The sequence below is a fragment of the Massilia sp. GER05 genome, from assembly GCF_052056005.1.
Taxonomy (GTDB): Bacteria; Pseudomonadota; Gammaproteobacteria; order Burkholderiales; family Burkholderiaceae_D; genus Telluria; species Telluria orientalis.
In genome coordinates, this window is the sequence record NZ_CP178858.1 from 3,947,225 (window position 1) to 4,003,655 (window position 56,431).

Consider the following 56,431-nt stretch of genomic DNA (forward strand, 5'->3'; position numbering starts at 1 on the left):
ACGCGCGCCTCGATCTCGACCGCAACGATGCCGTCGCGGCGATGGCGCACGAATTCGCGCAGGGACTGGACGGCGTGTCGGAGCGCGAGACGCGTGCGCGGCTCGTGCGCATCGAAAAGCTGATCGGCGAGCGCGTCAAGGGCCGCAAGCTGTATGGCCACCTGTACGACGACCTGCTGAAACTGAAATACCTGCACCAGCGCTACACGAACTACCTGGCCTGGCTGCGCGCGCAGGCATGATCTCGTCCGCCTTCGCCGCCGCGCTGGCCGCCGGCCGCAACGCCTTCAACCAGCGCGTGCGCGACGCGCAGCGGCATTATCCGGCGTTCCGCACCGACGTCCTGCAGCGCTTCCTGGCGGATGAAGTCGACGGCGTCGTCGGCGCCGTCGATCCCGCCCGTGCCGGCGCGGTCGCGGATGCCGCGGTCGACGTCGCGCTGGCACTCGTCGGCCGCGCCCTCGTCGGCCCGGCCGCGCGCGCGGACACGCCGGCCGCCGTGTGGCGCACGCTGTTGCCCCGATACGCGGACCTCGTCGCGAAGTATCCGGACACGGTGCCGGCCATGCTCACGAACGCGGCCATCCACCTGGACACGCTGCCGGGCGTGCGCGGCGCGGACTGGATCGCGCAGCTGGCCGCGCTCGCGCCGCGCACCGCCACCGTGGACGAATTGCGTGTCGTTGGCCAGGTGGCCGCCTGGCGCGCGGGCGCGGCGCATTTCCGGGCCGGCGCCATCGCCGCCGCGGACGCGCTGCCGGCCGCGCTGGCGCTGGCGGCGTTCGGCGCGCGCGATGACGATGCGTGGCCGGACCTGCGCGCGCGCATCGGCGCCGATCCGTGGTGGAGGGCCGACGGCGCCGACGTCACGGCCGGGCGCGAGGTCGGCGGATTCACGGGCTTCGGCGGCGCGTTCGCCGCACCGCCGGAGGTGCGCGCGGGCGCGGACGGTTTCGTCGTGCGGGCCGGAGAGCGCTGCCACCTGCTGCTGGCCGATGCGTACGGCGCCGTGCTGCTGGCCGCCACGCCCGGCGAGTTCGACCGGGCGGTGCCCGGCGGCGCGGTGCGGGTCGATGCGCGCCGCATCGCGCCCGACCTGCCGGCGGACAGCCTGGCCGTGTGCGCAAGCGGCCCTACGCTGGCCCTGACGTCGCCGTACACGCATGCGATCCGCGTGCTGCCCCGGGAGCCGCGCTGATGGCGGCCGGCACGCAGCAGTTGACGGCGCGCTGGCACGCCGCCTGGCCGCAGGCGCTGGCCGCGTGGAGCCGCTACACGTACCTGCACGACCCGCGCCTGTGCGCCAGCACGCTCGCGGCGGCGAAGGAGGGACTGCGCGGCAGCTTCGCGATGATCCGCCTCGCCGACCAGAGCGTCGTGATCGACCTGGAAGCCGTGCGCAAGTATGGGCTCGACGATTACGCCGTCGAGATCCTCGCCCACGAGATCGGCCACCACGTGCTTGCCCCGGGCAATGCGACGGACCACATGCGCATGCTGGCGCGCATCCGGCGCGGGCTGCCCAGCCTGGAGGAGCAGGCGCCGCTCGTCGCGAACCTGTACACGGACCTGTGCATCAACGACAGGCTGCAGCGCCAGAGCGGCCTGCGCATGTCCGACATCTATCGCGCGCTGGCCCGCGCCGGCACGCCGCGCAACCCGATGTGGACGTTCTACATGCGCCTGTACGAGCACCTGTGGCAGCTCGGGCGCGGCACGCTGGCGGGAGACAGCGTCACGGAAGCGATCGATGCGGACGCGTGGCTCGGCGCGCGCCTCGTGCGCGCCTACGCGGACGACTGGATGACGGGTGCCGGCCGCTTTGCCGCGCTCGTGCTGCCGTACATCGCGGACGACGCCGGCCGCCTGGCCGCATTGCGCGCGCTGCACGACACGGAGACCGCGGCGGCCGGCTGCGCGCCCGGCGCCGTGCACGAGGTCGAGGACGGCGAAGCGGATGCGGCGCTGCACCCGGCGCACGATCCGCGCGTGACCGGCGATGATGGCGAGGACGGCGAGGACGGCGAACCGGCCGAAGCGCCGCCCGCGCACGTGGCGGGCCAGGCCCGCGAGCCGTTCGAATACGGTGCGATCCTGAAGGGCGCCGGCATCGCGCTCACCGACCACGAGATCGCGATGCGCTACTACCGCGAACGCGCGCAACCTTACCTGATCCCGTTCCCGCGCCGGCGCGCGCCGAAAGCGGGCGAGCCGCGCATCGCCGCCGTCGAACCGTGGGACATCGGCGAGCCGTTCGACCGCATCGACTGGCTGCACAGCCTGATGCTGAGTCCCCGGCCGATCCCCGGCGTGACGACGGTGCAGCGCGGCATCGAAACGGACGCCGGCACCGAGGAAACGCCCATGCCCGTCGACCTGGACCTGTACGTCGACAGCTCGGGCTCGATGCCGGATCCGCAGGTGACGACGTCGTATCTCGCGCTGGCCGGCGCCATCGTCGCGCTGTCGGCGCTGCGCGCGGGCGCCTCCGTGCAGGCCACGCTGTGGAGCGGCACGGACCAGGTGACGGTCACGAACGGCTTCGTGCGCGACGCGGACGCCGTGCTGCGCGTGATCACGGGCTGCTTCGGCGGCGCCACCGCGTTCCCGATCCATCGCCTGCGCGACACGTATGCGGCCGGTCCGCGCCGCCGGCCCACCCACATCCTGATGATTTCCGACGCGGGGATCGACACGATGTTCGCGGACGACGAGCGGGGCAACTGCGGCTGGGACGTCGCGGCGACGGCGCTGCGCCATGCGCGCGCGGGTGGCACGATGGCCCTGAACATTCCCGAAGATTGGCCGGCGCTGGCGTCGGCGCTGGCGCAGTCGAGGTATGCGGACCCCTGGAAGACGCTCGTGCGCGCCCGCGACGAACAGCGCTGGGACGTGCATGCCGTCGCCGACATGGCGCAGCTGGTCGCGTTCGCGGCCGCGTTCAGCCGGCGCCGCTGGGCCGACGCGGCGGGCGGGGGAGGATCGCGGTGAGCGTGGAAGGTCCGGACCTGGAGAGCCTCGTGCGCCGTCTTGCCGGGACGCCGCCCGAGTTCACCGACGAGCCGCGGATCGCCGGCAGCGGCCGCGTCGCGGTGGCCGCCGTCGTGAACGACCTGCTGTACCTGCACGGCGCGCGGGCGCCGCACGCCGCGCTGGCGCCCTTCGAAGGCGGCAGCGTGCGCGCCGACCGCAACCGCCTCGCGCTCGTCCTCATCATCGCGTGGCTGCTGGCCGACGACGGCCTGCGCGCGCTCGATCCGGGGCAGCCCGCGCTGCTGGACGCGCTGGCCGGCGTGGCGCGGGAGTTGGCGGCCGTGCCGGCGCACCGCTACGTCGACGATGCCGAGCGGCGCGAGGAACTGGCGCGCACGGTCCTCGCGCGGCTCGGCCGCCACCCGTACGGCGAAACGCCGGAACAGGCGGCCGACCGCCTGGCCGCCGTCAGCGCCGCGGAGCGCCGCCGCCTGCTCGACGCGAGCCGTGCCGCCGAGCGGCGCGCGCGCGCGATCCGCGAGGCGCTGGTGCGCAAGGCCGCCGAGGAATCGGCCGACAAATGGACACGGGAATGAGCGACGACGGCCTGGACGCGGAACGCTTCCCGACGCTGACGGCGCATGGCCGGCGCATGCTCGACTTCATGCGCGACCACCCGCACGCACCCGTGTACCGCAACCGCAGCGGCAACCGTCTGCTCGCGCACGAGGTGGCGGCGCAGCGCGCCTACGAGGCGGAGGTGGCGGCGGCGACCGTCGGCTGGGAGCCCGGCACATTGCCGGACTGGGTGATGCCGTTCGTGGCCGCGACGTTCGCCACCGTGCCGCATTACCGCGCGCTTGGCTCGGTGCCGCGCCGCTTCGGCGATATCGCGCCCGTGTCGCGCGCCGATTTCGCCGCCGACGTGGCGCAATTCGTGCCCGACCACGTGTCCCTCGACCGCATGATGCACTTCCGGACGACGGGCACGACGGGCCATCCCCTGCTGATCCCGTCGCACCCCGTCGTGGCCGCGCGCTACGCCGCCTTCCACAAGCGCGCGCTGCGCCGCGTCGGCATCGTGCCGGCGTACGGCCGGGGCCAGGTCGGCGTCGTCCTGCTGGGCTACCAGCGCCAGTGCTTCACCTATGTGTCGGTGTCGCCCGCGATGGACGAATCGGGCCTCGCCAAGATCAACCTGCATCCGGACGACTGGCGCGATCCGGACGACCGCGCCCGCTACCTCGACGCGCTCGCGCCGGAAATCGTCGCGGGCGACCCGATCTCGTTTGCCGAATACCTCACCTTGCCGTTGAAGACGCGGCCGCGGGCGCTGATCTCCGTGTCGATGCTGCTGCTGCCCGGCCTGCGCGCGCGGCTCGAGGAACGCTTCGGCTGCCCGGTGCTGGACATCTATTCGCTGAACGAAGTGGGGCCGGTCGGCGTGTTCGATGCGGCCGCCGGCGGCCACGTGCTGCTGCAGCCGCGGCTCTACGTCGAGATCCTCGACACGGGCGAGATCGCGGTCACGGGAGGCTTCAATTTCTGCCTGCCCCTGCTGCGTTACCGGACCGGCGACTTCGGCGCGCTCGCCCACGGTCCCGCCGGCCCCGTGCTCACCGGACTGTCCGGACGGCGGCCGGTACGCTATCTTGCGCGCGGCGCGTGGATCAACAACATCGACGTCACGCACGCGCTGCTGCCGTTTCCGCTCCCGCACTTCAACGTGCACCAGCGGAGCGACGCCGCCGTCGTGCTGCGGCTCGCTCCGGGCGGGATGCCGTGGGCGGACGCCGCGCGCGCCGCGCTGGCGCGGCTGTTCGGCGCATCGGTCGACGTCGAGCTGCTGGATGCGGACGGCAAGACGCTGCAGTACACATCCGACCTGGCGGGGGCGCACGATGGCTGAGCCGATCGACAAGCGCTTTGCACGCGGCCTCGTCGTCGGCAAGTTCGCGCCGCTGCACCGGGGCCACATGCACCTGATCCAGAGCGCGATCGATGCCTGCGCCGAGGTTCTCGTGATCAGCTACACGAAGCCCGAGTTCGCGGGCCACGGTCCCGCGGCGCGCGCTGCGTGGTTGCAGGCCGTGTTCCCGCAGGTGCGCAGCCTCGTCGTGGACGATGCGTGGCTGGCCGACTGGTCGCGGACGCGCGGCCTGCGCGAACGCCGGCGCCTGCCGCACAACGACGACCATGCGGACGTGCACCGCGCATTCACGGCCTGGCTGTGCACGGCGATCTGCGGGACGACCGTGGATGCCGTGTTCACGAGCGAGGATTACGGCGACGGCTTTGCTGCGGCCCTGTCGGCGCATTTCGGCGCCCGCGCGCGCCGGCCGCACGACGTGCGCCACGTGTGCGTCGACCGCGCGCGCGTGACGGTCCCCGTGTCCGGCACGCGCATCCGGGCGGACCTGCACCGGCACCGCGCCTTCCTGCATCCGGAGGTGTATGCGACGTTCGTGCGCCGGGTGTGCCTGCTGGGCGGCGAATCGAGCGGCAAGACGACCCTGGCCCGGGCGCTCGCGCGGGACCTCGGCACCGTGTGGGTGCCCGAGGTCGGGCGCGAACTGTGGGAGGAGCGAGGCGGGCGGCTGGACTACGCCGACATGCGGCGCATCGCCGAGCGCCAGGTGGCGCGCGAAGACGCGCTGCTGCGCGACGCCACGCGCTGGCTGATCTGCGACGGCAGCGCACTGACGACCGTGTTCTATAGCCTCGATGGTTACGGCCGTGTCGACCCGGCCGTGCGGCGCCTGGCCGAGCTGCCGTATGCGCACACGTTCCTGTGCGCGCCGGATTTCCCGTTCGTGCAGGACGGCACGCGGCGCGACGCGGCGTTCCGCGCGCGCCAGTTCCGCTGGTATGCGCGGGTGCTGGAGGCGCGGGGTGTTCCGTACGTGCTGCTCGAAGGGCCCGTCGCGCAGCGGGTCGCAACGGTGCGGGCCACGCTCGCGGCGTCGTGAGCCCCCTCCTACGCGGCGGCGGCGTGTTGTCCGATTGGGTGGGATGCGGGGCGGTCCCATATGGCGTTTATTGTCGTTACGCCAAGGAGCACATCATGACGGATCAGAAACGCGGCGATCCCAGCCGCCATACGAACTTCCCGGCCGCGTCGCCAGAAAGCAACGTGAACCCACCGGGCGCGCCGCAGAGCAGCCACGGCAGCGCCACGGAACCAATCCCCGGCGTCGATCGGGGCAACCGCCAGGGTGGGAAGGCGCAGACGCCCGACGATGCGGCCGCAACGGCCGACCGCGGCACGAGCCGCCGTGACGGATAAACCAACGGTAATGCTCCGGTAATAAAAAATACGGGGTCCGCGTTCCGTCCCGTGCGTGAGGATGCTCTACAATAGTTGCAAAGCATCAGGAACACGGATCACATGCTTCACCTGCACATTTCGGTCGTCCGCCGCGCGCTGGCGATCGCCGGCCTGGCCCTGCCTCTCGCAGGGTCCGCCGCCTCGTCTGTAAGTCCCGGCGTCTACCTCGAAGAGATGACGTCGCCGGAACTGCGCGGCCGCATCGCGGCCGGCACCACGACGGCCCTCGTGCCCATCGGCGGCACCGAGCAGAGCGGCCCGCACATCGTCCTCGGCAAGCACAACGTCCGCGCCCGCGTGCTGGCGGGACGCATCGCCGCCAAACTCGGCGACGCCGTCGTCGCGCCCGTCGTCGCCTACGTGCCGGAAGGGGCGATCGCGCCGCCGGCCGCGCACATGCGCTTCGCCGGCACGATCTCGATCCCGGACGCCGCGTTCGAGGCGCTACTGGAAGCCACCGCGAAGAGCCTGTGCCAGCATGGCATCCGCGACGTGTTCTTTTTGGGCGACCACGGCGGCTACCAGGCGAATGAAGCCAGGGCCGCCGCGCGGGTAAATCGAAGCAACGGCGGCGCCGGCGGTTGCCGCGCCCACGCACTGGGCGCCTATTACGATGCCGCCACGACCACGTTCAACGCCGACCTGAAACAGCGCGGCTTCACGGACGCCGAGATCGGCACGCACGCGGGCCTCGCCGACACGGCGCTGTCGCTGGCCGTCGACCCGGCGCTCGTGCGGCCCGCGCAGATCGCGGCTGGCGCGCGCGGCGGCGTGGGCGCGGGCGTGCATGGCGATCCGACCCGTGCCACGGCGGACCTGGGCCGCATCGGCGCCGAGCGCATCGTCGATGCGTCCGTCGCGGCGATCCGCGCCGCCCGCGAACCGTCTTCGAATTCCTCCCATCGAAAGTAAAGAGTCATCGTGTCCTCCAAAACCACCATCGGTGCCGTCCTGGCCCTGGCCGTCGTGGCTGGCGGCGTCGTCGCGTCGCGCTTCGTCGATGCGACCGCGACCGCCACCGCGTCCGCGCCTGCGCCCGCCACCAAATCTCCAGCCGTGGTCTCCGTGCCCGGCATGCCCCGCGTCGTCGATCCGCACAACGTCTACAGCGAGATCAGGCAGCTGAGCCCCGCAGTGAAAGGCGACCTGGAACGCGTGTACGTGCCGAACCTGCGCTCGAACGACGTCTACGTCATCGATCCGGCGACGCTGAAGGTCGTCGACCGCTTCAAGGTGGGCCGCAGCCCGCAGCACGTGATCCCGTCGTGGGACCTGCGCACGCTGTGGGTCGCGAACAATGCCGAGCGCACGGGCGACGGCAGCCTGACGCCGATCGATCCGCGCACCGGCAAGCCTGGCGCGAACGTGCCCGTCGACGATCCGTACAACATGTACTTCACGCCGGACGGCAGGTCGGCGATCGTCGTCGCGGAAGCGCGCCACCGCCTCGACTTCCGCGATCCGCACACGATGGCGATGCAGTACGCGATCGAAGTGCCCAAATGCGGCGGCATCAACCATGCCGAGTTCTCGATCGACGGCCGCTATGCGCTGTTCACGTGCGAATTCGACGGCAGCCTCGCGAAGATCGACCTCGTGGAGCGCAAGGTGCTGGGCTACCTGAAGCTGACGATGCCGTCCACGCGCTTCCGCGAAGGCGTCGACCCGACGGCGCCGGGCGCCAGCGAGATCTGCACGTCGAAGAAAGGCATGCCGCAGGACGTGCGCATCGCGCCGGACGGCAAGCGCTTCTACGTCGCCGACATGGACGCGGACGGCGTGCACGTCGTCGACGGCGACAACCTGACGCAGATCGGCTTCATTCCGGTCGGCCTCGGCACGCACGGCCTGTACCCGAGCCGCGACGGCAAGTTCCTGTACATCGCGAGCCGCGGCACGCACCGCATCCACGGCAAGCCGAAGGGCAAGGGCAGCGTGGCCGTGCTGGACTTCGCCACGGGCAAGATCGTCGCCAACTGGCCGGTGCCGGGCGGCGGCAGTCCGGACATGGGCAACGTCAGCGCGGACGGCAAGTGGTTGTGGCTGTCCGGCCGCTTCGACGATGTCGTCTACCGCATCGACACGAAGACGGGCGCCATGCAAATGGTGAAGGTCGGCGGGGAGCCGCATGGCCTGACGGTCTGGCCGCAACCTGGCCGCTACTCGCTGGGCCACACGGGCAACCTGCGCTGATCCGCGCGCAGGTGGCGCCAGTCCGACAACGCTACGTTGCGGATTGGCGACGGCGGGACGAAATCTGATTAATTGGCGTCTAGGTCATTTTCGCGAGGCATTAATGGTTTCTATAATTAATGGCATGTACTAACGTCCCGCCCATCATGCTAAAAAATATCACCATCAAAGCGCGCCCTGACGGCCGAACCGGGCAAGGTCGGCGGCCTTGTCGACGACATCGCGCGCAATGATGCAGGCATCGACACGCAGTGGAAGGCGTACATGGCCACGGCGATGCCCGGCCATGAACAACAGGAAGCCCAGCGCTTCATGCAGCTCAAGACGAAGTTCCTCGACGAGGCCCTGCGGCCGCTGCGAACAAAACGTCGGTGCCATGTAAAGATTTTCGGCAGAAATAAAAGTTTCCCGTGGAAACATCGTGACATTGATCGTTGTCTAGTGCAGATGGGCCGGCACAGGTTGCGGCCGCGTACCCGGCGGCGGTGCCTGGCGCGTGGCGGCGGCGACCTCCGTGCCGGCATCCCACGGCAGCGACAGCACGGCCTCCAGCGCATCGGCGACCTGGCGGCCCAAGTCGACATCGCCGCCCTCGATCTGGGGCAGCGTGCGGTGCAGGGCGCACAGCACGACGGCGTAGTCGGCACGGCGCGGGTGCAGCGCGGCGTCGCCGAGCCGTTCCAGCAGTGCTTCCTCGCGGCGGAAATCGGCTTCGACGGCCGCCACGACGGCGGGGAAATCCTGGACGAAGACGTCGTCCGGCTGCGCCTGCAGGGCGGCGACGCGGGCACACAGGCGCGCCCGGCTCGTGCGCAGGGCCGCGCAAGCCGCGAGCGGATCGGCGTCGGGATGATGGAAATGCATGATCTACCTCACTCTCGTCGATGATGACGAGCAGTGTCCGGGCGACGCGGGGTTTTTCGTTTGATCTGTCTCAAGAGGCAGGGATTCCGGCTCCGGTAAATCGGCGCCGCACCGTCTCAGTGCGCGAGGAGGACCGGCACGCGGGACCTTGCCGGCAGTTCGCGCGTGACACCGGCGACCATCCATTCGCGGTAGCGGCTGTGGCTATACGCGCTTGATTCTAAGCACAGCCTTTAAGCATAGTTCAAACGGGCGGAACGGCAAATTGATTCTGTCAATGTCGTACCGCCGCGCGATCGAAAAAATCATCGGCAGAGCGCGCCGCACAGGCATATGCTTAAGTTGCATATACATATAGCGGAGACAACGATGAAATTCGGAATGCAACCCGGCCGCGTAAAAGCGCACCTGCACCTGTCGCACATCCACCGTCCGCATTTCCACATGCCGCACATGATGCACCGCGACTGGCATGCGTTCGAGCCCGTCCTGCGCGTCGCGCAGATCATCCTGCTGGTCGTGCTGGCCCTGCCGTTCGCGCAATTCGTCGCGAAAACGATCGTGTGGGCGTTCAGGTCGCTGTTCGGGTGAATCGATCAGCGAATTGATCCGCGCAAACGGCGCGGCTGCTTTAGCATGAACCGGATCTGACCACGATCCGGACCACCATGCCATTGCTTCCTTCCGCCCGTCGCCGTTTCACCCTCTCGCTATTGTCCGTTCCGCTCTGGAGCCACGCGGCGCCGGACGGCAAGCGCGTGTCCATCGTCGACACCGGCGCCGTCGCCGACGGCGCCACGGTCAATACGCGCGCCATCCAGGCCGCCATCGATCGCCTGGCCGGGCAGGGCGGCGGCACCGTCGTCGTGCCGGCCGGCGTGTTCGTCAGCGGCGCGCTGTTCCTCAAGCCGGGTGTCCACCTGCACCTCGACAAGGGCGCCGTGCTGCGCTGCTCGACGGACATGCGGCACTTCCCCGTCCAGCGCACGCGCATCGAGGGTCACTTCGAAGAACGTTTCAATCCCGGCCTGGTCAATGCGTCCGGCTGCGACGGCCTGGCGATCACGGGCGAAGGCACGCTCGACGGCGCGGGCCGCCCGATCTGGGACCAGTTCTGGAAACTGCGCAACGCGTCGAAGGAGAAAGGCAACTTCCGCAACCTGGACGTGCCGCGCGCCCGGCTGGCCGTCATCGAAGGCTCGCGCGGCGTGACGATCGCCGGCATCACGTTCAAGGATTCGCAGTTCTGGAACCTGCACCTGTACCGCTGCCGCGACGTGGTCGTGAAGCATGCCAGCTTCGAGGTACCGGACGATTACAGGCAGGCGCCCAGCACGGACGGCATCGACATCGACAGCTGCCAGGACGTGCTCGTCGACGGCTGCCGCTTTTCCGTGACGGACGACTGCATCGCCGCGAAGGGCACGAAGGGCCCGCATGCGCTCGCGGACAAGGACAGTCCGCCGACGGAACGCATCCGCGTGCGCAACTGCACGTTCCGGCGCGGCCACGCGCTGTTCACCTGCGGGAGCGAGGCGACCGTCGTGCGCGACGTCGTCGTCGAACGTTGCCGCGTGCAGGACGTGGGCGCCATCGCGCACCTGAAGCTGCGGCCGGACACGCCGCAGCGCTACGAAGACATCGCGTTCCGCGACCTCGTGCTGGACTCCGGCAAGGGCGAGATCGTGGCGATCCGCCCGTGGAGCCAGTACTTCGACCTGCAGGGCGAGGCGCCGCCGCACTCGTTCGTGCGCGGCCTCGTGCTGGACGGCCTGCGCGGCCGGTTCGGCGCCTTCGGCATCGTGGCGCCGAACCCGGGCCAGACCGACATCGGCGGGCTCGTGCTGCGGAATATAAATGTGCAACTAACCGACGAGCGGCTGCAGGTAAAGGACGCGGGCAAGCCGGTGGTGGAGAACGTCGTGGTCAACGGCAAGCCCTGGGTCGTGTAGGGCCTGCCGGCGTCCGGTTTCAACGTACCAGGCAGGGGCGTTTGTTGTCGAACTTCCAGCCCGGGATCAGGAACTGCATCGCGACGGCGTCGTCGCGCGCGCCCAGGCCCATGTTCTTGTATGCCTGGTGCGCTTGTTCCAGTTCCGCTTCGTCCAGTTCGATGCCCAGGCCCGGTTTTGCCGGAACGTGCACGAGGCCGCCCTCGATCTTCAGCGGCTCCTTCGTCAGGCGCTGGCCGTCCTGCCAGATCCAGTGCGTGTCGATCGCGGTGACCTTGCCCGGCGCCGCCGCGCCCACGTGCGTGAACATGGCGAGCGAGATGTCGAAGTGGTTGTTCGAGTGCGAGCCCCACGTCAGGCCGAACATCTGGCACAGCTGCGCCACGCGCACCGAGCCCTGCATCGTCCAGAAGTGCGGGTCGGCGAGCGGGATGTCGACGGATTGCAGCTGGATCGAGTGGGCCATCTGGCGCCAGTCCGTCGCGATCATGTTGGTCGCGGTCGGCAGGCCGGTGGCGCGGCGGAATTCGGCCATCACTTCGCGGCCCGAAAAGCCGTTCTCGGCGCCGCACGGGTCTTCCGCGTACGCGAGGATGCCGTGCTTGTCGCGGCACACGCGGATCGCTTCGGCCAGCGACCAGGCGCCGTTCGGATCGAGCGTGATGCGCGCGTCCGGGAAGCGCTCGTGCATCGCGATGACGGCATCCATCTCGTCGTCGGCCGACAGCACGCCGCCCTTCAACTTGAAATCGTTGAAGCCGTAGCGCTCGCGCGCGGCCTCGCACAGGCGCACGACGGCGTCCGGCGTCAGCGCTTCTTCATTGCGCAGCCGGAACCAGTCGTTGCCGGCGTCCGGCTCGGCGCGGTAGGGGAGGTCGGTCTTGCTGCGGTCGCCCACGTAGAACAGGTAGCCCAGCATCTCGACGGCGTTGCGCTGCATGCCTTCGCCCAGCAATGCCGCGACCGGCACGCCCATGAACTGGCCCAGCAGGTCGAGCAGCGCGGATTCCACCGCCGTGACGGCGTGGATCGTCGTGCGCAGGTCGAACGTCTGCTGGCCGCGGCCGCCCGCGTCGCGGTCGGCGAACGCGGTACGCATCGCGTTCAGGACGTTGTTGTACTCGCCCAGCGTCTTGCCGACGACGAGCGGGCGCGCGTCTTCGATGGTCTGGCGGATCTTTTCGCCGCCCGGCACCTCGCCGAGGCCCGTGTTGCCCGCACTGTCCTTGAGGATGACGATGTTGCGGGTGAACCAGGGGCCGTGGGCGCCGGAGAGGTTCAGCAGCATGCTGTCCTGGCCGGCGACGGGGACGACGCGCAGTTCGGTGACGACAGGGGCGCTGGTAACGATGGTGGTCATGTTGGCTGTATCGGTAGGGGGACAAATCGTTCCCCATGATATCTTTCGATCGATTCAGCAGCAAACCAAATTAGGATGGCAAGTATCCAGAAATTGAATTTATTGCGTCCGAAACGTCGGCAAAACCTCGTCCAGGAACAGTTGCAGCACAGGATTGTCGTGGTTGCGGCGATAAGTACATACCGTTTCGACGGGTTCGGTGGCCATCCGGCGCATGACGATGCCGTCGAATTTCAGGCGGGCGGCGCCTTCCGCGATGAGGGCGGCGCCGATTCCCGCGCGGACCAGCGCCAGCATCGTGTGCACCTGGCCGATGTGCTCGACGACGTCCGGCACGACGCCGGCGCGGGCGAAGCGCTCGCTGAGCATCTGGTAGAAGGGCCGCGCCTCGTACGGCGAATACATGACGAACGGCCGGCCGTGCAGGTCGGCCAGCGCGGGTTCCAGGGGCCACTGGTCGGCGTCGCGCTCGTGGATGGCCAGCATCAGGGATTCCGTTGCGATCAGCTGGCTGTCCAGGTCCGCACTGACGGGGTGCGGGCGCATCAGGCCCAGGTCCAGTTCGCCCGCGTTCAGCGCTTCCACCTGGGCCGTGCTGACCAGTTCCTTCAACGTCAGCGTCACGCCCGGCGACCGTTCGCGCAGGCGGCGCACGACTTCCGGCAGCAGGCTGTAGCCGGACGCGGACGTGAAGCCGATGGCGATGCTGCCCTGTTCGCCCTTCGCGGCGCGCCGGGCGGCAAACATCGCTTCCTCGGCGATCCGGAGGATGCGTGCCGCTTCCGGGAAAAACGCCTTGCCGGCGGCCGTCAGCCGGACCGTGCGGCTGTTGCGCTCCAGGAGCTGGGCGCCGACGTGGTGTTCCAGCAGGCGGATCTGGCGGCTCAGCGGGGGCTGCGTCATGTTCAGGCGCTCCGCGGCGCGGCTGAAATGCAATTCTTCGGCGACGGCGACGAAGCAGCGGAGCTGGCTGATCTCGAACATGGATGTCCTGGGCGGTGGTTGGGGCGAGCGCAATTATGACCGATGCGCCGCCCATCCGGCCGCCCGTGGTATCGTCGGGCAGTGTCAAGGACATGCAAGGAGGGACGTCATGGGTTTCGACCAGCGCATCGCCATCGTCACCGGCGCATCCGGCGGCATCGGCCGGGCCACCGTGCGGCGCCTGCTGCAGGGCGGGGCTGCCGTGATGCTCGCGGGCCTCCACCTGGACCGCCTCGACGCCACGCGCGCCGGCCTCGGCAAGGAATTCGACCCCGCGCGCATGGCCACCATCGCCTGCGACGTGGCGCGCGAAGACCAGGTCATTGCCGCCGTCGACGCGACGATCAGGCAGTTCGGCGGCTGGGACTACGTCGTCAACAACGCGGGCACGATGCTGTTCAAACCGATCGAGGAGCAGACGGAGCAGGACTGGCGCGGCATCCTCGACGTGGACCTGCTGGGCGCCTTCTTCTTCACCAAGCAGGCTTTCCTGCGCATGCGCCGGGGCGGCGCCATCGTCAACGTCTCCAGCGTCCACGCCGTCGAGACGGAACCCCTCGTCGCGCCGTATGCGGCGGCGAAGGCGGCGCTGCTGTCGCTCACGCGTTCGGCCGCGCTGGAAGGCAAGGCCAAGGGCATCCGCGTGAACGCCGTGCTGCCGGGCGCCGTCGACACGCCCATGCTGTGGGATAACCCGAACGTGAAGGCCGGCGTCGAAGTCATCGACAAGGCCGACGTCGGGGCGCCCGAGGACCTCGCTGCCGCCATCGCGTTCCTGCTCACGGACGAGGCCCGCTTCGTCGACGGCGCGTCGCTGCGGGTCGATGGCGCGCGGCTGGCGCGCCTGTAGCCGCGCCGCAAGCGGCAGGGTGGGCACCCCGTGCCCACGCGTAACGTTAATGCCAGCGGACGGGCATCAGCATCTTCGACCGGAACCAGCGCGCCAGCAGGTTGCCGCACATCCGCACCAGGCCCAGATGGCCCATCACGTGGCGCTGGTACGTGAGACCGTACATGGCCAGCGCGAACGGCCCTTTCACATGCAGGTGGCGGTTGCCGATCGCGCGGCGCAGGATGCCGACCGCGCCCGCCCGTCCCAGCGACACGAGCGTGCCGTAGTCGCGGTACTGGAAGCCCGGCAGCGTGTCCGGCGCCTTGTGCGCCAGCAGCGTCGCCAGGTAGATCGCCTGCTGGCGCGCGGCCTGGGCGCTGGGCGGGGCCATCGCCGTCTTGTCCGGATTGAGCAGGGTGCAGCAATCGCCCATCGCGTGGATCTCGGGATCGGTCACGCTGCGCAGCCGGCTGTCCACGACCACCTGGTCGTTGCGGTTCAGCGCCACGTTCAGGCCGGTGCTGAAGCGCGGACCCTTCACGCCGGCCGCCCACACGGTGATCGCGGCGGGGAACACGCGGCCGTCCGTCGTCGTCACTGCGTCCTCGCGCACTTCGGCGATGGCGGTGTCGGTGCAGATCTCGATGCCCATCGCGCGCAGCTTGCGTACGGCCAGGTTCGACGCCTCGGCGTCCAGCGACGGCAGCACCTGCGGCCCGCGCTCGACGATGCGGATGTGCACCTGGTGCGGCGACTCGAGACCCGCGAGGCCGTAGTGGGCCAGCGTGTCGACCGTGTGGCGCAGGTCCGCCGCGAGTTCGATGCCGGTCGGGCCGGCGCCGACGATGACGATGTCCAGCAGCGGCGCGCCGGCATCCGTGCGGGCATTGCGGCGCCGTCCCGCCTGGGCGCACAGGCCGAGGAATCGCTGGCGGAACGCTTCCGCGCCTTTCACGCCGTCGAGCGCCAGGCAGTGTTCCTGCGCGCCGGGGATGCCGAAGAAGTTCGTGACGGAGCCGTAGGCCAGCACGAGGCGTTCGTAATCGATGACGGTGCGGGCATCGGGCGCATCATCGAAACGGCTGCGCACGGTCAGGGTGCGGCGGGCGCGGTCGACGTCGACGACTTCGCCGCAGACGAACGTGAAGTGGTTGTCGATGGCCTGGCGCGCATAGTCGATCATGTGGTCGGCCGGGTCGATGGTGCCGGCGGCGACCGCGTGCAGCAGGGGTTTCCAGAAGTGGGTGGGGGCGCTGTCGATGAGGATCACGCGCTCCCGGTGGCGAGCGCCGAGGCGGCGTCCCAGGCGGGTGGCGAGTTCGAGGCCGGCGACGCCGCCTCCGACGATGACGATGGACTGCATGGTGTGCTCCCTTCTTTTTCGAATCGATGGGACACCGGGGGGAAGGCTCCCGGCGCCGCGCTGCGTTCGCGCATCCGGCGGGAGCAGCGCCCGCGGATGCCGGGAAGACTGCTTTAGTGGGCCATGGTCTGCATTGCTACCTTGCGCATGTCCTTGCGCAAAACGGTCGCCTTGGGCGTGCGTACGCCGATGCGCGCGGTGCGGGCGGCGGCGATGGCGCGCGGCGACGTCGTCACGGCCAGCGCGGCGTCGGGCTGTACGCCCAGCTGGTCCAGGACGACGGAATACGGGGCCTTGTGGCCGCGCGCTTCGAAATCGGCGCCCGTCAGCACGACGGAAAAGATGTGGTGCGCGGTGTCGCCGAAGCGGCGGCGCAGCTGTTCGCCCGCCTCCTGGTGCGGCAGTTCGGAGATCAGGGCGCACGGCAGGCCGTCTTCGATCGCCTGGTCCAGCAGGCGCTCGGCGTCGGCCGGGACGCCGGTGGAACGGAATGCGGATAAGTCGAAGATGAACGCTTGTGCCGTCATGATGATCTCCTTTTGCAGGTCGTTGTCGCTTGAATTGGTTTTACTATACGGCTGGGCGGGATAAAATAAAAATAAATCTTTTTTAGAATCCGATAAGGTATAGCTTATGTATCCAGCCAGCTTCAAACAACTGCAGGCGCTGATGCTCGTGGCGCGTCACCAGAGCGTGTCGCGCGCGGCCGAGGCGATGCACGTGACGCAGCCGGCCGTGTCGCTGCACCTGAAACTGCTGGAGGAAGCGGCCGGCGTGCCGCTCACGCGCCGCCAGGGCCGCAACATCCAGATGACCGCCGCGGGCGAGCTGCTGGTGGGGTACGCGGAACGCATCCTGGGCCTGTGGGAAGAGGCGGGCGACGAGATCGCGGCGCTGAAGGGCGTCACGTCCGGTACGCTGCGCATCGGCGCGGTGATGACGGCGGAGCACCTGCTGCCGCCGATGCTGGTGCGCTTCACGACGGGTCGTCCGCACGTGCGGATCAAGCTGCAGGTGGGCTCGCGCCCGGAGGTGATCGGCATGCTGTCGCGCGACGAGATCGACCTCGCCATCATGGGCACGCCGCCGCGCGAATTCCCGACGAGCGCGAGCCGCTTCGCGCGCCACCCGATGGCGTTCTTCGTCGCGCCCGGCCACGCGCTGCTGGAGAAGGAGAACGTGACGCTGGCCGACATCGCGGCCCACAACCTGCTCGTGCGCGAACGCGGCTCCGGCACGCGCGCGGCGATCGAGCGGCGCTACGAGGAAGAGGGCGTGGCCCTCGCGATCGGGTCCGAGTTGTCGAGCAACGAGGCGATCAAGCAGATGACGGCGGCGGGCCTCGGCGTCGCCTTCCTGTCCGTCCACGCGTGCACGCTGGAAGTGCGCAACCGGCTGCTGGCCGTGCTGCCGGTGCCCGGCGTCGTCGTGCAGGGCGAATGGCATGTGATGCACAAGGCGGCGCGCGCGATTCCGACGGTGGCCGCGTCGTTCCACGAATTCATGGTGGAGCACGGCCAGCAGGTCATTTCGGACGAGCTGGAAAACATCGCGTGGCGAACCTGAATCCTTGGGCCGCCACGCGCGGCACCGGCGCTCAGCGCGCTGATTTGCGGCGAGCCGCGGCCAGGCCGGCGAGGCCCAGTCCGAGCAGCGTCAGGCTGGCCGGCTCGGGCACCTGGGCGACGTCGAAGTCGACGTTGTCGATGGCGATATAGCCATTCGAGGGCGCGCCGGAGAAGGTGACGGACGTGACGTTTTTCAGATTCGCAAACTGGTAGCTCTGGTAAGCATTGCCGAGCGAGATCGTGTCGGTGCCGTTGAGCGTCAGGTCGAACGCGTTCACCGACGTGTACCAGCTCAGCCCCGCGTCGAATCCATTGAGGGTGAAGGTGCCGCCGCCGGTCCTGGTGATGGTCACCGTGGCGTCGAGGCCGTAGATGAGGTTGTCGGTGCCGTTGTCGGCCTTGCCGCCGCCGGGCGTCCAGAACGTAGGCGAACCCGCCCGAGGACGTGAACGTCAGCCCGCCGGTGGACACCGGCAGTGTCGGCGTACCCGCCTGGTCGTCGAAGGTGATGACGGTCGCCTGCGCCTGGCTTGCGCCGAACGCCAGGAACAGCATTGCACCGATGAGTTTCAGAGAAGTGGTTTTCATGTCAGTCCTTAAGGTTTATTGGTATTGACGGACATAAAGCAACATTGATGCCACTTGATAATAATCAATGAGTTACAGCAATTAATGTTGTCGCCTGTAAGTTTTTCCGACACCGCTTGCGGTATTGCGCGGCCAGAATATATACTCCATATATGGAACGTATATGAAAGGTATGGGCATGGGCATCGTAAACATCGAAGACGAGCTGCACGACCAGATCCGCAAGGCGAGCACCGTGTCGTGCCGCTCGATCAACGCGCAGGCCGCGTTCTGGGTCCGCATCGGCATGCTGTGCGAACTGCATCCTACGCAGAGCTTCAACGAGATCATGGCGCGCGAGCTGAGGGCGGCGGGCGTCGTGCCGCAGGCGCTCAAGGTGGCGTCATGACGAAGCGGCCGGAGGAAGTCGCGCTGATGGCGGCGGCGGGCAAGCTGCTGGCGGACGTCTTCGCGCAGCTCGACCGGCTCGATCTCGCCGGCATGTCGACGATGCAGGTGAACGACCTGGTCGACGACTTCATCGTGAACACGCTGGGCGCGCGTCCGGCCAGCAAGGGCCAGTACGGCTATGCGTTCGCGCTGAATGCGTCACGCAATGACGTCGTGTGCCACGGCGTGCCGTCGCCGGCGGACGTCCTGCAAAGCGGCGACATCGTGAACTTCGACATCACGCTGGAAAAGAACGGCTACATCGCCGACTCCAGCAAGACCTACCTGGTCGGCGCCGTGGCGGCGCCGGCGCAGAAGCTCGTGCGGGTGACGTACGAGGCGATGTGGCAGGGCATCCGCGCCGTGCGTCCCGGCGCGCGGCTGGGCGACGTGGGCCATGCCATCGAACGGCATGCGCGCCGCCACGGCTATGCGGTCGTGCGCGAGTACTGCGGCCACGGCATCGGGCGCGAGATGCACGAGCCGCCGCAGGTGCTGCACTGGGGCCGCCCGCAGACGGGCCTCGTGCTGCGCGAAGGGATGGTGTTCACGATCGAGCCGATGCTCAACGCGGGCCGCTCCGCCGTGCGCACCGGGGACGACGGCTGGACGGTGCGTACGTGCGATGGGGCCTTGTCGGCGCAGTTCGAGCACACCGTCGCCGTGACGCGCAGCGGCGTGCGCGTGCTGACCTTGCGCGCCGGCGAAAAGATGCCCGTCTAACACGTTTCCGTGGGTCAATAGATACGTCACAACTTGATTTGTGGAATCTGACGTTTCCTGATGTTACTATTCGGGACTACGTGTGGAGGAAGCATGGTTGTGCGCCGGATATTATTGGGCCTGCTGCTCGTCTGCCAGGCGGCCGTGGCCCGGTCCGGCGACGTGCATGAAGACTTTACCCGCGACTTGACCGTGATCCGGGAAGAAGCGTACGTCATGCCGCGCGCGGCATTGGAGCGGCTGGATGCGCTGCGGCAGGGGCACACCGGCCGCGAACTGGGCCAGGTTCTCGTCGTGACCAGCCGCGCTTATTGGTGGATGAAGGACAAGAACCGGGCCGTCGATGCGGCCCTTGGGGCCGAACGGCTCGGCCGCGAGCTTCACGACGACGATTTGCTGGCGAGGGCGATGCTGGGCCACGCGTATGCCTTGTCGATGTTCGTGCACGACCAGGAAGCCGCGCGCCGGCTGATCCAGGGCGCTGCCCGGCTCGCGGCCGACTCCGCCGACCCCTACTTGAAAACCCAGGCACTCGTCACGCAGGGATTGCTGGCGGAAGAGGACGGGGACACGGCGGGCGGCATCGAATTCGTAACCCGTGCGGTGGACGTCGCGCGGGCCGGGGCCGATCCGGACGCCCTGCAAATGGCGTTGCGCGAACAGGCGCGCCTGCTGGCCATCGTGGGGAAGACCACGGAGGCGCTTGCCCGCACCGACGAGATGATCGCCACCGCACGGGCGCGCGGCATCGCCGGCCAGCTCGCGCATGCGCGCCTGTCCGAATATGGGACGGCCGCGCGCGCGGGCAACCTGAAGCGTGCCGAAGCCGCGCTGAAAGCCGCGGTCGACATCCTGGAACAACTCCATGCGCGGGAGAGGCTGGCGGTGCCGCTGGCGAATCTGGCGGAGCTCTACATGCAGAGCCGGCGCTTCGGCGAAGCGGAACGGGCGGCCGTGGCGGCGCTGCGCATCTCGCGCGCCGTCGGCGACGACTACGGCATCCAGCTCGCCTCGTTCGAACTCGGCCTCACCCGGATCTACTTCCGCAACATCGCCGAAGGAAGGGCCATGGCGGACAAGGCGCTCGAGGCGCTGAAGAACGACGACCAGTACGTCCGCATGCTGCTCAACTACGGCCATGCGCTGGGCCAGGTCGGTTTTGGCGAGGCGGCGTTGACGATCTACGAGAAAGCCGGTTCCGTATCGCTGGCCGCGTGGCGCAAGGAAAAGCAGTTGTCTTATGAAGCGTTGCAGCGGGCCTGGGACAACCAGAAGAAGCAGAGCGAACTCGCCGCGCTCCACCACGAGAGCGTGTTGAAGGCCGCGGAGCTGCAGAACGCCCGGCGCCAGCGGAGCCTGTGGGTGGCGCTGTGCGCGACGACCTGCATCGCCGTCGTCCTGATCGGCTTCCTGTACCGGCGCGTGGCAAAGGCGAACAAGTCGCTGCGGCAGAAGAACGACCAGCTGTTCCTGCAAAGTACGCGCGATTCGCTGACGGGGCTCTTCAACCGTCACTACTTCTACGAACAGGTCGTGCCCCATCACCACCGCAAGGCGGGCGCCGCGTCCGAACGGCGCGCCGGCGCGGAAGGGCGCACGGGCGGCGTGTTCCTGCTGATGGACATCGACCGCTTCAAGTCCATCAACGACACGCTGGGCCATGGCGCGGGCGACGTCGTGCTGAAGAACGTGGCCGCGCGCCTGGCTGCCACGCTGCGCGAACAGGATGTGCTGGTGCGCTGGGGCGGCGAGGAATTCCTCGCCTACCTGCCGGGCATCGGTACGGACGAAGCGCGCCAGGTGTGCGCGCGCGTGCTGGCGGCCGTGGGCGGCGCGCCGGTCGCGCTGGACGACCGCGCGCTGGACGTGACGATCTCCATCGGCTTCTGCCCCAAGTCCCTGCATCCGGGCGACGTCGATCCGGACTGGGAGCAACTGGTCCATCTCGCCGACCTGTGCCTGTACGCGGCCAAGCAGGGCGGGCGTAACCGGGCGGTGGGGATCCTGGACGCCGCCGTGCTGGCGCCGCACGTGATCGCCGCGGCGGATGCGGACCTGAAGCGGGCGGCGGCAGACGGCGTGCTCGCGCTCGCGACCGTCATGGGGCCGGCCGCGCCGCCGGTCCGTGCGGCCGCCTGACCGTCGGCGTCAGGACTCCCAGTACCCCGCCGTGTTGTACACCGCCTTCAGGTGATCGATGAAGTGCCGGATCTTCGCCGGCAGGTAGCGCTGCTGCGGGAACACGGCCTGGATCGGATAATTCCCGACCGCGTATTCATCCAGCACCGTCACGAGCTCTCCCCGTTTCAGTTCGGCCTGGATCTCCCACGTGGAGCGCCAGCCGATGCCCAGTCCCTGTTTCACCCAGTCGAACAGCAGCTCGCCGTCGTTGCAGGCGAGGTCGCCGTCCACACGCACGGCGAACAGCTTGCCGTCGCGCTGGAACGTCCAGCCGCGCTGCTGGCCGCCCTGCAGGTTGAAGGCGAGGCAGTTGTGGCGCGCGAGATCTTCCGGCGCGCGCGGCACGCCGTTGCGCTCGAAGTAGTCGGGCGTGCCGCACACGACGCGCCGGTTGGGGAAGAGCGGAATCGCCACGTAGTTCGGGTCCGTCACCTCGCCGATGCGGATCGACATGTCGTAGCCTTCGCGCACGAGGTCGACGACGCTGTCCGTGAAGTTGAACGACATCTTGAGTTCCGTGTGGATGGCGCGGAAGGCCGGCGCGTGCGGCGCCACGTGCTTGCGCCCGAACGCCGCCGGCGCCGACACGACCAGGTGGCCGCGCACCGTGCTGCGGCCCGCGCTGATGCTGTTTTCCGTGATGTCGAAATCGCGCAGCAGCTGGCGGCACGGTTCGATGAATTGTTCGCCCAGCGCCGTCAACGTGAGGCCGCGCGTCGAGCGGTGCATCAGGCGCACGCCGAGGCGTTGTTCCAGGGCGTCCAGGCGCCGGCCCATGACGACGGGCGTCACGCCTTCCGCCAGCGCGGCGCCGGCGAAACTGCCCTTCTCGGTGATGAGTACGAAGCTGCGTATTTCGGTGTAGCGGTCCATGCCTTTTATCCCATTCAATACTTAAAGTATCGACAGAGCCGATAATAGCAGCAATTCAACTTGCTGCGGGTTATGGCTATGCTGGGTCATCAGTCCAAGACTAACCATAGCAACGGAGGAGAACATGGCCCGAATGAGAGCAATCGACGCAGCGGCGGAAGTGCTGCGCAAGGAAGGTGTGAGTACGGTGTTCGGCGTGCCCGGCGCCGCGATCAACCCGTTTTACTCGGCGATGAAGAAGAACGGCGGCTTCGAGCACGTGCTCGCCCGCCACGTGGAAGGCGCCTCGCACATGGCCGAGGGCTATACCCGCGCCAAGGCCGGCAACATCGGCGTGTGCATCGGCACGTCGGGTCCGGCCGGCACCGACATGATCACGGGCCTGTACTCCGCCTGGGCCGATTCGATACCTATCCTATGCATTACGGGCCAGGCACCCCGTGCCCGCCTGTACAAGGAAGACTTCCAGGCCGTCGACATCGAGTCGATCGCCAAGCCGGTCACCAAGTGGGCCGTCACCGTGCGCGAGCCGGACCTGCTGCCGCGCGTCGTCCAGCAGGCCTTCCACCTGATGCGCTCCGGCCGCCCGGGCCCCGTGCTGATCGACCTGCCGTTCGACGTGCAGGTGGCCGAGATCGAATTCGACGTCGACACCTACGAACCGCTGCCGGTGTATAAACCCGCCGCGACCCGCGCCCAGGCCGAGAAGGCGCTGGCGATGCTGAACGCGGCCGAGCGTCCGCTGATCGTCTGCGGCGGTGGCGTGATCAATGCCGACGCCGCCGCGCGCCTGCAGGAATTCGCGGAGATCGTCGGCGTGCCGGTGATTCCCACCTTGATGGGCTGGGGCGCGATCCCCGACGACCACCCGCTGATGGCCGGCATGGTCGGCCTGCAGACGTCGCACCGCTACGGCAACGCGACGATGCTCGAATCCGACTTCGTGATCGGCATCGGCAACCGCTGGGCGAACCGCCACACGGGTTCCGTCGACGTCTACAAGAAGGGCCGCAAGTTCGTCCACATCGACATCGAACCCACGCAGATCGGCCGCGTGTTCGGGCCGGACCTGGGCATCGTCTCCGACGCGGGCGCCGCGCTGGACCTGCTGATCGACGTGGCCCGCGGCATGGCATCCATCGGCGGCCTGCCGGACAGGAGCGGCTGGGCGGCGCAGTGCCAGGAACGCAAGCGCACGATGCTGCGCAAGACGCACTTCGAGAACAACCCGATCAAGCCGCAGCGCGTGTACGAAGAGATGAACCGCGCCTTCGGCAAGGACACGACGTACGTCAGCACGATCGGCCTGTCGCAGATCGCCGCCGCGCAGTTCCTGCACGTGTACAAGGAGCGCAACTGGATCAACTGCGGCCAGGCGGGTCCTCTGGGCTGGACCGTGCCGGCCGCACTGGGCGTCGTCGCGTCCGGCGCCAAGACGGACGTCGTCGCGATCTCGGGCGACTACGACTTCCAGTTCATGATCGAGGAACTGGCCGTCGGCGCGCAATTCAAGCTGCCGTACCTGCACGTCGTCGTGAACAACGCCTACCTCGGCCTGATCCGCCAGGCGCAGCGCGGCTTCGACATGGATTACTGCGTCCAGCTGGCGTTCGAGAACATCAACGCGCCGGACCTCGGCGCCTACGGTGTCGACCACGTGGCCGTGGCCGAAGGCCTGGGCTGCAAGGCGATCCGCGTGCGCCAGGTCGACGACATCCAGCCGGCGTTCGCCGAGGCGCGCCGCCTGATGAACGAGCACCGCGTGCCGGTGATCGTCGAGATCATCCTGGAGCGCGTGACCAACATCGCGATGGGCCTGGAGATCGACGCCATCAACGAATTCGAACCGCTGGCCGACCATCCGGGCGATGCCCCGACCGCGATTCGCGTCTGAAGCAAGGAGAAAGACATGCCGAGATTTGCTGCCAACCTGACGATGCTGTTCAACGAACTGCCGTTCCTCGAACGCTTCGAAGCGGCGCGCGACGCGGGGTTCAAGGGCGTCGAATACCTGTTCCCGTACGGGTTCGAAAAGGAAGCGCTGGCGGAACGCCTGCAGGAATTCGGCCTGACGCAGGTCCTGCACAACCTGCCGGCCGGCGACTGGGAAAAAGGCGAGCGCGGCATCGCCGTGCTGCCGGGCCGCGAGGCCGAGTTCCGCGAAGGCGTCGCCCGCGCCATCGACTACGCGAAAGCGCTGAACTGCCGCCAGGTGAACTGCCTGGTGGGCATCGCGCCCGCCGGCGTCGACGAAGGCACGCTGCGCCGCACCGTCGTCGAGAACCTGCGCTACGCGGCGACGCAGCTGAAGCAGGCCGGTGTCAAGCTGCTGATCGAACCGATCAACACGTACGACATCCCGGGCTTCTACCTGAACACGACGCGGCAGGCGCTCGATCTGATCGACTCGGTGGGCGCGGACAACCTGTTCGTCCAGTACGACGTCTACCACGCCCAGCGCACGGAAGGCGAGCTGGCGAAGACGGTCGAGAAGCACCTGGCCCGCATCGCGCACATCCAGGTCGCGGACAACCCCGGCCGCAACGAGCCGGGCACGGGCGAGATCAATTATCCGTTCCTGTTCAGGCACCTCGACCGCATCGGCTACGACGGCTGGATCGGCTGCGAGTACAAGCCGGCCGCGGACACCCGCGCGGGCCTGGACTGGATCGCCGCATTGGGCCCGAAACTGGCTGGTTAATCAATTCAAGCAAGGAGACACATCATGGCAAACATCGGATTCATCGGTCTGGGCATCATGGGTGCCCCGATGGCGGGACACCTCATCAACGACGGCCACACGCTGTTCACCAACACCGTCGGCCCGACCCCGTCGGCCCTCGTCGAAGCGGGCGCCCGCGTGTGCCTGAACGGCGCCGAAGTGGCGGCGCAGGCGGACATCATCTTCATCATGGTCCCGGACACCCCGCAGGTGGACGAGGTCCTGTTCGGCAAGGACGGTGTCGCGTCGGCTCTGTCGGCCGGCAAGATCGTCGTCGACATGAGCTCGATCTCCCCGGTCGCCACGAAGGATTTCGCCAAGCGCATCAACGCGCTGGGCTGCGAATACCTGGATGCGCCGGTGTCGGGCGGCGAAGTGGGCGCCAAGGCTGCGAGCCTGACCATCATGGTCGGCGGCAGCGAGGCGGCGTTCGCGCAAGTGAAGCCGCTGTTCGACAAGATGGGCAAGAACATCACGCTCGTCGGCGGCAACGGCGACGGCCAGATCACCAAGGTCGCCAACCAGATCATCGTCGCGCTGACGATCGAAGCGGTCGGCGAGGCGCTGCTGCTGGCCGCCAGGGCCGGTGCCGATCCGGCCCGCGTCCGCGAGGCGCTGATGGGCGGTTTCGCGAACTCGCGCATCCTCGAAGTGCATGGCGAACGGATGGTCAAGCGCACGTTCGCGCCGGGCTTCCGCATCGACCTGCACCGCAAGGACCTGAACCTGGCGCTGACCACCGGCCGCCAGCTGGGCGTGGCGCTGCCGAACACCGCCACCGCGCAGGAACTGTTCAACACCTGCGCCGCGCACGAGGGCGGCAGCTGGGACCACTCCGCGATGGTGCGTGCTCTGGAGATCATGTCGAATTTCGAGATCGGCCAACGCACGCCGACGTGACGCGAACGCTACGCTTGGGCGCGCGGCGCCCACCCTACGATTCGACGCCGACGTAGGGTGGGCACCCCGTGCCCACGTTGCGAGCAGCCGCTCATCCGAGGCGGCACCCGGGAACCAAACAGGAGACTTTGATGACCACGATGACCCCACGCGAACTGCTGGCCAGCATGTTCACCGCCGCCGTCGGCGCGGCCCAGCCCGCGTTGTGCATCCCGCGCAACCTGCCGGCGCCGCCGAAAGGCCGCACGGTGGTGATCGGCGCCGGCAAGGCGTCCGCCGCGATGGCGCAGGCGCTGGAGCGCAGCTGGCCCGGGCCCCTGTCGGGCCTCGTCGTCACGCGCTACGGCTATGCCGTGCCGTGCGAACGCATCGAGATCGTCGAAGCCGCCCATCCGGTCCCCGACGCCGCCGGCCGCGAAGCCGCCCAGCGCATGCTGCGCACGGTGCGCGGCCTGTCGGCGGACGACCTCGTGATCTGCCTGATCTCCGGCGGCGGTTCCGCGCTGCTGCCGCTGCCGGGCGAGGGCGTCACGCTGGAAGACAAGCAGGCGATCAACCGCGCGCTGCTCGCTTCCGGCGCCAGCATCACCGAAATGAACTGCGTGCGCCGCCACCTGTCCGCCATCAAGGGCGGCCGGCTGGCCGCGGCCTGCCATCCGGCGCGCGTGGTCAACCTGCTGATTTCCGACGTCCCGGGCGACAATCCGATGGACATCGCCTCCGGTCCCACCGTGGCCGACCCGACGACCTGCGCGGATGCGCTGGAAGTCGTGCGCCGCTACGGCATCGACCTGCCTGCGGGCGCGCGCCGCCTGCTCGAATCCGGCGACGGCGAGACGATCAAGCCGGGCAACCGGCGCCTGGAACACGTCGAAACGCACATCGTCGCGTCGCCGCAGATGGCGCTGGAAGCCGCGGCGGACGTTGCCCGCCAGGCCGGCGTGACGCCGCTGATCCTCGGCGACAGCATCGAGGGCGAGGCGCGCGACGTGGCCAAGGTCATGGCCGGCATCGCCCTGCAGGCGCGCCGCCACGGCCAGCCGGTGGCGGGGCCGTGCGTGCTGCTGTCCGGCGGCGAGACGACGGTCACCCTCCGCGGCAACGGCCGCGGCGGCCGCAACGTCGAATTCCTGCTGGCGCTCGCCGTTGCGCTGGACGGTGCGCCGGACATCCACGCGCTGGCTGGGGACACGGACGGCGTCGACGGCGCGGAGGAAATCGCCGGCGCGTTCGTCACGCCGGACACGCTGGCCCGCGGCTGGGAACGCGGCCTGCCGCCGCGCGCGAGCCTCGAGAACAACGATGCGCACACCTTCTTCCGTGCGCTGGGCGATTCCCTCGTCACGGGGCCCACCTTGACCAACGTGAACGATTTCCGCGCGATCTACGTGGCTCAATCAGTCGGGGTCAGAGCCCACCCGTGAACACCGGGCTCTGACCCCGAGAAAAGAGAAAGTCTTCCCTTTAACGGGTGCGCCGCGGCGGCGGCGTACCCGTTTTTTTTCCGCCTAGTCAGTCGGGGTCAGAGCCCACCCGTGAAAACCGGGCTCTGACCCCGAGAGTAAACTGACCCCGAGAGTAAAGGACTCACCATGCTACGCCAACGCCGTGCCCGTATTCTTGCCACCCTCGGCCCCTCCAGTTCCACCCCCGACCAGATCTACGCGCTGGCGCTTGCCGGCGCCGACGTCTTCCGTTTGAACTTCAGCCACGGCAGCCACGACGACCACGCCGCGCGCTACAACATCATCCGCAGCGTCGAACGCGACATCGGCCGTCCCATCGGCGTGCTGATGGACTTGCAGGGACCGAAGCTGCGCGTCGGCCGCATGGCCGGCGGCAAGGCGATGCTCGAAACGGGCAGCCGCTTCCGCCTCGACCTCGACGCGACGGAGGGCGACGCGACCCGTGCCGGCATGCCGCATCCGGAAATCTTCGCCGCGCTGCGCCCCGGCACCGACCTGCTGCTGGACGACGGCAAGCTGCGCCTGCGCGTGGACGCCTGCGGTGCCGACTTCGCCGAGACGACCGTGATGGCGGGCGGCGCGCTGTCCGACCGCAAGGGCGTCAACGTGCCCGGCGTCGTACTGCCGATCTCCCCGCTGACGACGAAGGACCGCGCCGACCTCGCGTTCGGCCTGGATCTCGGCGTGGACTGGGTCGCGCTGTCGTTCGTGCAGCGCCCCGAGGACATCGTCGAGGCGAGGAGCCTGATCGGCGACCGTGCGTGGATCATGGCCAAGCTGGAAAAGCCGGCCGCCATCGACGCGCTGGACGGCATCGTGGCGCTTTCCGACGGCATCATGGTGGCGCGCGGCGACCTGGGCGTGGAACTCCCGCCCCAGCAGGTGCCCGTGCTGCAGCGCCGGATGGTGCACGCTGCGCGCGCGGCCGGCCGCCCCGTCGTCGTCGCCACGCAGATGCTGGAATCGATGACGACGGCGCCGGTGCCGACGCGCGCCGAGGTGTCGGACGTCGCCACCGCCATCTACGAAGGTGCGGATGCCGTGATGCTGTCGGCCGAATCGGCGTCCGGCCAGTACCCGGTGCAATCGGTCGCGGTGATGGACAACGTGATCCGCGAAGTGGAGCAGGATCCGCGCTGGCGCGAAGGCCTGGACGCGAGCCACAAGCCGGCCGACAAGACGACCGCGGACGCCATCTGCTGCGCGCTGCGCCGCGTGACGAACCTGCTGGCGCCCGCCGCCACCGTCACGTACACCGCAAGCGGCGCGACGTGCCTGCGCGCGAGCCGCGAGCGTCCCACCGCGCCGATCCTCGCGCTCACGCCGAAGATGGCCATCGCGCGCCGCCTCGCGCTCGTGTGGGGCGTGCATCCGGTGCCGTTCGAGGAAGCGGAAGGCTTCGACCGCATGGTGGCGGACGGCGTCGCGGCCGCGCGCTTCCACGGCCTGGCCGATGCGGGCGACGACGTCGTCGTGGTGGCGGGCTTCCCGTCCGGGCGGCCGGGCCGCACGAACCTGCTGCACGTCGTGCGCGTGGGCGAGGAGCCGGTCGTGTGACTATGTGCGCATCTTCCGCCATGGTGGCTCTGGTAACGTAGCGCTTCCACCACCGACAGGAGAAGCGCATGAAGACCCAGCTGGAAAAAGCGCAGGCGTTCGTCGACCTGCACCGCCGCGGCAACTGCTTCGTCATCCCGAACCCGTGGGATGCGGGATCGGCGAAGCTGCTGCAGCACCTGGGCTACCAGGCGCTGGCGGGCACCAGCGCCGGCTTCGCGTTCTCGAAGGCGAAGACGGATCCGACGATCACCATCGCGGAGATGCTCCCGCACCTGGCCGAACTGGCCGCGGCGACCGACCTGCCGCTGTCCGCCGACCTGCAGTCCGGCTTCGGCGCCGCGCCGGAAGACGCGGCCCGTACGATCGTCGAAGCGGCGGCGACGGGCATCGTCGGCGGTTCCATCGAGGACGCGACCGACGATCCGGAAGCCCCGCTGTACGACATCGAGCTCGCCACCGACCGCATCCGCGCTGCCGTGGAGGCGGCCCGTGGACTCCCCTTCAAATTCATGCTGACGGCGCGCGCGGAAAACTTCCGCGTCGGCCGGCCGGACCTGGCCGACACCATCCGCCGCCTGCAGGCTTACCAGGAAGCGGGTGCCGACGTGCTGTTCGCGCCGGGCATTGCGAAGCCGGACGACATCGCGGCCGTCGTCCGCGCCGTCGACCGGCCCGTGAACTTCATGGCCGGCGCGCCGGGCCTGGGCCTGACCGTGGCGGAGCTGGCGGCGCTGGGCGTCGCACGCGTGAGCCTGGGCGCGTCGCTTGCGCGGGCCGCGTACGGCGCGCTCGTGCGCGACGCGCGCGAGGTGAGGGAGAAGGGCACGTTCGGGTATGCGGACGATGCGCTGCCGGCGGCTGAGCTGAACCGCGTGTTTACGGCGCCGTGATCCGTCGTTCCCGCGGAAGCGGGAACCCATGCCGAAATACGGAATTCGGTACGCCGGAACCATCACGCCGGCACCGCACCCCCGAACTCCACGATCCCCAGCCGCGCCGCCAGGTGCATCAAACGGAAATCGTTGTCCGCCCCCAGCTTCTGGCGCACGGACGTGAGGGTGTTCAGCACCGTCTTCGGGCTGACCGTGAGCTGGGCCGCGATGGCCTGCACGGATTCGCCGTGCACGAGCAGGCGCAGCATGTCGAATTCGCGCGGCGTCAGACCGTCCAGCGGGGCCGGCGCCACCGCGGCCGCCACGTCGGACGACAGCACGCGCGTCCCGTTCATCACGGCGCGGATGCCCGTGATGAGTTCTTCCGGCTCGCTGCGCTTGGTGAGGTAGCCGTGCGCGCCCGCCTTCAACGCCTGGGCGACGTGGCCGGCGCTGTCGTGCATCGACAGCACCAGCACCCGCAGGCCGGGCTGGCGGGCGCGCATGCCGGCGATGGCTTCCAGGCCGCTGCTGCCTTTCAGGCTCAGGTCGACGATGGCGACGTCCGGCCGGACCTGCTGGACGAGCGCGTTCGCCTCCGGCGCGCTCGCTGCCTCGCCGACGACGTCGAAATCGGGTTCGGCGCACAGGAGGCGCCGGTAGCCGCTGCGGACGACGGCGTGGTCGTCGACGAGGACGATGCGGATCATGCCGGCACCTCCGTGGCCTCGGGCACCGGCAGCGGCAGCGTCGCCAGCAGCCGCAGGCCGCCCGCCGGGGCGGCCACAAGCCGCAGCTGGCCGCCCGCCATGGCGATGCGTTCCGTGATCCCGAGCAGGCCGCCATGCCATGTCGCGCCTTCCTCGGGCAGGCCGCGGCCGTCGTCGCGCACTTCCAGCACGAGGCCGCCGGTGCGCACCGCGAGCCGCACGACGCACAGCGACGCGCCGCTGTGGCGGACCACGTTCGTCACGGCTTCCTGCACGACGCGGTAGACCGTCAGCGACAGCAGCTCGCCCACGTCCGGCAGCTGCATGGGCAGGTCGAGCTCGAAATCGATGTCCGTGTGGCGCGCGCGCCAGCCCAGCACCAGTTCGCGCAGGGTCTGCGCCAGGCCGGCCGCGTGCAGGCCGTGCGGGCGCAACGTCTTCAGCATCGCGCGCAACTGCTCGCCGCACGTGCGGATCTCGCGCCGCAGGTCCGTCGCGCATTCGGCCACCGCGTCGCGCGTCAGCATGTTCGCATGGCGCGCGAGATGGGTCGCGGTGACGTTCAGCGCCGTCAGCGTCTGGCCCATCTCGTCGTGCAGCTCGCGCGCCAGCACGCGCCGTTCGTCTTCCTGCACCGTGATCAGCTGGCGCGCCAGCGCGTGCTGCGCGCCGCGCGCGTCGGCCAGCGTGCGCGCGAGGTGGGTGATGGCGTCGGCCACGCGGCGGAATTCGCGCAGCGCGAACGCGGGCAGGGCGGGGTCGGGTTCGCCCCGCGCCAGGCGGTGCAGGCCCGCCTCCAGCGCGCGCACGGGCGACAGCGCGCGGTCGGCGCACCACCACGTGACGGCCAGGGTTGTACCGGAAAAGAACAACAGGGTGATCCAGATTTGCACAGTGTCGTGCAGGCGCTCGCCGATTTCCGACTCGGGATTCGGCGCGATGTAGAGCAGTTGCCCGCCGATGCGGATCGCCCGCTCGCTGCGGTCCGGCGGGGCGAACCCCAGCCAGGCGGGCAGCGGGTGCGCGGCGCGCTGCGGCGGCGGTTCGTCCGCCGTGCGGATGCTCAGGTGGCGCAGGCCGGCGCCGGCGAGCAGCGCGCGCACGGCGCCCGCGTCGGCGGCGGGGGCACTGCCGGCCGCCACGAGCACGTTCACGAGACGCGTGGACGCGTCCACCTCGGCACGGATGTCGCTCCGGAGTGAATACAGTTGTATCAGCGTGGTCATGGCCAGCAGGCTGCCCAACAGAAGGCAGAGCGAGCCGAGCAGGCGGCGGCGCAGGTCCATGTTCCCCTCGTCATGTGTTGTTTGCCCTTGTGTACGCAACTTCCATACCAGTCGGGAATTTTTCCCTGTCGCCGCCACCGCGGCGCTGGAATAGTTCGTGCAAAAGAAAGCACAAGGAGACATCGATATGACCCGCACCGCACTCGCCGCCGCCGTCGCGGCACTCTGTCACGGCATCGCCGCGGCCGAACCGGCGCCCGCCATCGTGGAAATCGTCGGCACGACGCCGCTGCAGGGCCTCGGCGTCGCGCGCGAACGGATCCCCGCGAACGTCCAGGCGCTGGACGGCGACGACATGAACGACCCGTCCGCCGCGACCTTGCCGGCCGCGTTGAACCGGCGCCTGGGCAGCGTGTTCGTCAGCGAGATCCAGGGCAATCCATTCCAGCCGGACGTCAGCTACCGCGGCTTCACGGCGTCGCCGCTGCTCGGGACGCCGCAGGGATTGTCCGTCTACGTGGACGGCGTGCGCATGAACCAGCCGTTCGGCGACGTCGTCAGCTGGGACTTGATCCCGCGCGCGGCCATTTCCACGCTGAGCCTCATGCCGGGCTCGAATCCGCTGTTCGGCCTGAACACGCTGGGCGGCGCGCTCGCGGTCCGCACGAAGGATGGCCTGCACGATGCGGGCAGCGCCGTGCAGGCGCAGGCGGGTAGTTACGGCCACGGCGAGATCGTGTTCGAGCACGGGGGACACGACGACCGCGGCCTGCACTGGTACGTCACGGGCACGGCGTTCCGCGACGGCGGCTGGCGCGACGACTCACCCACGCGCCTCGGCCAGATGTTCGGCAAGGTGGGCTGGCACGACGGCGTCACGGACGTGGCGGCGAGCGTCGCGCTGTCCGGCAGCCGCCTGGCCGGCAACGGGCTGCAGGAGCAGCGGATGCTCGACCGGGACTACGCGAGCGTCTACACGAAGCCGGACGTGACGCGCAACCGCGCCGTGCTGTTCAACCTGACCGGCAGCCGCAAGGTCGCGGACGGCGTGCTGTTGTCCGGGAACGCGTATTACCGCTACATCCGCACGACCACGTTCAATGGCGACTTGAACGATGACGACGACGGGCTGTTCGACGCCATCGTCAACCGCACCGCAGGCACGCAGACGAACCATGGGCTGAGCGGACAGGCCGAGTTTTCCGACCGCCTGACAGTGGGCGCGGCGTACGACGCGAGCCGCGCGGACTTCCGCCAGGATGCGCAATATGGCGACTTGCATGCGGACCGCAGCGTCACGCCGGTGCACGTGTTCGACGACGACATGGCCATCGACCTCGTCGGCCGCACGCGCACGTGGAGCGTCTTCGCGACGGATACCATCGACCTGCGCGACGACCTGCACGTCACGCTGTCCGGGCGCTACAACCGGACGACGGTGCACAACCGCGACCGGATCAATCCGGGCGGCGGCGGCGGCTCGCTCGACGGCGACCACCGTTTCGGCCGCTTCAATCCGGCGCTCGGCATCACCTGGGCGCCGTCGCGCAAGTTCAACGTGTATGCCGGCTACGACGAAGGCAGCCGCACGCCGACGGCCGTGGAACTGGGCTGCGCGGATCCGGAACATCCCTGCAAGCTGCCGAACGCGATGGCGGGCGATCCGCCGCTGAAGCAGGTCGTCACGCGCACGTGGGAAGCGGGCGTGCGCGGCACCATCGGCCGGATACACTGGAACGCCAGCGTGTTCCGCGCGACGAACGACGACGACATCCTGTTCGTCGCGGACGATGCGGCGGGCTTCGGCTACTTCCGCAATTTCGGCCGCACGCGGCGCCAGGGCGTCGAGCTGGGCGTCGACGGCCGCGCCGGGCCGGTGACCGTCTCCGCGTACTACACGTACCTGCACGCGACGTTCGCCAGCGGCGAGACGGTGGGCGGCGAGGGCAACAGCAGCGCGGATGCCGACGGCAATATCGCGATCCGTCCCGGCGACCGCATCCCCCTGATACCGCGCCACGTGTTCAAGGCGCGCGCGGCATGGCAGGTCACGCCTGCGTGGTCGGCGGAACTGGGCGTGCAGGCGGTTTCCGGCTCGACGGCGCGCGGCAACGAGAACGGCCTGCACCGCCCGGACGGCGCGGCGTACCTGGGCCGCGGCGCGACGACTGGCCATGCCGTGTTCGACTTCGGCACGGCGTTCCAGGCGACGCCGCGCCTGCGCGTGTTCGCCCAGGTCGACAACCTGTTCGACCGGCGCTATGCGACGGCGGCGCAGCTCGGCACGACCGGGTTCGATGCGGACGGCAACTTCGCCAAGGAGGACCGCGTACACTCGACGTTCTACGCGCCCGGCGCGCCGCGCACGGTTCGAGTGGGGGTGCGCTACACGTTCAACTGAGCTTCGACCGACGGCTCACACCCACAGCCGGTACATCCAGAACGATTCGTCCTCGGCGAAGCGGCGCGCGAACTCCGCCGGGGTGAAGCCGGTGATGCGCCGGACGGCGCGCGTCATGTGGGCCTGGTCGGCAAAACCTGCGTCCAGCGCCATCGTGGCCCAGTCGAACGGCTGGCCGGCGTCGTGGCGGTCGCGCGCCGCGAAGAACAGGCCTTCCGTGCGCACGATCGACTGCCATTCGCGCAGCGAGCGGCCGCTGAACGATTTGATGCGGCGCTCCACGTGGCGCGGACTGTGCTCGCGCCGCCATTCGTGCGCCTGCCACGCGAGGCGCTCGACCCAGTTGCGGCCGAGCTGGCGTAGCGACGGCTGGTCCGTGGCGCGGCCGGACAGCGCCTGCCAGCGCCGCGCGAGATGGTGTTCGAACACGCCGACCATGTCCTCGTCGCGGCTCGCCAGCAGCGCGTCCCACAGCGGCGTCCACTCGCGGCCCATGACGGCGGCGGCGGGCACGAAGCGGTCCTGCACGCGCGCGAGGTCCAGGCCGAACAGCATGCGCGCGGCGTCCGCCTGGAACAGGGCCATGCAGCCGCGGCCCGTCGTCGGTGCCCACGACGTGGTGGGATGCGCCTGGGTGCCGGCGACCACGCACGCCGTGCCGAACGGCCGCCACACCGGCACGCCGCCCTCCATGCAGACCTGGCCCGCGTCGATGTCGCGGTACCACGACAACGACACGAGCTGCGACGACGGGAAGTGCGACAGGCGCTGGGCGTCGTTCAAGGTCGCGTTGCGGACGTCGCGCCCGACGACGGCGACGAGCGCGCCCTGCAGGGACGCCGGCGGCAAACGGAGCCAGTCGGTCGGCGGGCCGTCGGGTGCGGCCCGCGGCGCGCGCGTCAGCGGATCGGGGCAGGGCAGGTGTTGTGTCGGGATCATGATCGGCGAGTATAACAAGACGTGATGCCATTTTGTTCACGGTGGCATCCGCTTGCACCGGGGGCGCCGTCCTAGGCCTCTTGCGGAACGCGGTTCGACGCACCGGCGGCGAGCGCCGCCCACGCCGCGCGCGCCAGCAGCAGGTCCGACACCAGCGCGACGGCGAGGGCGGCGGCGCCGATCTCCATCAACACCCGGTGGTCGCCCCCGGTCGCCGCGAAGATCCAGGAGTACGCGTAGCCCGCGAGCGCCTGGAACAACGCGAAGATCGTCGTCGCACGGCTCCACGCGGCGCCCTGCGCGGGCACGTCCTGCGGCAGGGTGTGGCGGATGCGGCCGAGGGTCAGCGGCACGATGCCCGGCGGGTAGGTGCCGATGACGAACGTGGCCGCCAGCAGGCCGGCGAGGCCGTGCGCGAGGACCAGCACGGCCGCGGCGAGGATCTGCAGGACCAGCGCGATGCGCGTCGCGGTGCCGATGCCGAGGCGGTCGCCCAGCACGCCGTACAGCATCGGCCCGGCCGTCGCGCCGAGGCCGTAGACGACCCAGAACAGCGCCGCCGTGTGGCTGCCCAGGTGCAGGCCTCGGGCCACGTAATCGACGAGGAACACCATCATGGGCACGAGGCCGACGGCCTTCAGCGCGTACTGCGCATAGATCAGTTTCAGCGCGAAGCCGGCGTGCGCGGGGGCGCGGCCGGCGCTGGCCGCGGGTGCGGCGGCCGCCGCCCGCGGCCACCAGCGCCAGCTGACGGCGGTCAGCAGCAGCGACAGCGCGCCCAGCCCGGCCCAGGTGGCGGCGAGGCCTTCGTTCAGCAGCAGCGGCACGACGGTGCCCGAGGCCGCGATGCCGAGCCCGAGCCCCAGGAAGATCGCGCCGCTGGCCACGCCGCGCCGCTCGGGCGGCACCTGCGGCAGGATGCTCAGCGCGGCCAGCACCATGATGATGCCGCCCGAAAGGCCCGACAGGAAGCGCCAGCCGAAGAACCAGGCGACGGACAGGGGCAGGGCGCAGGCGAAGAATGCGAGCGAGGCGAGCGCCATCATCAGCTGCAGGGTGCGCCGGCTGCCCAGGCGCGCGGCGAGCGGCCGGCCCGCCAGCGCGCCCGCCAGGTAGCCGACGAGGTTGGCCGCGCCGAGGAACACGACGTCCTGCGCGGCGAACCAGTGCGCCTCGATCAGCGGCGGAATCAGGGGCGTGTAGGCGAAGCGCGCGAGGCCGATGCCGACCAGGCTGGCGCACAGGCCGGCGAGGATGGCGCGCGTGGCGGCGGCGCGGTCGAGGGTGGTGTCCATGCTGGATCCTTGTGGGTGGCTCATGTTTGACAGGTTAGTCAAACTTGACAGGGCTGTCAAGGATGCCGATAATCGGGTCATGGCAGGCACAAAACAATTCGATGAAGACGAGGTGCTCGACCGCGCGCTGCTGCTGTTCTGGCGGCGCGGTTTCGGCGCGACGTCCATGCAGGACGTCGCGCAGGCGACCGGTGTCCTGCGCGGTTCGCTGTACCACGCGTACGGCGACAAGCAGGCGCTGTTCCTGCGCGTGTTCGGGCGTTACCGCACGCGTTACCTGGACAGCCTGCGCGAAGCGCTGGCCGCGCCCACGGCCGAGGAAGCGCTGCGGCGCTATCTGCGCCTGGCCATCGACATGGTGACGGCCGTCGATGACGACGAGGTGACGCGCGGCTGCCTGACGACGAAGACCGCGACGGACGAGACGGCGATGGACGATGCGATCCGGGCCGCGTTGCGCGGCCTGCTGGACGACGTGCAGCAGGCATTGGCGGAGCGCCTGGGGCAGCCCGACGTCGCCGGCCGGCTCGCGCTGCCGCCCGCCGCGGCCGCGCGCCTCGTCACGACGACGACGCGGGGCATGGTGGTGCTGGAGCGCGTGTACCGCGACGTCGCCCAGCTCGAAGCCGTGGCGGACGATCTGCTGCGGTTGATGTTTCCGGACTAGTCAGCTCAGGTCGTGCAGGTCCTTGCCGAGTGCGGGACCCAGCGTGAAGTCGCTGAATGCGACGGCGAGCCCGGCGCGCTGCGGCGTGCAGCACATCGGTCCCACCAGATAGCGCGGCGCGGCCGGGAAGGGCGCCAGGCGCAGCATCGGCCACGTCGCGCCGTCCGCCGAGTACTGCACGCGGATCACGCCGGCGCCGACGGTCACGCGCAGCCAGAAGCCGTCGGGCAGCGCCGGAGCCGGCGCCACGGCCCAGTCGGACGTCCCGTTCGTCAGCACGGTGCTGAGCAGTGCCTGGCCGTCCGAGAACTCGACGCCCACCTTGATCCAGCGCTGTTCGTCGATGCGGACCATGAGGCCGGCCTGGTCGTACAGTTCGGCGAACGCCGCGCGTACGTGCACCTGCGCCGTGAATCCGTCGGCGGCGGGCGCGCCGAAGAAGTGGCCGTCGTCGCGGATGAAGCCATAGCTCGTGATGCGCCAGAAATCCGTGCGGTCGCCGGTGACGACATGCAGCGTGCCGTCTTCGATCCGGTGCACCGGCGGTTCGTTGTGCCAGACGCAGTGGGCGAATGGTGCGGTATCCATGAGGCTTCTCCTTTGATCGGGTGTTCAGGCGTACGCGATCGGCGCCGGCACGCGCAGCGTCCACGCCGTGCCGTCGCCGGGCGCCGTCCGGACCGTCAGCGCCGCGCCGAGCGTGCGGGCGCGCTCGCGCAGGCCGGGGATGCCCCAATGGCCGTCGCGCCCGCGTTCCAGGTCGATGTCGTCCGGCAGGCCGACGCCATTGTCGGCGATCGTGACGACCAGCGCCGACGGTGCATACTGCAGCGTGACGTCGACCGCACGTGCGCGCGCGTGCGTGAACGCATTCCACAGCGCTTCGCGGGCGATGGCGAAGGCTTCGTCGGCGGCGGGTTCGCGCAGCCTGCGCGCGCGGCCGTCCGCATACAGGTGGAAGGCGATACCGGCGTCGCGGGCCAGCGGTTCGGCGAAGCGGCGCAGCGCGCCGGCCAGGTCGGCGTCGGGCACGGCGGAGGTGCGCAGGCCGGCCACGCGGTCGCGGCCCTCGGCCACGACGCCGTTGGCGCGCGCCAGGGCGGCTTCCAGCGGCGCGCGGGCGTCCGCCGTCAGCCGGCTGGCCGTGCTCCAGAACAGCAGCATCAGGCCCTGGATCGATTGCAGCAGCGTGTCGTGCAGTTCGCGCGCGATGCGTTCGCGCTCGGCGGTCCGCTCGCCCATGCGGACGGCGAGCCGGCGTGCGGTCCGGCGCATCCAGAACAACTGCAGGCGCCATGCGACGACCACCGCCGCCACGACGCACAGGACGCGGAACCAGGTGGTCTGCGTCAGGCTCGGGGCGATGTCGAACGCGAGCGCGGCGCCCTCCGTGTTCCACACGCCGTCGTCGTTCGACGCGAGCACGCGGAACCGGTAGTGGCCCGGCGCGAGATTGGTGTAGTGGGCGGACCGCTCGCCGCCGTCGCGCCAGTCGTGGTCGACGCCGTCGAGCCGGTAGCGGAAGGCCACGCGCCCGGGTTCGCGATAGGAGAGCGCGGTGAAGTCCACGTCCAGCGTGTCCGTCCCCGCCGGCAGGCGCATGCCGTCGCCGGCCGCGAACGCGGTCGCGCCGGACTTCAGTCCCGTGATGACGACGGGCGGCACCAGGGTATTGCGCGGCAGCGCGGCCGGGTCGAAGCCGTACACGCCGCCGATCGTCGTGAACCACAGCGTGCCGTCGTCGCTGCGCACCGCGGACGGCACCGGGATGATCGCCCCGGCCGTGCCGCGCAGGCCGTCACGGTAATCGAGCCGGCCGTAGGCGACGGCGTACCCGGGGTCGCGCAGCACCCGCTGCTGTTCGGCCGGCGCGATGCTGGAAATGCCGCCGGCGCCGTTGAGCCACAGGGTGCCGTCGCGCGCGAACACCATGCCCGTGATGCCGGCGAACGGCTCGCCGTTGCGACCCGCGACGGGAGTGAAGCGGGTGCCGTCGAAATGCATGAGCCCATTCTCGCCGCCGATCCAGGCGCCGGCGCCGGCCGGCAGGATCTGGACGACGGTGCCGACCGTGAGGCCGTCCGCGCGGCCGTAATGCCGTATCCGGCCGCCGTCGAGGAGGACGAGGTCGTCGCCGACGGAGCCGAACCAGACCCGCCCGCGCCGGTCCGCCGCGACGGTGGCCGCCGCGTAGGTCTCCAGTGCCGCGATGCCGCCCCCGGCGATCCACCGTCCCTCGCGCCAGGCCGCGACGCCGCGCCGGCCCAGCGCCATCCACAACGTGCCGGCGCTGTCCTGCGCCATCGCGTAGGTGGTGGCCGGGCCGTCGATGCCGGGATGCAGGCGGCGCCATCCCGAGCCGTCCGGCCGCACGGTCCACAGTCCGCCGAAGCCGGCGGCCCAGACGTCGCCCGCCGGGCCCCGGTACAACGCGGTGATCGTGTCGTTCACGCCGGGCGGCGCGTGGCCGTAGTCGCGCGCTGGGGCGCCGGGGGCGGCCAGCCACGCATGGCCGGCCCACACGCCGGCGCCCGCGCCGCCCGCGAGCGGCAGCGCGTCCGACGCGGCATCGCCCGACAGCGCCTCGGCCCGCACGCGCGGCGCGCGGAAGCGGTCGAGGCCACTTTCGGTCCCGACCCAGACATTGCGTTCGCGGTCCTCGAACACGGCCTGCACCTTGCGTCCGGAGAGCCCGTGCTCGGCCCACATGCGCCCGAGCCGGCCGTCCTCTGCGCCGCGCACGATGCCCGAGCCGTCGGCCACCCAGGCATGGCCGTCGTGGTCGAAGGCGAACAGGGTCGCGCCTTTCGGCACATCCCACGCGGACGGCGTTCCGCGCGCCGGGCCGGCCAGCATGCGCAGCGCGGAGCGCGCCTCGTCCGTCGCCCAGACGCTGCCGTCCGGGTGGGCGACCAGGGGCAACAAGGTCGACAGGGGGGTGAGCAATTCGAAGCGGGTGCCTCCCTTCGGCAGCACGAATACCCCGGCGGTGCCGCCGGCCCACAGCGTGCCGTCGCGGTCCGCCAGCAGGGAGGCGAACCCGCTGTCGGGCACCCCGAGCGCGGGGTCGCATGGCTGCCAGCGGCCATCGGCGCCGAGGACGAGCAGGCCGCGGCCGGTGGCGAGCCACAGGCGGCCGGCAGCGTCGCGCGCGGCGGCAAAGACCGAGCCGGCCGGTCCGCCCTCCTTGCCGCCGGGGTAGTGGCGCATGCGGCCGGCCACCATCAGGCTCACGCCGCCGTACTTGTAGCCGACCCACATCCGGCCATCGGGCAGCACGCCGATGCCGGCCACGTTCGACGACAGCGGCGCCTCGCTACCGGCCGCGCGCAGGAAGCGCACGCCATCGAATTTGTACAGGCCGGACGTGCTGCCGATCCAGATCCAGCCGTCCGGGGTCTGCGCGATGCCGGTGATGTTGGAGGGCGCGCCTTCGCGGGCCGTCCAGCTGGCGTGCGGCAGGCCGAGCACGGGGGCCTTGTCCACGGGCGCCGCGTGGGCGGGGAGGATGCAGACGATGGCTGCCAGCAGCGCCGCGACGGGTCGAAAGATTGACGTCATTCCCGACAGTATAAAAGCTGTCGGTTCGGCGTGCCAACTGATCGTCGATGTCGTTTTCGTTCAATACCGGGTTCGCGCACCGGGCCGAGAATGCCAGGCATGAAAACGACCACGCCCCCCTCCTGCCCCTTCCACGCCGGCACCGCGAGCAGCGCGCCGGCTTCCCATCCACCCGGCGCCTGGCCCCCCGGCCCCCCTCCCGGTCTGACGGGCTGGCGCTTCCTGCGCGCGATGTCGCGCGACCTGCTCGGCGCATTGTCCGCGTGGCGCGACGAGTACGGCGGCATGGTGCACCTGCGGATCTGGCCCGAGCACCAGATCCTCGTCACCGACCCCGAACGGGTGCGCGAACTGCTCGTCGACCATCACGACGCGCTGGTGCGCTGGGAGCGCGCCATCGAGGTGTTCGCCCAGGTGCATGGCATCAGTACGCTCACGTCGGAAGGCGCCGCATGGCGCACCAAGCGGCACGCACTGCAGCCCGCGTTCACGCCGAAGGCCGTGCAGGCCTTCGTGCCCGCGATGGCGCTTGCCGCCGACGCCGCATTCGCGCAATGGCCGCAGGCCGACGGCGCGTGGACGATCGAGAGCGCCTTCACGTCGCTGGGCATGGACGTGATCATGCGGATGACGTTTTCCAGCGGCGTGACGGCCGACACGCGCGATGCCGAATGGGCCGTGCACCAGCTGAGCGTCGAGGGGGCCGCCGAGATGTACTGGCCCCGGAGCTGGCCCGACTGGATGCCGTGGAAGGCGAAGAAGCGCCGCGCGCTCGCGACGCTCGACCGGCTGATCGACGGCCACGTGCGGGCGCGCATGGCGATGCCGCAGGCCGACTGGCCGCAGGACCTGCTCACGCGCCTGCTGGCGTTGCACGTCGAGGACCCCGTCGCGTGGCCGCTGAAAGCCGTGCGCGACGAGTGCATGTCGGCGTTCCTGGCGGGCCACGAGACGACCGCCGCGACCCTGACGTGGTGGTCATGGTGCATGGCCGCGAATCCGTCCGCGCAGGCGGCCGCCCGCGCGGAGGTGGACGCCGTCCTGCAGGGCAGGCTGCCCACGGCCGCCGACCTCCCGGCGCTGGACTACCTGGGCCGCACCTTGCAGGAGACCCTGCGCCTCCATCCCGCCGCGCCCATACTTATCACGCGCCGGTCGGTGCGGCCGATCACGCTGGGCGGCTGGCAACTGCCGGCCCGGACGATGTTCGGCATACCGCTGCACCTGATGCACCACGACGCCCGCTGGTTCCCGGAACCGGATGCGTTCCGCCCCGAGCGTTTCGCGTCCGGCGCGCCCCCGATCCCGCGCGGCGCCTTCATGCCGTTCGGGACGGGCCCGCGCGTGTGCCTGGGCCAGCATCTCGCGCTGGCGGAGACGACCCTGCTCGCCGCGATGTTCCTGCAGCGGTACACGGTCGAGGCGCCGGCCGGGATGGCGGCGCCGAAGCCCGTCTTCAACATCACGCTGAGGCCGGAGACGCCGCTGACGCTGCGGCTGACGGCGCCCTCCTCGCCGTATCCGTAACCGCTAACGCGTAATGCCGCCGCATTGCCGGCGTCCGCGTGGGCACGGGGTGCCCACCCGACGGTGCATCAGTCGAGCGGGTAGGGTGGGCGGCCCTCCGCCCACGCGTAATGCCGCCGCATAGCCGGCGTCCGCGTGGGCACGGGGTGCCCACCCGACGGTGCCTCAGTCGAGCAGCGGGTAGGGTGGGCGGCCCTCCGCCCACGCGTAATGCCGCCGCATAGCCGGCGTCCGCGTGGGCACGGGGTGCCCACCCGACGGAGCCCCAGCGGGTAGGGTGGGAGGCCCTCCGCCCACGCGTAATGCCGCCGCATAGCCTGCGTCCGCGTGGGCACGGGGTGCCCACCCGACGGTGCCTCAGCGGGTAGGGTGGGCGGCCCTCCGCCCACGCGTAATGTGGCCGCATAGCCGGCGTCCGCGTGGGCACGGGGTGCCCACCCAACGGTGCCTCAGCGGGTAGGTTGGGCGGCCCTCCGCCCACGCGTAACGCCGCCGTATAGCCGGCGTCCGCGTGGGCACGGGGTGCCCGCCCGACGGTGCTTCAGTCGAGCAGGTCGAACAGCGTACGCGCGACGACCTTGGTCGCGCGGCGCAGGTCTTCCAGGTCGATGTGCTCGTCGGCGCGCTTGGCGTTGCTCTCGCCGACCGTGCGCGGGCCGCAGCCGTACAGCACGGCCGGGACGCCCGCTTCGCCGAACAGGCGCGCGTCCGTGTACAGCGGCGTGCCGGCCGCGCCGATCTCTTCGCCAAACACGCTGGTGGCATGGCGCGACAGGGCGTCGACCAGCGGCCGGTTGCCGTCCAGCGGCTGCAGCGCGTTCGCCAGCAGCATGCGCTTGATCTCGATAGTGATGCCCTGGCTGTCCGCGACCGCGTCCTGGATCACCTTGCGGATCGTCGCTTCGACTTCCGCCGGGTTCTCTTCCGGGATCATGCGGCGGTCCAGCTTCAGCACGACCTTGCCCGGCACGACGTTCGTGTTGGTGCCGCCTTCGATCAGGCCCACGTTCAGGTACGGGTGGTTGATGCCCTTCACCTGGCTCTTCACCTTTTTATATTGCGTGTTCTGGTCGTACAGCGCGACGAGGATGCGGGTCGCGGCCTGCAGCGCGTCGACGCCGGTTTCCGGCACGGCCGCGTGGCCCATCTTGCCGTTGACCGTCACTTCCATCTGCAGGCAGCCGTTGTGCGCGGTGACGACCTGGTAGCTGAAGCCCGCGGCGATCAAGAGGTCCGGCTTGACGAGGCCCTGCTGCAGCAGCCAGCCCGGACCCAGTTCGCCGCCGAATTCCTCGTCGTACGTGAAGTACAGCTCGACGCCGCCCTTCAGCGGGGCGCCCAGCGCTTCCAGGGCGCGCGTCGCGAACGTGAAGGTGGCGAAATCGCATTTGCTGACGGCGGACGCGCGGCCGAACAGCTGGCCGTCGACGACTTCGCCGCCGTACGGATCATGCGTCCAGCCTTCGCCCGGCGGCACCACGTCGCCGTGCGCGTTCATCGCGACGGTGCGGCCGGCGCCGTACTTGCGGCGCACGATCAGGTTCGTGATCGTCTCCAGGCCGGCGGCCTTGACGGTCGGCGCCGGCACCGAATGCTTCTCGGCCTCGAAGCCGAATGCCTTCAGCAGGTCGGCGGCGCGCTCGGCGTGCGGCGCATTGTTGCCCGGCGGGGTGTCGGTCGGCACGCGCACGAGCTCCTGCAGGAAGCGCACCTCCTCGTCGAAGTGGGCGTCGATCCAGGCGTCGAGGGCCTCGTAGGGGGCGGCGGTTTTATCGGTCGTGGTCATGTCAGAATTCCGTGGCGAGTTGGTCGAGAAGGGTGTGGAAAGCCTGGACGCACAGTTCGGCGTCGTCGTTGGTGATGGATTCGAGCGGGTTGTGGCTGATGCCGGCGTTCAGCCCGCGCAGGAACAGCATGGCCTGCGGCAGGATGTCGTGGATCTTCATCGCATCGTGGCCGGCGCCGCTGGGCATGCGGAACACGGGCAGGCCCAGCGTCTCGACGGCACGTTCCCAGCGCTGGCGCCATTCGGTCGCGCAGGGCGCGGCGGCTGCGCGCATCGTCTCTTCGAGCGAGAACTGCAGGCCGCGGCGGGCGCAGATCGCGGCCAGTTCGGCCCGGATGTCGCTGGCGGCGGCATCGCGCACTTCGTCGGTCGTGGCGCGCACGTCCAGCGAGAAGCGGCAGCGTCCCGGCACGACGTTGATCGAGCCGTTCGGCACCTCCAGCATGCCGACGGTGGCGACGAGGTCCGGCACGGCGCCGCCGCGCTTCTCGGCGAACAGCACCAGCTCGGCCGCGGCGGCTGCCGCGTCGCGGCGCATCGTCATCGGCGTGGTGCCCGCGTGGCTGGCGACGCCGACGATCTCGCCGACGAATCGCACGCTGCCGTTGATCGAGGTGACGACGCCCAGGGGCAGGTCGAGGTCATTCAGCACCGGGCCCTGCTCGATGTGCGTCTCGACGAAGCCGAGATACTTCGAGGGATCGCGCTTCAACGCGGCGATGCCGTCGGCGTTCAGGCCTGCATGTGCGATGGCGTGGCGCATCGTGACGCCGTCCGCATCCTTCTGGTCGAGCCAGTTCGTGTCGAAACCGCCGCACAGCGCGCCCGACCCGAGGAACACGGCTTTGTAGCGCTGGCCTTCCTCTTCCGCGAAGCCGACCACTTCGATGCCGTACGACAGGCGCTTGCCCTGGCGGTACAGTTCGCGCACGCACGCCATCGGCACGAGGATGCCCAGGCGGCCGTCGTACTTGCCGCCGTTGCGCACGGTGTCGTAGTGCGAACCGGTCAGCAGGCGCTTCGCGGAAGGATCGGCGCCATGATAGATGCCGACCACATTGCCGACGGCGTCGATCGTGACGTCGTCGAAGCCGCACTCCTCGCGCATCCATGCCGCCAGCTGGGCGGCGGCCGCGCGGTGCGCGTCCGTCAGGTACGTCACGCACAACTCTCCGCGCTCGGCGTAACCGGGTTCGCTGTGGGCGGCCAGCTGTTCATGCCAGTCCCACACGAGGTTGCCGAGGGTCGGGTGCTGGTCGAACTTGTCGTCCAGGCGGATCTCGGCGATGCGGTGGATGTTGCGCAGCGCTTCCGCGAATTCGAAGTCCGGGCCATTGGCCAGGCGGCGCGCGAACGTGGCGATGATCTCCGCCTTTGGCAGGCCCAGGCCGCGCGGGCCGCGCACGGCCAGGATGAACGGGAAGCCGAATTTGGTGTTGTAGTCGGCGTTGAGCTTCTGGATCGTCGCGAATTCCTCCGGCGTGCAATTCGTCAGGCCGGCCTTGTTCTGTTCATTCGTCGATTCGGCCGTCAGCGTCTTGCTGACCATCGCCTTGCCGGCGAGCTCCGGGTGGGCGCGGATCAGGCCCAGTTGTTCTTCGCGCGACGCGTCGCGCACGGCTTCGACGAGGCCGCGCTTCAGCTGCGCCAAGGTGGCGAAAGGGCGCTTGGCCCAGGCGCGCGCGGCGATCCAGGGCGAGTGTTCGTAGACGCCGTCCAGCAGGGCGGTGAAGCCCGCTTCGTCGGCGGCGTTGAGTGTCTCCAGCGTTAACATTGTGATTACTCCCACGCGAATGCGGTGTCGGGTTTGTACGGATGCACGCTCTTCCAGTGGCGCGCGATGTCGATGCGGCGCGTGACCCACACGCGGTCGTGCTGTTCGATGTAGTCCAGGAAGCGTTGCAGCGCGCGGAAGCGTCCCGGGCGGCCCAGCAGGCGGCAGTGCATGCCGATGCTGAGAATCGAGGGGCGCTCGCCGCCTTCCTGGTAGTGCACGTCGAACGCGTCGCGCAGGTACGCGAGGAACGGGTCGCCGTGCGAAAAACCTTGCGGCAGGGCGAAGCGCATGTCGTTCGTGTCCAGCGTGTACGGCACGACCAGTTGCGGTGCCTGCGTGCCGTCGGTCTTGCGGACCTTCAGCCAGAACGGCAGGTCGTCGCCGTAATAGTCGCTGTCGTATTCGAAGCCGCCGTAGTCGGCGACGAGGCGGCGCGTATTCGGGCTGTCGCGGCCCGTGTACCAGCCGAGCGCGCGTTCGCCCGTCAGGCGTTCGATCGCTTCCATGCCGCGCACCATGTCCGCGCGTTCGGTCGCTTCGTCGACGTTCTGGTAGCTGATCCAGCGGTGGCCGTGGCACGCGATCTCGTGGCCCAGCTCCTTGAATGCGGCCGTCACGTCGGGCGAGCGTTCCAGCGCCATGCCGACGCCGAAGATCGTCAGGGGGAGGCCGCGCTTCTCGAATTCGCGCAGGATGCGCCAGAACGCCCACGCGCGAGCCGTATTCGTAGATGCTTTCCATCGACAGGTGACGGGCCGGGAACGACGCCGGGTTGAACATCTCGGACAGGAATTGCTCGCTGCCGGCGTCGCCGTGCAGCACGCTGTTCTCGCCGCCTTCCTCATAGTTCAGGACGAACTGCACGGCGACGCGGGCGCGGCCCGGCCAGTCGGCGTACGGTTGCTCGCGGCCGTAGCCGGCGAGGTCACGTGGATAGTGCTGGGTCATGATGGTGTCTTTGATTCAATGGTGGAGGATGTCGGCCAGGTCCACGCGCTGCGGATCGAGGTGCAGGTTGTGCTGGACGTTGGCCAGGTGCTTGGAGACGAGGCGCACCGCCGCCTTGACGTCGCGCTTTTCGAACGCGTCGACGATGGCCACGTGCTCATCGAGGGATTCTTCCGCCGACTGCGACGACTGGCGCATCAGCGCGATCAGCGAGGAACGCGTCAGGAGTTCGGAGAGCATCTGCACGAGCACCTGGTTGCCGAGCATTTGCGCCAGCACGAGGTGGAAATCGCCCAGCAGGCGCGTGCGGCCCGGGACTTCCGCATTGTTGACGGCCGCGCGTTCCAGCTCAAGGTGTTCGCGCAGCTGTTTGACCTGGGCGTCGGTGATCGTCGCGCACAGCTGCTTCGTCACGGCCGTCTCGAGGATCGCGCGCACTTCGAACACGTCGTTCGCTTCCTCGGCCGTCGGGGTGGCGACGAACGCGCCGCGGGCCGGTTCCAGCACGACGAGGCGGTCGCGCGACAACTGGTTGAACGCCTGGCGCACGACGGTGCGCGACACCTTGAAGATGTCGCCGATCTTCTGTTCGGACAGCTTCGTGCCCGGCATCAGCCGGCGCTCGGCGATCGCGGTGGTGATGGAGTCGACGATGCGCTGCGTGGCGCTGCCGGACGGCGCGCTCGCGGGCGTATCATGGATATCGCTGGTCAGCGGGACGATCTTCAGGGGTTGGCGGGCTCGGTTCATGGTCGCTCGGGACAATAAGTGATTGACATCGTGTCTGAAGTGTATACACTTTTCGAAAAAAAGAAAACACAAAGTGTATGCAATTTTTTACGTCAATCAACAAGAAAGGAAATCAGATGGGACACCTCAGCACCCACGTGCTCGATACGATGAACGGCTGCCCGGCTGCCGGCATGCGCGTCACCCTCGAAGCGCTCGACCATGACGGCAGCGCGCGCACGATCAAGACGCTCACCCTCAATAGCGACGGCCGCAACGACGGCGGTCCGCTGCTGAATGCGGAGACGATGGCGGTCGGCCGCTACCGCCTCACGTTCGGTGTGGCAGCGTATTTCCGCGAGAAGGGCGTGAACCTGCCCGAGCCGGCCTTCCTCGACGTGGTGCCGCTCGAATTCGGCATCGCCGACGCGGCCGGCCACTACCACGTGCCGCTGCTCGTCAGCCCGTGGTCGTATTCCACTTACCGTGGCTCGTAAGCACGGAGCGTTGTTTTTCTCATAAAGTCATACCCTTTTTCAAAAAGATCGTATACAGTTGTTGTGTCGCCGCGGAGCGCATCGGCAGCAGGGCCCAGCCCCTCGCCGGTGGTTGCGATGATTTGCCCCTCACAGAGCCCGCTGTGGTGATGGGACAGCCTGGTGTGTTGGTTGCGCCATGCTTCCTTTGTTTTTGAGGCTCTCATGGAATCCTATTTGCTCGACTGGGTGAATCTGCTATTGCGCTGGACCCACGTCATTACCGCGATCGCCTGGATCGGCGCATCGTTCTACTTCGTCTTCCTCGATAACTCGCTCACCAGGCCGACGTCGCCCGACCTCGTCGAAAAAGGCGTCGACGGCGAACTGTGGGCCGTGCACGGCGGTGGCTTCTACCATCCGCAGAAATACCTCGTGGCCCCGAAATCCATGCCCGAAGGCCTGCACTGGTTCTATTGGGAGAGCTACGCCACGTGGCTGTCCGGTTTCGGCCTGTTCACCGTCCTGTATCTGTTCAATGCCGGGACCTTCATGGTCGACAAGCAGGTGCACGACTGGACGGCCGGCGCCGCCGTCGGTACCGCGCTGGGCTTCCTCGTCGCGTTCTGGCTCGTGTACGACACCATCTGCCGCACGTTCGGCCGCAAGAAGAACGGCGACGCCATCGTCGGCGCGATCATCTTCGCGTTCGTCGTGTTCGCCGCCTGGCTCGCGTGCCAGCTGTACGCCGGCCGTGCCGCCTTCCTGCTGGTCGGCGCCATGCTGGCCACGTCGATGAGCGCCAACGTGTTCTTCTGGATCATCCCCGGCCAGCGCAAGGTCGTCGCGCAGCTGAAGGCCGGCCAGCCGGTCGACCCGATCTACGGCTGGCGCGCCAAGCAGCGCAGCGTCCACAACACGTATTTCACGCTGCCGGTGCTGTTCGCGATGCTGTCCAACCACTATGGCTGGCTGTACTCGGGTGAACACAACTGGGTCGTGCTGGTCCTCATGATGCTGACCGGCGCCCTGATCCGCCAGAGCTTCGTCGCCCGCCACAAGGCGCTCGTACACGGCAAGCGCGTGCCCTGGGAATTCGCGGGCTTCGGCGTGGCCGCCATGCTGGGTCTCGTCGTCTACCTGACCCCGAAACCCGAGGCCGACGTGCCGGCCATCGCGTCCGCCGCGCCCGTCAACAGTGCCGCCGCTGCCGGCGCCACCGCGCAGAACGTCAGCTTCGACCAGGTGAAAGGCGTCGTCGCCCAGCGCTGCGCGATGTGCCACTCGGCCGCCATGGCCAGCAAGGGCATCTCGTTCGATTCGCCCGATTCGATCAAGCGTCACGCCCAGCAGATGTACCAGCAGGCCGTCGTGACGAAGCAGATGCCGCTGAATAACGCCACCCAGATCACGCCGGATGAGCGCAATCTCATCAAGCGCTGGTACGAAGAGGGCGCCCCGACCAACTAACCCCGTTGTACCCTGTCCGGCGGCCCTCCACAGCGGGCCGGCGGACACGCTCGCGCGCCCGGCCCAGATGGCCGGCGCGTGGCGGGCGGCATGCTGTTTGTTGTTCATAAAAACATTTAGGAGACAAGCATGACCCAGCCGTCCCGCCATCCGGTGGACGAACGGCTGCCGCTCGCGCGCCTTGGTGCGCTCGGGTTGCAGCACGTCCTCGTCATGTACGCCGGTGCCATTGCCGTCCCCCTCATCGTGGGACGTGCACTCAAACTTCCGCCCGAACAGGTCAGCATGCTGATCTCGGCCGACCTGTTCTGCTGCGGAATCGTGACACTCATCCAATCCCTTGGCCTGACATCGTGGTTCGGCATTCGCCTGCCCGTGATGATGGGCGTGACCTTCGCGGCCGTCGGTCCGATGGTCGCCATCGCGAACGCGGTCCCCGGCGTCGACGGGGCGCGCGCGATCTTCGGTGCCGGCATCGGCGCCGGTGCCGTGGCGCTCCTGCTCGCGCCCCTGATGAGCCGGTTGCTGCGGTTCTTCCCGCCCGTCGTCACGGGCACCATCATCCTGATCATCGGCGTGACCCTGATGCGCGTCGGCGTGGGCTGGGCGATGGGCGGTCCGGAAAGCACGGCGCAAAGCGTCGATACCGTGAAACTGGCGGCGATGGTCGATGCGGCGCGCGCCAGTGCCGCGCAGGCCGCGGCCGCGCTGCCGCCGGGTGCCGAAGCGCCGGTGCTGAAGCTGGCCGGCCCCGTGCCGATGACGCCGAACCCGAACTACGGCGCGCTGGACCACTTGGGCATCGCCGCGTTCGTGCTGGCCGTCGTGCTGTGCCTCGTCCGGTTCTGCCGCGGCTTCCTGGCCAATATCTCCGTCCTGCTGGGCATCGTGGCCGGCTGCGTCGTCACGTTCGCGCTGGGTGAGATGAACTTCGACAAGGTGGGCAAGGCCGCCTGGTTCCAGCTCGTGACGCCGCTGGCGTTCGGCACGCCCACGTTCGACCTGGTCATGATCGTCACGTTCGCCGTCGTCATGATCGTCGTGATGATCGAGTCGGCCGGCATGTTCCTCGCCCTGTCCGAACTGACGGGCAAGGACCTGGACCGCAAACAGCTCGCCGCCGGCCTGCGCACCGACGGCCTGGGTACGCTGATCGGCGGCCTGCTGAACACCTTCCCGCACACGAGCTTTTCGCAGAACGTGGGCCTCGTCGCCGTCACGGGCGTCAAGAGCCGCTGGGTGTGCGTGGCCGGCGGCATCATCATGATCGTGCTGGGCATGCTGCCGAAGATGGCGGCGCTCGTCGAAGCAATTCCCCAGTTCGTGCTGGGCGGCGCGGGCCTCGTCATGTTCGGCATGGTGGCCGCGGCGGGCATCCGCATCCTGACGCGCGTGGACTTCCGGAACAACCGCTACAACCTGTATATTGTCGCCCTGTCGATCGGCTTCGGCCTGATCCCATTGGTGGCCCCGCGCTGGGCCCAACAGATGGCCCACAGCCTGCATCCGTTGCTGGAGTCGGGCATCCTGCTGACCGCCGTCGCCGCGGTCGCGCTGAACCTCTTCTTCAACGGTACCCGCGACATCCCGGCAGAAAGCCATGGAGATGCGGGCGCCACCAACACCCATCCAATCGTCCAAGGGAGCAAAGCATGAAAAAAACCGTCCTGACCATGGCGCTGTGCGCGTGCGCGGCAACGTCCGTGCAGGCCGCCGAATGGAGCGACACGTCGATCGGCTACCGCACCGGCGGCCGTTTCCGCGAGCCGTTCAACGCCAGTGAAATCCACAAGGACATCATCGACATCAACCACGTGAGCGGTTATGCCTATGGCACGAACTTCTTCAACCTGGATGTCCTGTTGTCGAACAAGACCGATCCGTCGGCTCCGGGCGCGAAGTCGGGCGCGCAAGAGTTCTACCTCGTGTACCGCAACACGATCTCGCTGGGCAAGGTGAGCGGCAAGGAATTCGCCTACGGCCCCGTGAGCGACGTGGGCCTGACGCTGGGCTTCGACGCCAACACGAAGGACGACGCCGGCTATAACTCGAAGAAGCGCATGCTGGTCGTCGGCCCGACGCTGGCGTTCAAGGTCCCGGGCCTGCTGAACGTGGGTATCTACGGCCTGTGGGAGAGCAACGCGCCGAACAACGAGTTCACGCAGACCAGCGTCGCGCGCTACCGCTACGACACGCACCCGATGCTGGGCGCCGTGTGGGCGTTCCCGATCGGGGCGTCGGGCTGGTCGTGGGAAGGCTTCGCGAACTGGATCGCCTCGAAGGGCAAGGACGAATTCGGCAACCAGACGGCGCCGGAAACGAACATCGACATGCAGTTGCTGTACGACCTGGGCCCGCTGCTGGGCGCCAAGCCGAAGACCTTCCGCGCCGGCTTCGCCTATCAATACTGGCATAACAAGTTCGGCAACGACAGCAAGCGCGTGCCGGGCGCCTCGGCCAGCACGCCGATGGTCAAGGCGGAGTACCACTTCTGATTTTCGAGTAGGACGGGGCGGCACGGCGGTGCCGGCCCGTTGTTGCCACCGGCGCGCTTGCCTTCGGGCGGTGCGCCGTTTTTTTATTGCAGGTCAGAAGTTCACATGGCCCAAGCCACCACGCTCCAGCCGGGGCAAATCCGTCACCTTCTCCGCGTGACGGCGGCCGCCAGCAGGCATCCCGAGCGGATCTGGCGCGTTGTGCACCGAAATCAGCCTACGCGCGGCCATCACGAAAGGTTGCCGGCAGCGTTACAGCTATCTTGGCCTCGCCAAGGCCATCGAGGCGCTTGACCAGACGTCGAGACGGTCCAGTTGCTGCTCGGGCACGCGGAGTTATATGCTAGTGAATCCGATGTAATATTTGGGAGAAAATTCCAGAGAACCGGGAACGTTGCCCGGGTTTTTTGTTCGGCCGTCAAATATTATGCTAGTACACGTGTAACATCTGCATATATGGGGCATCGATTCAGCCGGCTGAGCAAGAAAAACACGCGGAGGGGCTTGCCGGACCAAGCTGGGATTGGCAGTGAAGCAGCCGCTTGCAATACTGCGGCGATGTGCCATGCTGTGCCGGCTTGTACACCGCCGATAGCTGCGAATTCAAAAACTAATTATCTTATTTCAATAGAGGAGCCATCGCTTACATCAATTTCCGATAAAGACGGTCCACCTTCGCACGAGTAAGCAGCGATCCCATTGCCATTCGCGCTCGCATTGATGGCAAACATTGGTGATACTCCGTCTACCGCCAACGCGAAAGGACTGCCACGAACTTCTCGGCGCGCATGAGCGAATAAATCGTAGACGTGGACGATGTGATTATCGGAAGTCTTGTTTGCTATATTTACAGATATTTCCATTTTTTCGCCTTTCTATTTTATCTGTCAGACTGGAAATTTTCGGTCAACGAAAGCATTGAGCTTTGCCTAAGAAATCTATACGACTCTACATGTGACCGCGATGTTTCAATAACTCTGAATAAACTTCATCGGCCATTGGTCTCTGCTCCTGCTTCCCCATCATTGCAAGAATGAGAGGTGCAACACCGGAGACACGATAGCTAGAAAGCATATTATCTAGAACTTTTCCAAGCGCAAAAATGTCCTGTGAAAATCCGAAGGCTTTTTCTGTTCCAAATTCTGGCGGCACGAAGGTTGGTGATCCCCAACAATCGTCCAAAGAAATATTTCCTTCGACCGCGCCTTCAAAGTCGATGAAGTACACGTCCCTTGTCTCTCGTTTTATAAGAATATTTGTGAACTTCAGATCGCGCCATGCAAGGCCACTGTCGTGCAATGCGACCACATTTTTTGTGATCGCAATTGCGGTCGACAGTCTTAGTGCGACGCCCGGCTTGGCTCGCCTTAGCCATTTATCGAGCGTACACCCATCAATATATTCAAATATCCCGTAGACTGCGCTGTCGGTTTGAAATGATCTGTTTAATCTTGGAATAAATGAGACTTTCCGAGACATTAGATCGCATACTTTCATTTCGTTCAGAAGCCGCCCAGCACCGTCAATACGAGACCAGTCCATTCCGCCACCGCGCAACCCCTGCTTTAGAATTCGGGTGACCGGACGCAGGGGCTCCGCAATATCCATCGCTTTGTACACAGATCCCTTGCCTGTCCTTGCGAGTGTCAAGAACGGCAGTACATCATGTGCGATGAAAGACGCTTTTGGGAAGTCTGCAGTTTGTGCAGGCAGCGCCAGCCACCTCGGCAACCAGCGCTCATCACGTCCCCGGTCTCTAACGGGTCGACCATTCGCTCCCCTAACAAAGTCTACGGATCCATTCTTCTTCTGAGGTGTCTGTAATTGTGCCGAGCTGAACGCGCCATAGCGGAAGAAAATACAGTTACTTCCGGCCAACTGATGGTCATTGGGTACTCGAGGTCCATTGAATTCAGCTAACGATACAGCCAGTCCATGAAGAGTTTGCTGGCAATCATAGATATCTTCCGGATAAGCTGTAATGAATTTTCCGATCTGGCTGTATCCGTATTGAATACCAGCATTAAGCGAAGAGAGAACATTGAGGTCGGCAACGGTCTTATAGGAGACTCGTTGACGTTCGAGCCAACGTGACGCGTGCTCGAAAACGTCGCACGCATTAAAGACATGAGCGCTTACGTGAATTTTCCATCCTTGCGGCGGTAAACGAGTTTTGCCCCTAAAGGACTTCCATAATTGTGTTCGTTGGGGGGCGAATTGTAGGTGAGCCGTCAACGCGGCCCACCTTTTTTCTTCAATGGTTTTTTTCTCAGACCAATTCATGATCCCGAGTGGTCAAATAATTAACACCCCAACGTCGTCGTGAGCGTAGTAGTTGTACAATCTGGCGTGGTCGCGGTAGTGACGGTGCCAGTACAACCCATCATTGCCGCATCATCGAACCCTAAATTGCTCAGTTCGTCTTCTGAAAATGCTGCCTTGAATATCGCAATTTTGTCCTTCGGATCAAGAGAGTTCATGTATGCTTCCGCCGCCGCCCTCACCAAATCGACTGTATTCTGATCACTTGTGATCTTTCTCGCAAAATCACGAACAAGTATTTCCTTAGACATAGATCCTCCCCCAAATATAAAGAGATACTTATCTACACTGCAATTCTTGCGCCTTAGTTCGATAATGAAGCTTACACCCGCACTGATTAGGATACGCGTAATAATTGAAGAGAAAATCAGGGTATTTTGAGGAAAATCAAATTCGAAAGGCAGAAACAATTTGCTGACAGCTACCCAGTTTTGGTCGAGCCAAGTCACACCACGCGAAGAAGATGACGCTGCAAACGAAAGCGATCGCAATTGTGATGAGATATCCCGATGAACCGACCGTCTCTGTGGCTTGGGTGCAAATGACGTGAAAATACCTAATGCACAACTGGTTCCTTCCATCAACTCGACCTTCGTTACCGCGTCACCACCGTCGCCAGAAACCGGGTTTCGCTTTGAGCGATCTTTTCGGCACGCGGGTAGCTTGTCGCTGAATTCAGCATCGATCGGTTGAGCGTGCTTGCGCCGCTGGTGAAGCAAGTGCAAAGCATGGTCGGCCTTGGATTGTTGTTTGGCTGCGGCTCGCGTGTGCGCTGTCGGGTTGGTCCGTCGGGAGGTATATGTACTTCGCCGCGCTGGACGCTACCTAGAGTACCGGATTGCGCGCCGATTGCGCTTGCGCGACGATCCTGGCAGGTATCGAGGTTTGCGTTCCGACAGCAAGCTGATATTCCGTACAAAGGGGTACAAGTCCCACTTGAACACGAAGCGACGGATAAGCTCGCCCGGGCGAGCCGGGTGACTACCTGGCGTGCGACCACCCTGCAGGCCCAGGTGACAAAGCTCTACAGGGATGCCGGGGGCAGGGAGGATCCCTCGCACGGCGGCCGCCGCACGATGGCATCGCGACTAATCACCCGAGGCGCCGCTGTCGAAACCGTCCAGCTGCTGCTGGGCACGCCGAGCTGGACCACGTTCGCCCTCATCTCCAAGTGCCACAAAAGAGGCTCGAAGCAATGTTCGAGTCAGTTCTTTGATGTGTATCTACATTGTAGAATTTGCTTGCGGCGCCGCATTGTGGGTAATACAATGTATCTACACTGGAGACAACTATGGAACTCTCGATTCAAAAGTGGGGCAACAGTGCGGCAGTCCGACTGCCGTCTGCTTTGCTGAGTCAACTAGGCGTTGCGCTTGGCGACAAACTGAGCGCGGACATGCGACCGGAAGGACTGGTATTGCGGCCTGCTCGCAAAACCTACTCTCTTGCAGATCTGATGGCGCAATGTGATCTGAAGGCGGCGCCTCCTGTAGACGCGGAGGCCTGGGAAGGCAGCAAACCGGTAGGCCAGGAAGTATGGTGAGGCGTACCACGTTCAACCGTGGAGATATCGTTCGCGTGAACCTTAACCCAACAGTAGGGCGAGAGCAGCAAGGCGATTTTCGTCCTGCCCTCGTACTCTCCCCGGCCGCGTTCAATCTCATGGGGGTGGCTTTAGTGGCACCAATTACTCAAGGCGGCGATTTCGCTCGCTATGCGGGCTTCGCAGTGCCGTTGAGTGGATCGGGCACTGAAACCCAAGGTGTCGCGCTGGTGAATATGATTCGCACAATGGATTTGGCCGCTCGCGGGGCGAAGAAAATCGAAACAGCACCTGAGTTCGTGGTCGAGGACGCGCTTGCCCGGTTACGGGCTATTCTCGACTAAGGAAAAATACGGCGCCGACGACAGCAGCAGCGGCCGAGGTGATCACGTGGCGGCATCGGGTCTGGAAGGACGTCGGCGACACGCCAGGACCGTGCTCGGCAAGTCAGGGAAAACACCAGGAAAACAATGGAAAATGAATCGAATTCGAGACGGAGCCTCCTGCATCGACGCCCCCCTTTTCATCACATCCTTCTCATCGCTTTATTCGTCGGCCTCGGCACTTGGTACGCGTTTAAATCCCTGGATGAAGTTCATCAAGAAGCAGCGGAGCGTCAAGCGAGCAATGAACTGGACAATGAGCTGGAAAATCGGCGCATCGCCGAAATCGAGGCGATCAAGGCCAGACTGCGGCGAGCCGACCCCAAGCACGAGCAGACCTGTGCACACGCCGCGAGCTTTCGCTATCCCGAAGAGAACAACGAAAGCGAGTTGACCCACATGCGCCGAATCGAAAACTGTGTGGATCAGATAGCAAAGCGGGCAG

General features: G+C 67.8%; 50 protein-coding genes and 2 pseudogenes (2 of these 52 cut by a window edge). 32 read left to right on the plus strand and 20 right to left on the minus strand.

From position 1 onward, the window contains the following. From ACL58G_RS17610 to ACL58G_RS17650, 9 genes are all read left to right on the plus strand, one after another. Positions 1 to 242 carry the end of an AAA family ATPase gene (locus ACL58G_RS17610; RefSeq protein ID WP_413385750.1) on the plus strand. Its footprint begins 1,348 nt before the window's first position, so 242 of the gene's 1,590 nt are visible here — the last part of the coding sequence; its start codon lies off the left edge, out of view; the stop codon is at positions 240 to 242. After that, positions 239 to 1,198, plus strand: coding sequence for a hypothetical protein (locus ACL58G_RS17615; protein WP_440962622.1), 960 nt, complete (start codon positions 239 to 241; stop codon positions 1,196 to 1,198). The genes ACL58G_RS17610 and ACL58G_RS17615 overlap by 4 nt, the downstream gene beginning before the upstream one ends. Beyond that, positions 1,198 to 2,991 (plus strand): VWA domain-containing protein, encoded by a 1,794-nt coding sequence (locus tag ACL58G_RS17620; protein WP_440962623.1) that lies wholly within the window; start codon positions 1,198 to 1,200, stop codon positions 2,989 to 2,991. The genes ACL58G_RS17615 and ACL58G_RS17620 overlap by 1 nt, the downstream gene beginning before the upstream one ends. Then, positions 2,988 to 3,569 (plus strand): hypothetical protein, encoded by a 582-nt coding sequence (locus ACL58G_RS17625; RefSeq protein WP_440962624.1) that lies wholly within the window; start codon positions 2,988 to 2,990, stop codon positions 3,567 to 3,569. Before ACL58G_RS17620 ends, ACL58G_RS17625 begins: the two co-directional genes overlap by 4 nt. Next, a complete protein-coding gene (locus tag ACL58G_RS17630) occupies positions 3,566 to 4,882 on the plus strand; it encodes a capsule biosynthesis protein CapK (protein ID WP_440962625.1) in 1,317 nt (438 codons plus the stop codon). Before ACL58G_RS17625 ends, ACL58G_RS17630 begins: the two co-directional genes overlap by 4 nt. After that, the gene (locus ACL58G_RS17635; protein ID WP_440962626.1) at positions 4,875 to 5,942 is read left to right on the plus strand and encodes an AAA family ATPase; all 1,068 of its coding nucleotides are present in this window, start codon (positions 4,875 to 4,877) and stop codon (positions 5,940 to 5,942) included. Before ACL58G_RS17630 ends, ACL58G_RS17635 begins: the two co-directional genes overlap by 8 nt. A gap of 95 nt (positions 5,943 to 6,037) precedes the next feature. Beyond that, on the plus strand, positions 6,038 to 6,259 hold the full coding sequence (locus ACL58G_RS17640) for a hypothetical protein (RefSeq protein WP_440962627.1): 222 nt from the start codon (positions 6,038 to 6,040) through the stop codon (positions 6,257 to 6,259). 102 nt (positions 6,260 to 6,361) lie between these two features. Then, positions 6,362 to 7,213 carry a creatininase family protein gene (locus ACL58G_RS17645; RefSeq protein ID WP_440962628.1) on the plus strand — a complete coding sequence of 284 codons (852 nt, stop codon included), beginning with the start codon at positions 6,362 to 6,364 and terminating at the stop codon, positions 7,211 to 7,213. Positions 7,214 to 7,375: 162 nt separating this feature from the next. Next, positions 7,376 to 8,494 (plus strand): YncE family protein, encoded by a 1,119-nt coding sequence (locus ACL58G_RS17650; protein ID WP_440968060.1) that lies wholly within the window; start codon positions 7,376 to 7,378, stop codon positions 8,492 to 8,494. A gap of 165 nt (positions 8,495 to 8,659) precedes the next feature. Here ACL58G_RS17650 and ACL58G_RS17655 read toward each other — a convergent pair whose 3' ends face one another. Both ACL58G_RS17655 and ACL58G_RS17660 read right to left on the minus strand, forming a co-directional pair. Further along, positions 8,660 to 8,872: a hypothetical protein gene (locus ACL58G_RS17655; protein WP_440962629.1), complete on the minus strand. Its 213-nt coding sequence runs from the start codon at positions 8,870 to 8,872 to the stop codon at positions 8,660 to 8,662. Positions 8,873 to 8,932: 60 nt separating this feature from the next. Continuing rightward, the gene (locus ACL58G_RS17660; RefSeq protein ID WP_440962630.1) at positions 8,933 to 9,358 is read right to left on the minus strand and encodes a hypothetical protein; all 426 of its coding nucleotides are present in this window, start codon (positions 9,356 to 9,358) and stop codon (positions 8,933 to 8,935) included. Between the two features lie 369 nt (positions 9,359 to 9,727). Between ACL58G_RS17660 and ACL58G_RS17665 the strand changes: the two genes are divergently transcribed. Both ACL58G_RS17665 and ACL58G_RS17670 read left to right on the plus strand, forming a co-directional pair. Further along, complete coding sequence (locus ACL58G_RS17665; protein ID WP_156403894.1) at positions 9,728 to 9,949, plus strand: hypothetical protein; 222 nt, start codon at positions 9,728 to 9,730, stop codon at positions 9,947 to 9,949. Positions 9,950 to 10,026: 77 nt separating this feature from the next. Beyond that, positions 10,027 to 11,310, plus strand: coding sequence for a glycoside hydrolase family 28 protein (locus tag ACL58G_RS17670; RefSeq protein WP_440962631.1), 1,284 nt, complete (start codon positions 10,027 to 10,029; stop codon positions 11,308 to 11,310). 19 nt (positions 11,311 to 11,329) lie between these two features. On the opposite strand, the gene gudD is transcribed toward ACL58G_RS17670, so the two are convergent. Continuing rightward, a complete protein-coding gene (gene gudD / locus ACL58G_RS17675) occupies positions 11,330 to 12,670 on the minus strand; it encodes a glucarate dehydratase (RefSeq protein WP_413385762.1) in 1,341 nt (446 codons plus the stop codon). Positions 12,671 to 12,769: 99 nt separating this feature from the next. Continuing rightward, entirely contained in the window at positions 12,770 to 13,654 is an 885-nt protein-coding gene (locus ACL58G_RS17680) for a LysR family transcriptional regulator (protein WP_440962632.1), read from the minus strand. A 109-nt stretch (positions 13,655 to 13,763) separates the two neighbouring features. Here ACL58G_RS17680 and ACL58G_RS17685 point away from each other — a divergent pair, with 109 nt between their 5' ends. Next, on the plus strand, positions 13,764 to 14,504 hold the full coding sequence (locus ACL58G_RS17685; protein ID WP_413385764.1) for an SDR family NAD(P)-dependent oxidoreductase: 741 nt from the start codon (positions 13,764 to 13,766) through the stop codon (positions 14,502 to 14,504). A 46-nt stretch (positions 14,505 to 14,550) separates the two neighbouring features. Here ACL58G_RS17685 and ACL58G_RS17690 read toward each other — a convergent pair whose 3' ends face one another. Then, positions 14,551 to 15,849, minus strand: a complete 1,299-nt coding sequence (locus tag ACL58G_RS17690) for an NAD(P)/FAD-dependent oxidoreductase (RefSeq protein WP_440962633.1) — start codon at positions 15,847 to 15,849, stop codon at positions 14,551 to 14,553. Between the two features lie 113 nt (positions 15,850 to 15,962). Next, positions 15,963 to 16,376 carry a hypothetical protein gene (locus ACL58G_RS17695; RefSeq protein ID WP_413339539.1) on the minus strand — a complete coding sequence of 138 codons (414 nt, stop codon included), beginning with the start codon at positions 16,374 to 16,376 and terminating at the stop codon, positions 15,963 to 15,965. Positions 16,377 to 16,482: 106 nt separating this feature from the next. Here ACL58G_RS17695 and ACL58G_RS17700 point away from each other — a divergent pair, with 106 nt between their 5' ends. Then, the gene (locus ACL58G_RS17700) at positions 16,483 to 17,415 is read left to right on the plus strand and encodes a LysR family transcriptional regulator (protein ID WP_413385766.1); all 933 of its coding nucleotides are present in this window, start codon (positions 16,483 to 16,485) and stop codon (positions 17,413 to 17,415) included. Between the two features lie 31 nt (positions 17,416 to 17,446). On the opposite strand, the pseudogene ACL58G_RS17705 reads toward ACL58G_RS17700, so the two are convergent. Further along, a pseudogene (locus ACL58G_RS17705) lies at positions 17,447 to 17,539 on the minus strand (PEP-CTERM sorting domain-containing protein); the annotation flags it as partial. A gap of 644 nt (positions 17,540 to 18,183) precedes the next feature. Between ACL58G_RS17705 and ACL58G_RS17710 the strand changes: the two are divergent. From ACL58G_RS17710 to ACL58G_RS17720, 3 genes are all read left to right on the plus strand, one after another. Next, entirely contained in the window at positions 18,184 to 18,393 is a 210-nt protein-coding gene (locus ACL58G_RS17710) for a ParD-like family protein (protein WP_105376928.1), read from the plus strand. Next, on the plus strand, positions 18,390 to 19,157 hold the full coding sequence (gene map / locus ACL58G_RS17715) for a type I methionyl aminopeptidase (protein WP_413385767.1): 768 nt from the start codon (positions 18,390 to 18,392) through the stop codon (positions 19,155 to 19,157). The genes ACL58G_RS17710 and map overlap by 4 nt, the downstream gene beginning before the upstream one ends. Before the next feature lie 93 nt (positions 19,158 to 19,250). After that, a complete protein-coding gene (locus tag ACL58G_RS17720; RefSeq protein ID WP_440962634.1) occupies positions 19,251 to 21,296 on the plus strand; it encodes a diguanylate cyclase in 2,046 nt (681 codons plus the stop codon). Positions 21,297 to 21,305: 9 nt separating this feature from the next. Here ACL58G_RS17720 and ACL58G_RS17725 read toward each other — a convergent pair whose 3' ends face one another. Further along, a complete protein-coding gene (locus tag ACL58G_RS17725; protein WP_440962635.1) occupies positions 21,306 to 22,211 on the minus strand; it encodes a LysR family transcriptional regulator in 906 nt (301 codons plus the stop codon). 124 nt (positions 22,212 to 22,335) lie between these two features. Between ACL58G_RS17725 and gcl the strand changes: the two genes are divergently transcribed. The 6 genes from gcl to ACL58G_RS17755 all read left to right on the plus strand — a co-directional run bounded on the left by gcl (position 22,336) and on the right by ACL58G_RS17755 (position 29,749). After that, on the plus strand, positions 22,336 to 24,105 hold the full coding sequence (gcl, locus tag ACL58G_RS17730) for a glyoxylate carboligase (protein ID WP_440962636.1): 1,770 nt from the start codon (positions 22,336 to 22,338) through the stop codon (positions 24,103 to 24,105). Between the two features lie 15 nt (positions 24,106 to 24,120). After that, the gene (gene hyi, locus ACL58G_RS17735; RefSeq protein WP_440962637.1) at positions 24,121 to 24,912 is read left to right on the plus strand and encodes a hydroxypyruvate isomerase; all 792 of its coding nucleotides are present in this window, start codon (positions 24,121 to 24,123) and stop codon (positions 24,910 to 24,912) included. Positions 24,913 to 24,936: 24 nt separating this feature from the next. Continuing rightward, on the plus strand, positions 24,937 to 25,833 hold the full coding sequence (locus ACL58G_RS17740) for a 2-hydroxy-3-oxopropionate reductase (RefSeq protein WP_413385772.1): 897 nt from the start codon (positions 24,937 to 24,939) through the stop codon (positions 25,831 to 25,833). Positions 25,834 to 25,964: 131 nt separating this feature from the next. Continuing rightward, positions 25,965 to 27,257, plus strand: a complete 1,293-nt coding sequence (locus tag ACL58G_RS17745) for a glycerate kinase type-2 family protein (protein ID WP_440962638.1) — start codon at positions 25,965 to 25,967, stop codon at positions 27,255 to 27,257. Between the two features lie 168 nt (positions 27,258 to 27,425). Continuing rightward, on the plus strand, positions 27,426 to 28,856 hold the full coding sequence (gene pyk, locus ACL58G_RS17750; protein WP_440962639.1) for a pyruvate kinase: 1,431 nt from the start codon (positions 27,426 to 27,428) through the stop codon (positions 28,854 to 28,856). 68 nt (positions 28,857 to 28,924) lie between these two features. Beyond that, complete coding sequence (locus tag ACL58G_RS17755) at positions 28,925 to 29,749, plus strand: isocitrate lyase/PEP mutase family protein (protein ID WP_440962640.1); 825 nt, start codon at positions 28,925 to 28,927, stop codon at positions 29,747 to 29,749. Positions 29,750 to 29,811: 62 nt separating this feature from the next. Here the strand turns inward: ACL58G_RS17755 and ACL58G_RS17760 are convergent, their stop codons facing one another. Together ACL58G_RS17760 and ACL58G_RS17765 are read right to left on the minus strand one after the other, a co-directional pair. Further along, positions 29,812 to 30,441 (minus strand): response regulator transcription factor, encoded by a 630-nt coding sequence (locus tag ACL58G_RS17760; RefSeq protein WP_160407951.1) that lies wholly within the window; start codon positions 30,439 to 30,441, stop codon positions 29,812 to 29,814. Next, complete coding sequence (locus tag ACL58G_RS17765) at positions 30,438 to 31,727, minus strand: sensor histidine kinase (protein ID WP_440962641.1); 1,290 nt, start codon at positions 31,725 to 31,727, stop codon at positions 30,438 to 30,440. Before ACL58G_RS17765 ends, ACL58G_RS17760 begins: the two co-directional genes overlap by 4 nt. Positions 31,728 to 31,854: 127 nt before the next feature. On the opposite strand from ACL58G_RS17765, the gene ACL58G_RS17770 reads away from it, so the two are divergent. Next, on the plus strand, positions 31,855 to 34,068 hold the full coding sequence (locus tag ACL58G_RS17770; RefSeq protein ID WP_440962642.1) for a TonB-dependent receptor: 2,214 nt from the start codon (positions 31,855 to 31,857) through the stop codon (positions 34,066 to 34,068). A 15-nt stretch (positions 34,069 to 34,083) separates the two neighbouring features. Here the strand turns inward: ACL58G_RS17770 and ACL58G_RS17775 are convergent, their stop codons facing one another. Both ACL58G_RS17775 and ACL58G_RS17780 read right to left on the minus strand, forming a co-directional pair. Beyond that, a complete protein-coding gene (locus ACL58G_RS17775; protein WP_440962643.1) occupies positions 34,084 to 35,007 on the minus strand; it encodes an AraC family transcriptional regulator in 924 nt (307 codons plus the stop codon). A gap of 71 nt (positions 35,008 to 35,078) precedes the next feature. Beyond that, positions 35,079 to 36,302, minus strand: coding sequence for a YbfB/YjiJ family MFS transporter (locus ACL58G_RS17780; RefSeq protein WP_440962644.1), 1,224 nt, complete (start codon positions 36,300 to 36,302; stop codon positions 35,079 to 35,081). Positions 36,303 to 36,381: 79 nt separating this feature from the next. Here ACL58G_RS17780 and ACL58G_RS17785 point away from each other — a divergent pair, with 79 nt between their 5' ends. Beyond that, complete coding sequence (locus ACL58G_RS17785) at positions 36,382 to 36,969, plus strand: TetR/AcrR family transcriptional regulator (protein ID WP_413385780.1); 588 nt, start codon at positions 36,382 to 36,384, stop codon at positions 36,967 to 36,969. Here the strand turns inward: ACL58G_RS17785 and ACL58G_RS17790 are convergent, their stop codons facing one another. Both ACL58G_RS17790 and ACL58G_RS17795 read right to left on the minus strand, forming a co-directional pair. Beyond that, positions 36,970 to 37,557, minus strand: a complete 588-nt coding sequence (locus tag ACL58G_RS17790; protein ID WP_440962645.1) for a DUF1349 domain-containing protein — start codon at positions 37,555 to 37,557, stop codon at positions 36,970 to 36,972. Between the two features lie 24 nt (positions 37,558 to 37,581). Then, the gene (locus tag ACL58G_RS17795) at positions 37,582 to 40,530 is read right to left on the minus strand and encodes a sensor histidine kinase (protein ID WP_440962646.1); all 2,949 of its coding nucleotides are present in this window, start codon (positions 40,528 to 40,530) and stop codon (positions 37,582 to 37,584) included. 99 nt (positions 40,531 to 40,629) lie between these two features. Here ACL58G_RS17795 and ACL58G_RS17800 point away from each other — a divergent pair, with 99 nt between their 5' ends. Next, positions 40,630 to 42,057 (plus strand): cytochrome P450, encoded by a 1,428-nt coding sequence (locus ACL58G_RS17800; RefSeq protein ID WP_440962647.1) that lies wholly within the window; start codon positions 40,630 to 40,632, stop codon positions 42,055 to 42,057. 541 nt (positions 42,058 to 42,598) lie between these two features. Here ACL58G_RS17800 and ACL58G_RS17805 read toward each other — a convergent pair. The 4 genes and pseudogenes from ACL58G_RS17805 to ACL58G_RS17820 form a co-directional block, all read right to left on the minus strand. After that, positions 42,599 to 43,843 (minus strand): M20 family metallopeptidase, encoded by a 1,245-nt coding sequence (locus ACL58G_RS17805; RefSeq protein ID WP_440962648.1) that lies wholly within the window; start codon positions 43,841 to 43,843, stop codon positions 42,599 to 42,601. A 1-nt stretch (position 43,844) separates the two neighbouring features. Continuing rightward, a complete protein-coding gene (gene uraD / locus ACL58G_RS17810; RefSeq protein WP_440962649.1) occupies positions 43,845 to 45,617 on the minus strand; it encodes a 2-oxo-4-hydroxy-4-carboxy-5-ureidoimidazoline decarboxylase in 1,773 nt (590 codons plus the stop codon). Between the two features lie 5 nt (positions 45,618 to 45,622). Further along, a pseudogene (gene puuE, locus ACL58G_RS17815) lies at positions 45,623 to 46,568 on the minus strand (allantoinase PuuE). 15 nt (positions 46,569 to 46,583) lie between these two features. Then, positions 46,584 to 47,318 (minus strand): GntR family transcriptional regulator, encoded by a 735-nt coding sequence (locus ACL58G_RS17820; protein ID WP_440962650.1) that lies wholly within the window; start codon positions 47,316 to 47,318, stop codon positions 46,584 to 46,586. 116 nt (positions 47,319 to 47,434) lie between these two features. Between ACL58G_RS17820 and uraH the strand changes: the two genes are divergently transcribed. The 4 genes from uraH to ACL58G_RS17840 all read left to right on the plus strand — a co-directional run bounded on the left by uraH (position 47,435) and on the right by ACL58G_RS17840 (position 51,738). Next, on the plus strand, positions 47,435 to 47,794 hold the full coding sequence (gene uraH, locus ACL58G_RS17825) for a hydroxyisourate hydrolase (protein WP_413385788.1): 360 nt from the start codon (positions 47,435 to 47,437) through the stop codon (positions 47,792 to 47,794). A 204-nt stretch (positions 47,795 to 47,998) separates the two neighbouring features. Then, complete coding sequence (locus tag ACL58G_RS17830; RefSeq protein WP_440962651.1) at positions 47,999 to 49,243, plus strand: urate hydroxylase PuuD; 1,245 nt, start codon at positions 47,999 to 48,001, stop codon at positions 49,241 to 49,243. A gap of 129 nt (positions 49,244 to 49,372) precedes the next feature. Further along, entirely contained in the window at positions 49,373 to 50,899 is a 1,527-nt protein-coding gene (locus tag ACL58G_RS17835) for a nucleobase:cation symporter-2 family protein (RefSeq protein ID WP_440962652.1), read from the plus strand. Continuing rightward, the gene (locus tag ACL58G_RS17840; RefSeq protein WP_413341466.1) at positions 50,896 to 51,738 is read left to right on the plus strand and encodes an outer envelope protein; all 843 of its coding nucleotides are present in this window, start codon (positions 50,896 to 50,898) and stop codon (positions 51,736 to 51,738) included. Before ACL58G_RS17835 ends, ACL58G_RS17840 begins: the two co-directional genes overlap by 4 nt. 948 nt (positions 51,739 to 52,686) lie before the next feature. Here ACL58G_RS17840 and ACL58G_RS17845 read toward each other — a convergent pair. Beyond that, positions 52,687 to 54,021: a protein kinase domain-containing protein gene (locus ACL58G_RS17845; protein ID WP_440962653.1), complete on the minus strand. Its 1,335-nt coding sequence runs from the start codon at positions 54,019 to 54,021 to the stop codon at positions 52,687 to 52,689. A 20-nt stretch (positions 54,022 to 54,041) separates the two neighbouring features. Continuing rightward, the gene (locus ACL58G_RS17850; RefSeq protein WP_440962654.1) at positions 54,042 to 54,785 is read right to left on the minus strand and encodes a hypothetical protein; all 744 of its coding nucleotides are present in this window, start codon (positions 54,783 to 54,785) and stop codon (positions 54,042 to 54,044) included. Between the two features lie 566 nt (positions 54,786 to 55,351). On the opposite strand from ACL58G_RS17850, the gene ACL58G_RS17855 reads away from it, so the two are divergent. From ACL58G_RS17855 to ACL58G_RS17865, 3 genes are all read left to right on the plus strand, one after another. After that, entirely contained in the window at positions 55,352 to 55,603 is a 252-nt protein-coding gene (locus ACL58G_RS17855) for an AbrB/MazE/SpoVT family DNA-binding domain-containing protein (protein ID WP_413341478.1), read from the plus strand. Beyond that, positions 55,597 to 55,947, plus strand: a complete 351-nt coding sequence (locus ACL58G_RS17860) for a type II toxin-antitoxin system ChpB family toxin (protein WP_413341479.1) — start codon at positions 55,597 to 55,599, stop codon at positions 55,945 to 55,947. Before ACL58G_RS17855 ends, ACL58G_RS17860 begins: the two co-directional genes overlap by 7 nt. Positions 55,948 to 56,073: 126 nt before the next feature. Further along, on the plus strand, positions 56,074 to 56,431 hold the 5' portion of the coding sequence (locus ACL58G_RS17865; protein ID WP_440962655.1) for a hypothetical protein. 8 nt of this gene lie beyond the right edge of the window; only the first 358 of its 366 coding nucleotides appear in the window; the start codon lies at positions 56,074 to 56,076; its stop codon lies off the right edge, out of view.

Coding starts and splice junctions, on each gene's coding strand:
- ACL58G_RS17690 (WP_440962633.1), bottom strand. CDS start 15,849: ATGCAGTCCATCGTCATCGTCGGAGGCGGCGTCGCCGGCCTCGAACTC.
- ACL58G_RS17720 (WP_440962634.1), top strand. CDS start 19,251: ATGGTTGTGCGCCGGATATTATTGGGCCTGCTGCTCGTCTGCCAGGCG.
- ACL58G_RS17780 (WP_440962644.1), bottom strand. CDS start 36,302: ATGGACACCACCCTCGACCGCGCCGCCGCCACGCGCGCCATCCTCGCC.
- ACL58G_RS17755 (WP_440962640.1), top strand. CDS start 28,925: ATGAAGACCCAGCTGGAAAAAGCGCAGGCGTTCGTCGACCTGCACCGC.
- ACL58G_RS17620 (WP_440962623.1), top strand. CDS start 1,198: ATGGCGGCCGGCACGCAGCAGTTGACGGCGCGCTGGCACGCCGCCTGG.
- gudD (WP_413385762.1), bottom strand. CDS start 12,670: ATGACCACCATCGTTACCAGCGCCCCTGTCGTCACCGAACTGCGCGTC.
- ACL58G_RS17785 (WP_413385780.1), top strand. CDS start 36,382: ATGGCAGGCACAAAACAATTCGATGAAGACGAGGTGCTCGACCGCGCG.
- ACL58G_RS17745 (WP_440962638.1), top strand. CDS start 25,965: ATGACCACGATGACCCCACGCGAACTGCTGGCCAGCATGTTCACCGCC.
- hyi (WP_440962637.1), top strand. CDS start 24,121: ATGCCGAGATTTGCTGCCAACCTGACGATGCTGTTCAACGAACTGCCG.
- ACL58G_RS17770 (WP_440962642.1), top strand. CDS start 31,855: ATGACCCGCACCGCACTCGCCGCCGCCGTCGCGGCACTCTGTCACGGC.
- ACL58G_RS17680 (WP_440962632.1), bottom strand. CDS start 13,654: ATGTTCGAGATCAGCCAGCTCCGCTGCTTCGTCGCCGTCGCCGAAGAA.
- ACL58G_RS17615 (WP_440962622.1), top strand. CDS start 239: ATGATCTCGTCCGCCTTCGCCGCCGCGCTGGCCGCCGGCCGCAACGCC.
- ACL58G_RS17695 (WP_413339539.1), bottom strand. CDS start 16,376: ATGACGGCACAAGCGTTCATCTTCGACTTATCCGCATTCCGTTCCACC.
- ACL58G_RS17840 (WP_413341466.1), top strand. CDS start 50,896: ATGAAAAAAACCGTCCTGACCATGGCGCTGTGCGCGTGCGCGGCAACG.
- ACL58G_RS17790 (WP_440962645.1), bottom strand. CDS start 37,557: ATGGATACCGCACCATTCGCCCACTGCGTCTGGCACAACGAACCGCCG.
- ACL58G_RS17725 (WP_440962635.1), bottom strand. CDS start 22,211: ATGGACCGCTACACCGAAATACGCAGCTTCGTACTCATCACCGAGAAG.
- ACL58G_RS17645 (WP_440962628.1), top strand. CDS start 6,362: ATGCTTCACCTGCACATTTCGGTCGTCCGCCGCGCGCTGGCGATCGCC.
- ACL58G_RS17805 (WP_440962648.1), bottom strand. CDS start 43,843: ATGACCACGACCGATAAAACCGCCGCCCCCTACGAGGCCCTCGACGCC.
- ACL58G_RS17630 (WP_440962625.1), top strand. CDS start 3,566: ATGAGCGACGACGGCCTGGACGCGGAACGCTTCCCGACGCTGACGGCG.
- ACL58G_RS17795 (WP_440962646.1), bottom strand. CDS start 40,530: ATGACGTCAATCTTTCGACCCGTCGCGGCGCTGCTGGCAGCCATCGTC.
- pyk (WP_440962639.1), top strand. CDS start 27,426: ATGCTACGCCAACGCCGTGCCCGTATTCTTGCCACCCTCGGCCCCTCC.
- ACL58G_RS17830 (WP_440962651.1), top strand. CDS start 47,999: ATGGAATCCTATTTGCTCGACTGGGTGAATCTGCTATTGCGCTGGACC.
- ACL58G_RS17700 (WP_413385766.1), top strand. CDS start 16,483: ATGTATCCAGCCAGCTTCAAACAACTGCAGGCGCTGATGCTCGTGGCG.
- ACL58G_RS17640 (WP_440962627.1), top strand. CDS start 6,038: ATGACGGATCAGAAACGCGGCGATCCCAGCCGCCATACGAACTTCCCG.
- ACL58G_RS17820 (WP_440962650.1), bottom strand. CDS start 47,318: ATGAACCGAGCCCGCCAACCCCTGAAGATCGTCCCGCTGACCAGCGAT.
- ACL58G_RS17835 (WP_440962652.1), top strand. CDS start 49,373: ATGACCCAGCCGTCCCGCCATCCGGTGGACGAACGGCTGCCGCTCGCG.
- ACL58G_RS17800 (WP_440962647.1), top strand. CDS start 40,630: ATGAAAACGACCACGCCCCCCTCCTGCCCCTTCCACGCCGGCACCGCG.
- gcl (WP_440962636.1), top strand. CDS start 22,336: ATGGCCCGAATGAGAGCAATCGACGCAGCGGCGGAAGTGCTGCGCAAG.
- ACL58G_RS17775 (WP_440962643.1), bottom strand. CDS start 35,007: ATGATCCCGACACAACACCTGCCCTGCCCCGATCCGCTGACGCGCGCG.
- uraH (WP_413385788.1), top strand. CDS start 47,435: ATGGGACACCTCAGCACCCACGTGCTCGATACGATGAACGGCTGCCCG.
- ACL58G_RS17860 (WP_413341479.1), top strand. CDS start 55,597: ATGGTGAGGCGTACCACGTTCAACCGTGGAGATATCGTTCGCGTGAAC.
- ACL58G_RS17635 (WP_440962626.1), top strand. CDS start 4,875: ATGGCTGAGCCGATCGACAAGCGCTTTGCACGCGGCCTCGTCGTCGGC.
- ACL58G_RS17760 (WP_160407951.1), bottom strand. CDS start 30,441: ATGATCCGCATCGTCCTCGTCGACGACCACGCCGTCGTCCGCAGCGGC.
- ACL58G_RS17855 (WP_413341478.1), top strand. CDS start 55,352: ATGGAACTCTCGATTCAAAAGTGGGGCAACAGTGCGGCAGTCCGACTG.
- ACL58G_RS17660 (WP_440962630.1), bottom strand. CDS start 9,358: ATGCATTTCCATCATCCCGACGCCGATCCGCTCGCGGCTTGCGCGGCC.
- ACL58G_RS17655 (WP_440962629.1), bottom strand. CDS start 8,872: ATGGCACCGACGTTTTGTTCGCAGCGGCCGCAGGGCCTCGTCGAGGAA.
- uraD (WP_440962649.1), bottom strand. CDS start 45,617: ATGTTAACGCTGGAGACACTCAACGCCGCCGACGAAGCGGGCTTCACC.
- ACL58G_RS17845 (WP_440962653.1), bottom strand. CDS start 54,021: ATGAATTGGTCTGAGAAAAAAACCATTGAAGAAAAAAGGTGGGCCGCG.
- ACL58G_RS17685 (WP_413385764.1), top strand. CDS start 13,764: ATGGGTTTCGACCAGCGCATCGCCATCGTCACCGGCGCATCCGGCGGC.
- map (WP_413385767.1), top strand. CDS start 18,390: ATGACGAAGCGGCCGGAGGAAGTCGCGCTGATGGCGGCGGCGGGCAAG.
- ACL58G_RS17665 (WP_156403894.1), top strand. CDS start 9,728: ATGAAATTCGGAATGCAACCCGGCCGCGTAAAAGCGCACCTGCACCTG.
- ACL58G_RS17670 (WP_440962631.1), top strand. CDS start 10,027: ATGCCATTGCTTCCTTCCGCCCGTCGCCGTTTCACCCTCTCGCTATTG.
- ACL58G_RS17710 (WP_105376928.1), top strand. CDS start 18,184: ATGGGCATCGTAAACATCGAAGACGAGCTGCACGACCAGATCCGCAAG.
- ACL58G_RS17650 (WP_440968060.1), top strand. CDS start 7,376: ATGCCCCGCGTCGTCGATCCGCACAACGTCTACAGCGAGATCAGGCAG.
- ACL58G_RS17765 (WP_440962641.1), bottom strand. CDS start 31,727: ATGGACCTGCGCCGCCGCCTGCTCGGCTCGCTCTGCCTTCTGTTGGGC.
- ACL58G_RS17740 (WP_413385772.1), top strand. CDS start 24,937: ATGGCAAACATCGGATTCATCGGTCTGGGCATCATGGGTGCCCCGATG.